The sequence below is a fragment of the Pseudoalteromonas sp. APC 3250 genome (assembly GCF_030407915.1).
In the GTDB taxonomy this organism is placed as follows: Bacteria; Pseudomonadota; Gammaproteobacteria; order Enterobacterales; family Alteromonadaceae; genus Pseudoalteromonas; species Pseudoalteromonas tetraodonis.
The window spans coordinates 57,672-115,342 of record NZ_JASDCM010000009.1; the positions used below are offsets into that span (position 1 = coordinate 57,672).

The window sequence follows — 57,671 nt, forward strand, 5'->3', positions numbered from 1 at the left end:
TGGGCTAAGTAAAAACCGAGCAACAAAGAGTAAATCGCCCCTAGGCAGAACCCTTCGGGCAGCGCCTGTTTGGTATTGATGCTGCGTTATCGCCTATTTATGGGGAACAACCACACCACATAGGCGCTGCCTTGCCTAAATGCCAAACAGACTGCTGCAAATTTAACCTTGAAAGGTCAACAGACCCTAGCTAATGCGTTATTATTTTTATTCTATTACTCATTGTTAAGCATAACAAAAACAAGGTTACATAATGATAAAAGCGTCAACACCTGAGGATGAACTATCACGGCTAAAAGACTTATATGAGTATGACGTTTTAGACACTGAAGCTGAAAAATCCTTTGACGATTTAACCCAGCTTGCATCTGATATTTGCGAAACGCCAATCTCACTAATAAGTCTTGTTGATCCTGACAGGCAATGGTTTAAGTCAAAGCATGGTATTGATGTAGCCGAAACCGCACGAGATATTTCGTTTTGTTCTCACGCAATTCTAGAAAACCAAGTATTCGAAGTTCAAAATGCACTTACTGACACCCGCTTTCACGATAATCCCTTAGTTACAAACGACCCAAATATTCGCTTTTATGCAGGTGCACCTCTGATCACACCAAGAGGAAACGCTATAGGTACGTTATGTGTTATTAGCGATAAACCAAAAAAGCTTTCAAGCAAACAAATAAATGCACTCACGGTTTTGAGCAAAGAGGTCATTGCGCAATTAGAGCTTCGGCTTAATAATAAAAAGCTGTTTATGGCGTTAGAAAAACAAAAAGAACACAATAAAGAGCTAGAAAAGTTAAAAGAAGCCGCGGATATCGCCAATAACACAAAGAGTAAATTTTTGGCAAATATGACTCATGAGCTGAGAACCCCATTACATGGAATTTTAAATTTAGCTGAGTTTGCTATCTCAGAGACCACAACAGAGGAAAAAAACAGCACCTTAAAAAGCATATTAAAGTCAGCACATTACTTATCAAATATTGTTAACGATATTTTAGACTTTTCTAAAATTGAGGCTGGCAAATTAGAAATTGAACATATCAACTTCAGTCTTAATGAGGTTATTAGCGATGTAATAAAACCCCTGTTACAGCAGGCATCTGCTAAAGGCATAAAGCTGATTACATCGATAGACCCAAAAATAGCAGACAATTTAAAAGGCGATCCTCTTCGGATTTCGCAAATTTTAAATAACCTGTGCTCAAATGCGATTAAATTTACCAACTTTGGCCAAGTAGAACTGAAGATAAGTGTTAAAAATAGTACATTGCAAACACAAGTACTCACCTTTGAAGTTATTGATACAGGCCTTGGTGTTAATGAGACTGTTCAAGAGCATTTATTTAAAGAATTTCATCAGGCCGACTCATCAACCTCAAGGAAATATGGAGGCACAGGTTTAGGCTTATCAATTTGCGCTCGTTTAAGTGAGTTAATGCAGGGGCACCTTAGCTTTACCAGCAAAATAGATAAGGGCTCCACGTTTACCTATGAGCAAAGCTTTGAGATTGCTTTATTGCCACCAACCTCGAAGCAGTGCACTGATATAACAAACCTTCAAGGTAGTACTGTTTTAATTGCCGAAGATAATAAAATAAATCAGCTTATTATTGTTAAAATGCTCAAAGCACATAATGCTAATTTAATTATCGCAGAGGACGGTAAAGAATGCGTTAAGTACTTCAAGGAGCACTCGGTAGACTTAATTTTCATGGATATACAAATGCCTGAAATGGATGGCATAAAAGCTACGCAAGCTATTAGAGCGCTTCCTACAGGTAAAACCGTTCCGATTATAGCTATGACAGCAAATACCCTAAAACAAGACATTGAGCATTATTTAGATATTGGTATGGATGGCTACTTAACTAAACCGTTTGATAAAGTTAAGATCAATAGCTTACTCAATGTTTATAATCCTAAAAACCTCAACCTAAAAAACTTAGCAGTAAAAATTAGCGATCCTAATGTTTCTAGCGACCGGAAGCTAAAGCAAATATGCAAAGAGTTAAAAGCGCTTATTCCCAATGCTAATCGAGTGAGCCTTTGGTTATTTAATAAGGAATACAGTACATTAAATTGCTTAATTTGCCTTGATGAAAATAATGACGTGTCAAGTGGAACTGTTCTATACACAGAAAACTCCCCTGCTTATTTCAACTATATTTTAGCTAACCAAGTACTCGACGCTTCTGATGCCAGAAATAACGAAGTAACCAAGCCGTTCTCCCACTCTTACTTTGAGCCACTCGATATTTATTCTTTACTTGATTACATTTATACACTTAATAGCAAACCGTTAGGTGTCATTTGTTGTGAAAGTGTGGGCTCAAAGGTAACTTGGAGTCAAGCTGATAAAAAGTCGTTAATCAAAGTCGCAGACGTTACTAACTTGTTTTTATCTAAACAAATAAAGCATGAATAAAACAGGCCTATTTAGTGGCTAAAATTACCACTAAATAGGGATAAAACTATTATCAGCCCTTCGTATTAAGCCTGCTCTAACTCACGCTGGGTTTGTTGTTTATCTGCTTTAACCGGCTTTATTTTAAAGAAAAAAGTATACACAACCGGAACAAACCCTAATGTTAAAATTGTTCCCATTGCAAGACCAAACGCAATAGTGCTTGCTTGGCCATAAAACAAAACATCTTTAGATAAAATGAGCGGCATTAAGCCTATTATTGTTGTACAAGTAGACATTAATATAGGTCGTAAACGTCTTAAAGAAGCGCTGATCACCGCCTCATAATTTTGCTGATTATACTGCTCAGCGGTTTGTTGTTCACTGTGCTCAATTTGTTTACGTTCAATATTAATACGGTCAATTAATATAACCGCATTATTAATGATAATTCCGGCAAGCGCATATAGACCTAAAATAACCATAAACCCAAAGTTTGCCTGCATAATTAACAAACCAAAAGCGGCACCAATGATGATCAATGGCACAGTCAAAAACACAATACTAGTTGCACGGTAAGAGCGAAATTGCGCAATAATAATAAACACCATAATGGCAATACACAGCGGTAAGTTAGCTAAAATTGACGCTTGCGATTCCGCAGAGTCTCCAATTACACCGTCATATTCTATTTCATAACCAGGGGGTAATTTTTCTCTTATTTTATCAAGTTTTCCTTCAATTAATGGCACCATACTTTGCGCCGACATAATCTGATTTTTAGCTTGTACTGTTACAGTACGAAATAAATTTTCACGCGCAATACGCGCAAATTGCGTTTCATAGCGAATGTCGGCCACTTGCATTAAAGGAACATTAACGCCTCGAGCCGAAGAATAAACATTTACGCTGTTAATACGGTCTAGATCGTAACGTTCACTGTTTTGTGCCCTTAACACAATGGGGAATATGTCATCACCTTCACGAAACTCAGAGATTGTGCGTCCCGAAAAGTAGGTTTCTAATGCTTGGGCAACATCGTTTGAACTAACCCCAGCACGACGAGCATTTTGCTGGTTAACCTTAACTTTAAGTGTAGTAATGCGGTTTTCCCAATCACTTTTAATATCGAATGCGCCGTCTGTATTACGCAATAAGGTTTTAATTTCCTCGCTAATAGAATAAATATAATTACTGTCTGGGCCTTTAATTTGAATCTCTATCAGTGAAGAATCTGATGGCCCTAAAAACATTTTAGTGGCGCGCCCCATAACTTCAGGAAAGTCTTGAGCAAACATGTCGCGCACGCTATTTATTGTTGGCTCAGCTAGTTTTCGCTCTCCAACATCAATCATAAAGAATGCTTTTGAAGGCTCAGGATCAATCGGTGTGAGTGACAAAACAAACCGTGGCCCGCCAAATCCACCATAAGCAGCATATTTTTTAATATGCGGAAAACGCGCTTTATCATCCAATTTTTTTAAAATGGCTTGTATCGTTGCATCAGTTTTACGCATTGACGTGCCGGCTGGCATATCTAAATATACTAAAATTTGCGCGCGGTCGGAGTCTGGAAAAAACTTAGCAGGCACTAAACTCATAGCCCAACCACCAACAAAAAACAGCCCTAATATAACAACAACAAAAATTATGCGAGCGCGCATAATTCGTCTTAATACTTTTTCATAAAGCGGACTAAGGCTATCGAAAAATCCATTAATTTTACGGCGAATAATATTTTGCTTTTGCCTCGTTTCCTTTTTCACAAAGCGATGACACAAGTAAGTAGTAAAGGTTAGGCTCAACGCCCATGAAATAAGCAATGCAATTAACACCACCAGCGAAATAGAGCGTGTATATTCACCCGCACTACTTTGCGCCAACATCAATGGCAAAAACACAAGAATAGTAGTCAACGATGAGGTTAAAGAGGGTATCGCAAGCGTACCCGAGGTATTACGAATAGCTTCGTCACGCGTTTCGCCCTCTTCTATACGCTTTTTAAAATCTTCAGCCATTATTATGCCATCATCAACCAGTAGCCCAAGCGCTATAATTAACGTGGCAAGCGACATACGCTCCAGCGGAATACCCATGAAGTTCATAATTGAAAGCGTGATTAGAATAGCTGCAGGTACAATCGAACCTACAATCAAGCCAGTGCGTAGACCTAAAAACATAATAACCACAATAGAGACAACAACAATGGTTTGTAACACACTAAAGCTCACACCAAATACAGCATCGGCAACCACATCGGCTTGGCGGGTAATATTTTTTAATTGATAGCCCGCAGGTATAGTTTGATTAATTTGAGCTATCATCGCTTCCATTTTAGGAGTGAACTTCAGCACATCCGCTTGTTCATCCTTAGAGATTGCAAAAATAATGGCTTGACGGCCATTGTAGTAACTTGTTCTTGAAGGGGGGTCGATCACTTCACGGCTTATTTTGGCAATATCACGTAATAAGACGGTTTGTGATTGATTGGGAACAGTGATCAGCGTATTGCGTATATCAGCTAGGCTTTGGTAATTCCCAGAAGGCTGGATAATAAAGTTTTCACCATCGGCATCAATAATGCCACTGGGACGTATAATATTTTGATTTTTTAAAGCCGCAATCAATTGTGTGGGTGCAATCCCTAATTGAGCGAGCTTAGCGTTTTTAGTTTCAATAAAAATACGCTCTTGCTGAATGCCTAAAATATCAATTTTTTTTGTGCCTTCGACTTGATGCATCATATCGGCAATATGTTGCGCCACATCTTGGCGATCCCCCATGCTATAAGCGGGATCTGCAATAAGTGCCACCGTTAACACGGCAACATCACCAAAATCATCATTAATCACATAAGGTAAAGCACCACTGGGTAGCTCGCCTCGAACCGCGTTAATTTGGTCGCGCAGGATATCCCACTGCTGATCAAACTCACTTTGCTCAACACTTTGCTTGAGCTCTGCGTGAATAATAGAGCGGCCTGGAATAGATACTGAGCGAATTTCGGCAATACTGGGCATTTCACGTATCGCTTCTTCGAGTGTTTTAGTGATCAACAGCTCTACTTTTTTTGCGCTCATGCCAGGGTAAGCGGTTGTTACAACCGCCTCACGAATTTTTATTTTAGGATCTTCTTGTTTGGGTAGTTGATAATAACTAAATGCGCCAAATAGCATAAGGCCAAAGACGATGGCCAGCATCAAGCGATTATGATCAAGAGCAAGCTCTGAAATAGTAGGGATTTTCATCGTTTAAATCTCCGTCACGGGTTATGGATTAAGGCGCTTGATTTCACCCTCGATAAGCGTCACTTTTTGCCCATCGTGTAAAAAAGCCATTCCCGCATTAACAATTTGCTCCCCTTCTTTTAAATCGCCTTTAATTTGCGCTTTCTGCGCAAAAAACGTTACTACGTCCACGGTTATTTTTTGTAAAACATAACCTGCTTGTTGTGATTCAGCTTGCGCTGTAGGTACCAGCTTAAAAACAAAATGCTGATTATTTTCTTGCGCCATAATGGCACTTACAGGTACTACAAAAGCATCTGTGGCTTCCTGCTGTTGTTTAAATTGTACTTCAGCACTCATACCCGTTCTAATGTCTGCAACATCATTTTCAGATATTTTTAAAATAACAGGAAACGCATTCGCGCCTTGAGCAGCTGTGCCAATTTCTTTAATTTTGGCATTCAACGTTTTATCTAATGCTGAAATAGTTACCTTAGCAGGCTTATCAATAGCTAATGAGGAGAGAATCGCTTCAGGGGCAAGGATAGAGACTTCAAAATTTTCTTTACCTTGAATTATAAATGCAGATGTATTTGGGCTTACCTGTTGTGAAGGTTCAATATTACGTTTTGAAATAGTCCCTGCATAGGGCGCAATTAGCGTGGTATCTTGTAACTCTTCTTTTGCCATCGCTAGTCGAACTTTAGCAATCTCGACTTTATCTTTGGCACTCTCATATTGCGACTTTGCTACATCGTATTGCGCGCGTGACACAGCGCCATCATCAACCAGTGATGCTTTGCGCTCAAAGTCCTGCTTAACATTTAGCAGCATAGCCTTCGCATTAGAGACCTGCCCTTCGCCCTCTTGCACTGCCAATAAATATTTTGTTTGTTCCAGCCTAGCTAACGGCTCACCTTCTTTAAAAGCCTCACCAATTTCAAAAAAAACGTCTTCGACCTTTCCGCTAACCTCAAACATTAAAGTGGCTGTGTTAGCAGGTTGGATAACACCTGATAAAATACGACTATCAAACGATTTAGTTTTATTTAACTCTATGACAGAAACAGGTTTTAATTTTTGCTCAGAAACAGGCTCTTCAGAGCACCCTGACAACATAAAAATAATAACTAAACAAACAACTATATGGTTCATAATTTCCCTTGATAAATAGTGTATTCGAACTGATTGTACCACCAAACTAAACCACAATCAGTCTTCACTATGAGCCATCTGATTTAAAGTATGGCTAACATTGTTATCACCCTGAAAGCTTGGGTATAATGCAATATTCCGGCTGTATTTTTAGCCTCTAAATTGGATCTCCACATGAAAAAACTATCTGCTGTGCAAGTAAAACAACAAGCTCTCGTTCTCAATGTTGCTGACAAAATAGAAGAGCAAGGCCGTGCTGAAATCCCAGGTATGCTGCAATGCTGGTTTGATGTGGAATATCATTTATTTCCAGGTTCTTTACTAATGTGTTTTCAATTTGAAAACCAACAAGCATTAACAGCCGCAGAGCCAGAGCTATTAAAATGGCAAAAGCGCTTAAGCGGTGCCATGCTCAAAAAAGGCGTAATTTTAAAAGATATGCGCAAACATTTAGTATTTACCCTAAAAGGACCAGACGACTAAACCACTTATTTTGTAAGCGCACTCTACTTTGGTGCGCTCTCCAAATTAAACTCATTAACGTGTTCAATTAGCTCAGGAAAAAACGCTAAAAAGAGCTCATCTAGCTCACTATAATGGCGGATTATATCTTCAGCGGTGCCTGCAAAATTGTTAGTAAAGCGAATTCGTTTAGCAATATTATCAAGCGCCCGCCCAACCCCATCAATGCTTTCGTACTCCTTAAACCAATCGTTTTTCGTCATACTGGTTACTACACGCTGCATTTTCTGTGGCATTACAGGTATACGCCTGTCCAAAAGGTCATAACTGGTGTGCTTAAAATCAATTAGTGATTGGTTATTAAACTGCTGCCAATGCGCAATAAGAAAATGATCAAACACCACATCAACTGCCACACCTGCAAAGCGCCTGCGCTTGGCTGAAAAAAGCTGCTTAGCTTCTTTTACTAGAGGATGTGTGTCAGTAAATTTATCCACTAAATAATGGTTATCTAGCGCACTTTTTACAGTTGTAGGTAGATGCGTTACCTGTCGTTGGCCACCAAAATCTCCCAGCAAATTGCCAAAATGAGAATCAGCCGTAGGCTGTGCTAAATAAAGGTGGGCTAAGTAATTCATTGGTTGCCAATATAGATTAATATACCAAACTCAGATAGTTTTAAATTCAAACACGTAAAAAGATGGAACGCAGTTCCACCTTTATACATTTTAGATACTGATAGCGCATTCTAAAATATTACGCTTTTGAAACCTTGCTTGCACCAGCATTATCAAGAATTTCTTCAACACTATTTTTGTTATCGCTGTTATATTTAACACCGACGAGTATTGAACCTTTCTCAATTGCGTCTTCATAATACTTAATTTCATGTTCTGGAATAAATGCGCCGATTGCTGCGCCTAAAGTCCCACCAACGGCAGCACCTGCGCCACCAGCTGCAAGTGCTGAAACCAAAGGACCTGCAACTAATAAGCCGGCACCACCAGAAGCGACTGCTCCAACAGCGGTAAAACCACCAATAATTGCCGCTAACACGCCACCAGATGCAGCGCCCAACAAACCGCCCTCTGCAGCTTTGGTCCCTTCATCTACAGCAAAGTCTTCCTTTGTATACGAGTCGTTAGCGACAATGCTTATATCCGCCTCACTTACACCTAAAGCTTCTAATCTATAAATTGCTAATGTTGCTTGTGATGCATTATCGAATAACCCAGTAATAACAGTACTCATAATAACTCCTTTATTTGTTTAAGAAAGTACGCTTAGTAATTAGCAACATTTAAACCAAAGTTTTAATCCTTTAAAATCAAATAGATAAATAAAAAAGCAGAGTGAAGCTCTACGTTTTAAAGTAAAAGTTGCTAGAAGTTGTAAAAAGTTCACACACATAGGTATCACTCAAGCGATTGAAATATGAGTAGAATTACAAAGAGACTAACGTTATTAGCATTGTTCTTCTAAAAATATCAACAACCCACGTTCATAGCGACTCAGGTACTTAGTCTTACGGGGTAGTTTGTCTAAGTTATTAAAGTCCTTTAGAGCTTCCTTGCCTCCTTTACACAGCTCAATCAACTTTGGATGAATATATGAATTACGAGCTATTGCTGGGGTATTCCCTAAATTACTTGAAACGCTATCTAACATATCTTTAAGCGAAAGCTGGCCGTTTGATTTATGTAAGACTTCAAATGCCAAAACACTGGCCCGCCATGTTCTAAAATGTTTTGCACTAAACTGCTCGCCCATAACACTTTGAATAAACTCATTCACCTCTTTGGAGGTAACATCACAATACTCGCCTTCATCGATATATTGGAATAAGCTCTGCCCAGGCAAATCTTGCAACTGCTGTATGATAGAGCTAAGCACTTTATCTGTTATGTTCACTTCTCTTTGCTTACCGGATTTTGCTTTATACTTTAAGCGAATATTTTTACCCGTTAGTTTTGCATGCCGGCTACGCAATGTTGTAGCACCAAAACTATTATTATGTTTGGCATTTTTTTTAGAGCCAACGCGCAGGGCTCCAAGATCCATTAAACGTACAACGGCTGCAATTGTGCGCTGGTAATCAAGCTCATTACCTCGCAAATATTCCGATAGTTTTGCTCTTAACAAAGGCAGTTTATTTCCAAATAAAGCACATGCTTCAAACTTTTTAAGCTCTTGCTGCTCCCTAAACTCGGGATGATAAAAGTATTGCTTGCGGCCTTTGCTGTCGTAGCCAGTAGCTAAAATATGCCCATTTTCCTCTGGACATAACCATACATCTTTGTATGCGGGGGGAAAAGCGAGATTGTCTAACCGCTTTATTTCATCGTTATCATGTATTTTCTTTCCTGCAGGATCATAATAAACCCATTGGTTTTCATGCCTCTTTCGAGTAATGCCCGGCAAGTTATCATCGACATAAATTAGTTTCATTTTATTCCTTTAAATTTTTGTAATCCTCAAATAAAACGGTGCCATCAATAACAAGGGCTAGTTCTCACTAGCCCTTGTTATACGATTTATCGACTCCAATACCTAAGGTTACGAATTTTTGAGACAAACTCACTTGCGGAAATTTTATTTAAATCCAACCAGCCATCATCAAGTTGTCCATTTAAACCAGTAGCCTCGATTAAAGGAGCTGCTTTATCACTAAAGCCGATATACTTCATATGTGCATAAGCATCACTGACAAAATCTTTCGCCTCCGGTATTTCAGCAAGCTTTTTGGCGCCTTCATTAGTGGTAAGCAGAACTATTGCGTCGTAAAGCACCGAAGGTCCGCCATTAATAACTTGATCGGCCTCAACAATCTCGCCCTTACTATTTTTAGCACCACCAACTTGAGCCGCAATAACTTCATGGCTTGCACCTTCCTCTTTAAGGCTTTGTATTAATAAATTAAAGGTTTCAGCATCAAAACCATCACTTACTAATATACCAAGCTTCCTGCCTTTAAATGTATTTGGCGCATTTTTTAAAATGCTTAGCGCATCAGACACTGGTAAATCTTGACGGGTATCAAGCGCCGCTTCTGCCGCATCTGGCATAGTTTGTAAACCTAAACCCAATGCAACTTGCTCAGCAAGCTTGTTATCAATGTTTAACAGATGAGAAACCACGCGCTCTCTAATACGTAAATGCTCTACTTTAGATAACTCAAAAATTAAAGCGTCTTGAATATGCGTTTGCTCAACGTCGGTTTGACTTAAATAAAATTGTCGTGCTTGGCTATAGTGATCACTAAATGTTTCTGAGCGATAGCGTAATTTACCACCGTCAGTTTCAGATTCTGAGCTTTTGAATCCGTGTACAGGGCACTCTCGCGGGTTGTTTTCACCCCCGCTGAATGAATTAGGTTCGTAGTTAACCCGGCCTTTAGGGTTCTGCATTGCCATGTGGCCATCTTGAAGAAAATGTCTCATCGGGCATTTTGCTGCATTAATAGGAATTTGTGTGAAATTAGGCCCACCTAGGCGTTTGGTTTGTGTATCTAGGTAAGAAAAATTACGGCCTTGCAATAAAGGATCAGGAGTAAAATCAAGTCCTGGTACTATATTCTGTGTGCAAAATGCAACCTGTTCGGTTTCTGCGAAGAAGTTGTCTACGACTCGATTGAGCACCATTTTACCAATAATTTTAACTGGTACTTGCTCTTCGGGTATCAGTTTAGTGGCATCAAAAACATCGAACTCGAACTCTTCAGCAAATTTTTGATCAAATACTTGAATGCCCAACTCCCATTCTGGATAGTCTCCACTATTAATTGATTCCCACATATCACGACGATGAAAATCAGGATCAGCGCCATTTAATTTCAATGCCTCATTCCAAACCACTGACTGCATACCGCCTTTAGGTTTCCAGTGGAACTTAACAAATTTTTCTTCACCTTGTGCATTAATAAACTTAAAAGTATGAACGCCAAATCCTTCCATAAACCTTAATGAGCGCGGGATAGCTCTATCTGACATTGCCCACATAACCATGTGCATGGATTCTGGCGACAAACTTACAAAATCCCAAAAATTATCGTGGGCTGTTTGCGCTTGTGGAAAACCACGATCTGGTTCTGCTTTTGCGCTATGTATAAGGTCGGGAAACTTCATCGCGTCTTGAATGAAAAAAACTGGGATATTATTGCCTACCAGATCCCAATTACCTTCCTGCGTATAAAACTTAACGGCAAAACCTCGCACATCACGTGCTAAATCAGGCGATCCCTGATTACCCGCCACTGTTGAAAAGCGTGCAAAAACAGGTGTTTTTTCACCTTTACGTTGAAAAATATCAGCAGAAGTCAAATCATCTAAAGCATCATACGTTTCAAAGTAACCATGTGCTCCATACCCTCTTGCGTGAACAACTCGCTCAGGAATTCGCTCGTGATCAAAGTGAAACAACTTTTCTCGTAACACATGATCTTCCAATAGTCCTGGTCCGCGTTGACCAGCTTTTAATGAATTTTGATTATCACTGATAGGGCAACCTTGTGCGGTTGTCATTACGGGATGGTCTTTATTAGCTTTTTGATGAAGCTCTCCTGCATGTCCTTTATTATTTGCGTACTTAAATGACTCTGCCATAACTTTTCTTCCTTATATGATTTTTTGATTGCTATATTTTTAAAGGGTTAAAAAACAACAACCAAGCAAAAAAAAGACCATATCTAAATAGCTTTAAAATCAATAGCTAAGAAAGGAATGAAAATATTTTACCAATACAAACTATAAAAATTACACAACTAATGTAAGCTTTCCCCAGAGCATCATTTTATTCTGATTTTCATTATTACTGTATTTTTACAATGATAGATTTAGTGAGGACTTTGTCTTTATTGAGGGCTCAGAAAGGTTTGAACGTAAATGTTACTCGGCTTTATTCTTATTTAAAATAGCGTTCTGCTTTTGTACATGTCAGTTTAGGTAATAAAAATTTACTCGCTTTATCTGGGCATAGTTTCTTTAAACGGCTTACTGCATAACGCCCACACCTTGATAAAGTATATAACTCTTATTTTTCAGTAACACCTAGCGCAGATTGATAACTCAACTGATAAAGCACCTTAAGCAATAACATCTGTCTCTGCGGATGAGTGATAGATTTAACCGAGTAAATTACTATATAAACAATATAAAAGATTTTTAAAAAATGATAAAAACATCTTTATTCCTTTAAAAACGCATCTAATAGTGATTATTTAGTCAATTACCTAACTCAGTTATGCGCTGCATTGATATTAAAATATTGATGCTAATATACTTCAAAACTATCCAATCAATTACAATTGTATTTTAATAATTCAGTAAAGAGTCAGGCCAATTTTGTTATCACTGTTGTTGCATTTTTTCGGTGCTGCATGAGTCATAAAACGCCTTGCTTAGCCTTTAATACAAAATGCTATTTTCTATTGTAACCAGGGCTACTCACGCATTATGACAACAAGCTTTTTAAGTCAATCACAACAGGTCGCACTGCAACAAGCACTTATCAACAGTAAACTGTTAAACAGCGACGTAGTAACGAGTGATAACCCACCATCACAAGAACAACAAGCCTATGGCTGTATCGCTGTAATGCTCTATCGCTTTAATTTACAAAAAATCAAATGGCCCTCTTTTTTAAAAGCAGCTATAAACACTACAAGTAATGAGTGCTCGTGGTTAACCCGCGAACTTGCCAGGTGCCAGCAAAGCTACAAAGCCCAGCCTAATGACGCTGCAATAATTGAACAAAGCGCATTTTTTTGTGGCATTTTTAGCGAAGAACTCGCTTATATTGACACTTTACTTGGAACAGATGCACAGCCTGAATAGAGTGATGGGGCAAGCATCGTTAAGCCTGCCCCAAGGATAAATTAAAAGCTATATTTTAAGCTCAGCTTATAATTAACTGGCTCACCGGGTTGAGTCCAAATTGCAGAGTAAGAATTTGAGTAATATTCTTTATCAAGCACGTTATTAATGTTCAGTTTTACCATCACATCTTCATTAACGTTGTAAGTTGCGAACAAATTCACCAACGTATACGAAGGTAAGTAATACGAAGGGTCTATGGTTTCGCCTAAGCGCTCCCCCTCATACTGAACAGCTATACCAACGCTTGCATTTAAATCGATTAAATCATTTAATTCTCTTTTAATACGCGCATTTGCACTGTGTTTAGGAATATTAAGTAAAGGGCTACCTTTTGGTAATTTTACCCACCAATCTGTATTAACCGTGTCGTTTGCTGTTTTTGCATCGGTGTAGGTATAGGCAAAATCAAATGACGTGCGCTCTGTAATATAACCGTGTAAATCAAACTCAACGCCTTCGCTAGTTACCTCGCCTAACGCCGTCGACACGCCTGCTTGCAAATCTGTGGTCAACATATTGCTTTTTTCGGCGCTAAATACTGTAAAGCTACCATTTAGGGTATCGGTGCTAAATTTAACACCCGCCTCAATAGAGGTTGTTGATTCTGGCTCAAATGCATCACCATTTATATCGTAACCACTGTTTGGCCTAAAACCTTCCGAGTAACTGCTGTAATACTGTATGTCGTCTGAGTAAGCATACACTAAGCCTACTCGTGGGCTAAATGTACTCTGATTGCTTTTAGACTGACTTTGATTAATGTGATTATCTATTTGCTGATCAAACCAATCATAACGACCGCCTACTTGTACTTTCCACTGCTCAGTGAGGTCGATTTGATCTTGAATATAAACCCCGTAACTGTGCTGTACTTCAGTGCTGTTAAATAAAAGTGAGCCTTCGGGTGCTGTTTGCCCATACTCGGGGTTATACATATTGATTGCATAGCGCGTATCTTCAAGCGTAGGGCGGTATCTGTACCAGAGTTTGTCAAAATCAAACTTGCTGGCATCTGCGCCAATTAATAAGTGATGGGTAAACCCAGCAGCAGTAACGCTACCACTTAGCTCAGTGCGCGCTGAGATGTTTTTAGTTTGAAAATCACGCTCGTTATGTTGCCGACTTAAGGTTTCGCCATCAGTAAAATAAAGCTGCCTGCTAGGGGCGAGTTCAGCATCACTCGATTCGCTTATAAATTTAGAATCGCTATAGCTAAGCCCATTTAAAAGTGACCATTGCCCTATTTGATGCTCAAAGGTCAGTTGATGAGAAATCGCATCAACCTCTGTTGGTTCATCGCTTGGCTCACCTAAAAACGTTTCAATAGGTAATGCGTCTATCTTCCCATCTAGAGCAACTATACCACGGTCAAACGTCACACTCTGATCAACATATTCTAGTTCATAATTTAATTTTGTTGTGTCGGATATTAACCAAAGAACTGAAGGTGTGATCACTGTTTTTTTATTTTCGTGGTAGTCTCTAAAACCCTCACCATCTTCAATTGCACCGTTTATTCTAAAAGCAACTTGATCATTAATTGCATTAGTGTAGTCGCCTTCAGCGCGATAACTTTGCCAGCTCCCTGCAGATACTTTCAAAGAGCCTTGTTCTTCAAACTGTGGCTTTTTAGTGATGATATTAATAGTACCGCCAGGCTCAGAACGGCCATAAAGAGCTGAGCCAGGCCCTTTCATCACTTCTACATAATCAATATTGCTAGTATCGCGGGTACCACTAAAACTTCGACCCGATGAAAAACCATTAATTAAAAAGCCTGAAGGAATATTCTCATCGCCTACTAACCCACGTATTGCAAAGCTTTCCCACAATCCACCAAAATCATTTTGTTCAGAAATACTCGGCGTTAAATCAAATATATCGGTGAGTGTAGTCACTCCTGCGTCATCGAGGTTTTCTGCTGATATAAACTCAATACTTTGTGGTTGCTCGCTTAAAGGCACATCGCCACGAAAAGCTTGTCTAACCCCCGAAACCGCTATTTTCTCAATGTTATCTGATGCTGAAGCTGCGTATACAGAAGGCGCTAAAATGGTACTTATAGCAATTGTTAGGGCTGATATTTGGTATCGATTTATTAAGTTCATTCTATCTCTTAGATATCATACAAGCTTAATCGGTTAAGTTTTCACTAAAAAATTTTTTAACTAGAGCCGATTAAACAAGCACGAAATGCAAATGGTAATAATTGTTATTTGCAATAATATACAAGCAGAATAAAAAGAGCTACCCTACAGCAACAAATTTTACAAAGTTATTAGGGGTTGTTTTTATTTTTGAGTTAAACGTATTCAACATCGAAAAATAAATACCTCCTTAAATTTAGAGAAAAAATGAAAATATTACCTTTCGCCTGCATGGCATTAGTCACTTCAATATCAAGCGCATACAGCGAACAAGCACAGGCTCATGCAATATGGTTTGCAGAGCGCTCATCACAGGTAGCCTTTATATATGGCGAAGGCGCACAAGATTTAGATACCGTAAAACGACAAAATAAAATTAAAAGCATTACTGGCTATAATAAAAACTGGCAACTAAAAAACGTAAAACTTATTGAATCAGGGCCTATGATGCTGCTAAGTGATAAAAGCGTTTATGCGGTTACTGGTATGCTCGATAATGGGTTATGGAGTAAAACAAAAGAAGGTGAATGGTTTGCTAAAGGTCGAGATGAAATCCCCAATGCACTATTAAGCGAACATACTAAAAAGTACTCAGTACATTTGCGTGGCCCGCTTGCCCAAGTACCTGCACTTAAAAATCAGCAATTACAAATCCTACCTGTAGGTAACGAATTTTCAGATCAAAAAGGCGCAATAGTCAGCTACAGCATAACTTTCAATAGCAAAGCGGTTCAAGGCGCTAAAGTAATCAATGATTTAGTAAACGACCCAGATCAAGAGCCAATAGTTAGTAATGATGACGGCTTGGTCACATTGCCATTGCGTAACCAAGGCTTAAACGTAGTAGCCGCAATCTATGACGAAAAAAGCACAAATTTAAATGTATTTGATAAAACAGAGCATTTAGCCACACTCTCATTTGTTTTACCCCATGCTGCAGAGTAAAAGCAAACCTCGCCGCTCAACATTAAACAGCCATCTAACCAATATGTTTTATGTTGGCTAAAGAGTAACTTGTTAATTAATAGGCATAAAAAGTGGCAAATTATATTTATATAACTTGCCACTTTCTTTAACGTATCACTGCCCTAATGGTTGGATTTTCTCTTTTAAAACATCCCGTATATAGAGCATCTGCACTGTGACAATAATTGATACTGACAACGGCGTTGAAAGCGCCAAGCCATGAATTCCAAACATAGCGCCCATCAATAATTGCCCACCAAGCATAACTGCTGGCGGCAATGAAACAGCTGTTCTTTGTACAAACGGTGTTATTACATTACTCTCGAGCACTTGTACAACACCGTACACGACTAGTACATACGCAGCTTGGGTTGGGCTATTGAGTAACGCGACTAATACCGCAGGTATCAAAGCGGCAATAGGCCCTATAAATGGCACAAATGATAACAAACCCGCAAGCAATGCCAACGCCATTATCAATTTCATATCAATAAGCCACAAACCTAACGCGGTTAAAAGCCCGACCACAATCATTGATGTTGCACGGCCCATTAACCATAACTTCAATGCATAATATACACTGTGCATTACTTCATTTATGCGGCTGCGTTTATCACTTGGAAATAAAAATAGCACCCCTTTTTTATAAGGTTCAGGGTGCAGTGCGAGGTAAAAACCAATAAATAAAATAACAAATATATCAGCAAGTGAACCAAATAAAGTAGAAAAGACCCCGGAAACTTCCCCCATCAGCTTTCTTGGTGAAAGTGGTGCTTGTTCCCATTGCCCTTGCGCCCACTGAAGCAGAGCCTCGCCCCACTCTTTACCCTTCAAGTAACCTTCTAACTGTTTTACCCCACCAGTTATTTGCTCTCTAAGCTGTAACAACTGATCCATAATAGCGGGACCAACCAAGTAGCCAGCAAGTATTAATAACCCCAATACGGTAGCAGTAACAAGCAGTACCAGTCCCCATCTGGGTAAAGGTAGCCAACGCTGTAACAGGCTCGCAAGCCCTATTAAAAAAACACCAAATAAAATCCCGCCAAATATAAGCAATAACACATACGATAATTGCCACAGCAGCATAAATAAGCCTATTGCTAAAGCTGTAATGCCAATGGTTGCTAATAGTCTGCGAATATAGTTGCTATCAGAGCTCATTGCTTCTCCCTTTGCTTGGTATGGCATGCACTTAATAAAGTTAATGCCTATACATTCAATGCAATTAAAATTTTGCAAAGTACAGTTTTATCAGTTTTAGTGCTTTTTTAACAGTCTCCTATATAAAACGGCTCGTTTTGTTATGAAAGAAAGACACCGTTTACAGGCTCAATTGATATGGCTGAATGCGTGAGTGAGGCTGAAAATCATACTGACACTAAACGATGACAGAGGCGATAACCAAAGGCTCAAATTTATAGGGCGTTCTCTACCCAAGCCATAGCGCGTATTCTCACCAATCGAGGCCATTACTAGGTCCATAGCCATATTTAAATTGGTTTAAAAAGTAACAACACTTGGTTTTTTGAATAAAAACATCAAGAAAACACAGCAGCCTGCTTGAATGGAAGTTTCTAATGGGTGACCCCTTTGATTCTCAAGGTAGCAAGTAAAACCATTACCTCGATTATAGCTATTTAGGTAGCTAACCACTTTCTAAAGTCACTTGTACGTGTTTTGCTGGTGATTAGTGGCTCACTCATATGTTGCAAGTTAACTGCTAATGTCTCTTTAGCATAGCTTTCAAATGAAAGTACATAATTAATATTCACTATTTCACTGCGGTTAACTCTAAAAAAGCGACTTGGGTCGAGCTGAGCTTCTAGCTCGGTCATTGAGTTGCCCGTAAGCAAATGGTGCTTGCCATGATTATCATAGGCTGACAATACGCCCGAAGTGGCGCGAATGCAGACCACATCTTCTGTTTTGAGAATATCGACCACCTGACCTTTTTTTAAAAAGAAGCGACTTTTATAGCGTTTAGTTGCTACTGCATTAGGCTTGATAGTATTGACGAGATTGCGTCTCAGCTGCTCATAATTACTCATAGCACTAACAAAACGCTTGTAGGTAAATGGTTTAAGTAAATATGCTACGCCCTGATTATCAAATGCTTGCGTCCAAAACTCATTGTAAGAGGTGGTAAAAATAATAGGGCATGGTAAGTCAACTTCGTCAAAGGCACTAAATACTTCCCCATCCAACAGTTCTATATCTGAAAAGATTAAATCTACCTCAGGATCGTTCTGTAAATAGTCAATTACCTCTGCCACCTGAGTGAGTACTTTAATCACCTCACATTCTGCTGAATACCGTGTAATATAACCACTTAATTTTTGTGCCGCTAATGGCTCATCCTCAATTATAACAACTTTCATAACGCCACTTCTGATGTCATTGGTACAGTGAGTACAAACGCTGATTCGTTCTTCTCTATGTGAGACTGCCTATTAAAAACCGCCTGACACTGAGCTTGCAAATGCGTTAATCCAAGCCCTGTTGACGTGGGTTTATATTCTTTTTCGTTTAAATTATTGGTTACCACAATGTCATCTACTTCTACGTTTATGTGAATATCGAGGGGGTTATCAACCGTGGCACCATTATGCTTAACCGCGTTTTCAATTGCCAATTGTAGCGAACATGGGATCACATAACGGTTTGCTAAAAGCGCGTTATCCACATTTATACGCAACCTATAAAGGCCATTAAATCGCGTTTCAATCAAAGCCATGTAATCTTTAATAAACACCAGCTCTTTAGCCAGAGGTACTAAGTTTTTTGACTTGTTTTCTAATATATAGCGGTAGATGTTGCTAAAAGTCTCTAAGTACTCTTCGGCTTCTTCAGGGCTCTTTAATATCAACGCCGATAACACATTCAAATTATTAAATAAAAAGTGTGGATCAATATGTTGCTGTAAGGTTTTTACTTGGCTATCTAACAAAGCCTTTTCTTTATTTGCCAAAGCTGCTTGTTGCGCCTGCAAACGGGTAACCAATTCGAATGCGATACTGTACGCAGCGACTAACATGTGTAACAACGAACTCATGCCAAAAGTAGCAATAACATGCATAGAGTCAACTTTTTGAATACCGATCAGACTCTCTAAATACGTAATAAATACCGAAATGCATAAGGTAAATACCACATTACTCACGATGAACACCTTAGAGATGTAACTCACCAGTGACTGCTGTTTCTGCTTTAGTGTTCGGTATACCTTGAGTGTTAACCACTGCGCTATCACACACTGTAAAAACATCCAAACCGGCGCGTCAAAGTGAATAGTTAACGACTCACCTACAGGGGTGCTCAATAGCGCTGCGTACAATACGATTAAAAATGAAAATATAAATAAAACTAGGTAGTTAACACTCTTAGGCATAATATATTTCCTTTTTTTATTCTGCTATTGAATCAGGTAGGCTCATAATAACCTTTCCACTCTTATCTAGAAACTCTAGCTTGGCTTCACCCGCTTTGGTCACCACCATTTGAATACGCTTCTGACCGTTAGCATCATTCAGTTGCAAGCGTGAATCACCATTTAGTGTGCCATAAAAGGCTCTTCGTGCGCCAAGTAGTTTATTATCTGTTAGATATTTTTCAATCTCTTGCATCGTTTCAATGTCTTCTCTCTTTTGGGCTTCGAGGTAGCGATTGGTCATTTCAAAATCTAAGTCTGTGTTTGGTCTGTCCATGACTGTCAAACCACTGATCATGTAATTTTCCATCTCGATGTGTTGCATCATCAAGGTTTGGTCTTGGTTATAACGGTCGAACGACATATGTAAGCCATGATTCACTTTATCGTTTACCTTTTGCCCTCTAAAAATAAGCCCGCCGTTTTCAGTGCCTTCGTCGTTATAAAAGATCATCCCTGGTCGAGGGCTATCAGACTTGAACACTTCTTTGCCATTTTTAACACCTCCGGGTGACTTATCAGAATTAGCCAATACCATACGGTTTAAACCGTTCTTCTCTACAATATTGATGCGCTCAACACTGATCTCTTCAAACTCAGTGGCTTTAGGTTGAAAAAAGCCAACATAACTGGCAAGCGCTACCATTGTTACTGTTAAACCAAGGTTGATACGTTTTTGTGTTTTAAGCTGGTTATCTAGCTGTGTATTATTCATTGTTTTACCTATCTTGTGTTGTTTTTTTATTAGAATAGCCAGATAGGTTTATCGGTAATACGCAAAAACTATAAGCAGCGGAAGCTTTCAAATAAGAGGGGGATAAATAGCAACAAAGTAAAACAATGGCGATAAATACACATAGTTACTCATCAGTTCAACTGGACTGACATTGGTACTAAACGATGACTGAGGCAAAAGCCAAGGGCCTTAATTAAAGTGATCTAATTCTCATAGCCCTCTTTATCCAAGCAATTGTGCATATTCACGACAATCGATGTCATTGCTGGATGCGTAGTCATATTAAAATAGAGTTAAACAGAAAGAACACTTGGTTTTTGAATAAAAAGATCAAGAAAACACAGCTGCCTGCTTGACCGGAACTTTCTAATGGGTGAGCCCTTTGGTCTTTCTATGGACTATATACAATTAAAAAATGCTATTAGCCGTTACGGATATAACTGTATTAATAACAATACTGACTATATAAGCCCCTATAAAAAATATAGCGAATGCTGAAACGGCCCCACCTCCTGTATATCCGGCCTTAGCTTTTTCTACCATTAAAACATAGATGCTCAGCCCTATACTCACCTTAAACCATAGCCAGTAGTCATTACTAAATAACGGTATTGCTGCAAAAGCAAAGATCGGTACTAGTATTTTACCTTCTTCGTTTTTGTGTAAAAAATAAAAAGCTAAAATAGCAATATATAAAAATGGCGTTACATCATTCATATAAACAACTTCCTTGTAAATATAAAATTAAAATAAATAAATTTTAACTATTGTACTTATTCATCAGTACTAAGCACTTAATAAATAGAGTTTAAAATAAGAACACTTGGTTTTTGAATAAAAAGATCAAGGAAACACAGCTGTCTGCTTGACCGGAACTTTCTAATGGGTGCCCCCTATTCGATTGGAAAATATAATTTTGTAATAATTCGAAGGATCAAGTTTTACTTCTTACCTAGACCAATTATTAATCATTAATCTCACGTTTAACCCCCTCCCCCGTCATCACGCCCTGAAAATAAGCAATTGATGAGTAATATCGCGCATGGATGCGCGGTAAGGCGAAACTAGGCCATGGATGGCCTATCTTCGCCGTTTACGTTCACATCAATTGTGTTTTGAAGGAAATAGCGTGATACTCGGGTGCGCTGAGAGTGTCCAGAGAGGGACCAGCGGCAGCCCCTCTTTGGCTGCCGTCGCCAGCGCGACAAAACCTTGAATAAGGTTTCTATTTCTAGAAGTGCTAAACATATTCGCGTTATCTGTAATAGTAATTCCAAGCACCTATTCAAATACTTATTCGGGCTATCGCCCGCACGTCAGCAAGCTAAACGCCTACAAGAAATAACACATACTCTTGGCTTTAGAGCGAGTAAGTATATTTGGGATTTGTTGGGTTTCGTTTCACTCTTCCCAACCTAGAGGAAATACAGAGGGTCAGGTCTTGTTTCTTGCCAAGACCAAACACCAATCTCACGTTTAACCCCCTCCCCCGTCATCACGCCCTGAAAATAAGCAATTGATGAGTAATGTCGCGCATGGATGCGCGATAAGGCGAAACTAGGCCATGGATGGCCTATCTTCGCCGTTTACGTTCACATCAATTAATTATTTGAAGGAAACAGCGTGATGTTCGGGGCGCCGTGGGGTTCCAAGGGGAGGTCGGCGGTAGCCGCCCCTTGGTTGCCGCCAGCAATCTGGCAAGAAACCTTGAATAAGGTTTCTAATTTAGGTCACGGATTTATCCAAGCAAAAGTTAGCAACTTGCAAAAAAAACAATCAGCCAAGTTGATACAACTTTTTGGGCTAAAGCCCAACCTACAAACCACGCACGCCAGCAAGCTCAGCGCCTACGGTGATACCTATTATTCCTGTGTTAAATCACACATGCCTAAAGAGCGACCTACATACAATGCATATTTACGTGCTTGGGAGATGGTAATGATATTGGAGAATCGTTGGGTTTCGTTTCACTCAACCCAACCTACATAAGTATTTGAAATGGTTTTTCACCACATACAAAAAAGCCGTTGCATTGCTGCAACGGCTTTTTAACTTTGATAAATCCCACTCTACAGTGGAACTTACTACCCATTAAAGGTCAAAAATTAGTCCCTGCTCTTAGTCGCGATAAGTCTCAACCGCTGGGCATGAACAAACTAAATTACGGTCGCCGTATACATCATCGATACGTGTAACCGTTGGCCAGAACTTGTCTTTAGCTACTGCTGGTACTGGGAAGGCAGCGTAAAAACGGTCATACGCGCGGTCCCATTCATTACCTAACACATCAGCTTGTGTGTGTGGTGCAAATACCAGTGGGTTGTTTTCGATAGACCATTCACCTGAAATGATTTTATCAATTTCACCTTTAATCGATACCATCGCTTCGATAAAGCGATCAATCTCGCCCTTAGACTCAGATTCAGTTGGCTCAATCATTAATGTGCCCGCTACTGGGAACGACATTGTTGGTGAGTGAAAACCGTAATCTTGTAAGCGCTTAGCAACGTCCATTTCAGTAATGCCTGAGGCTTCTTTTAATGGGCGTAGGTCAATAATACATTCGTGGGCAACGCGATTGTTACGGCCACGGTATAAAATTGGGAAGTGCTTGCTAAGCTCATTGCTTAGGTAGTTAGCATTTACAATCGCCATTTCTGTCGCTTGTTTTAAGCCCTCAGAGCCCATCATGGCAATGTAAGCCCATGAAATAGGTAAAATAGCGGCAGAGCCGTAAGGCGCTGCCGATACTGCGCCGTTACCAGCATTAGTACCTGGTACGTTAATTACGCTGTGGTTTGGCATAAATGGCGCAAGGTGCGATTTAACACCAATTGGGCCAACACCCGGGCCACCGCCACCGTGTGGAATACAGAAGGTTTTATGTAAGTTTAAGTGCGATACATCTGAGCCAATAAAGCCTGGGCTAGTAACACCCACTTGCGCGTTCATGTTTGCGCCATCCATGTAAACTTGGCCACCATGCTGGTGAACAATTTCACATAACTCACGAATTGTTTCCTCGTATACACCGTGTGTAGATGGGTACGTTACCATGGCACATGATAGATTTTCAGACACCTCAGCAGCTTTGGTTTTTAAGTCTTCCATGTCGATGTTGCCGTGTTTATCACAGTTAACAACCACAATTTTCATGCTCGCCATTTGTGCCGACGCTGGATTAGTACCGTGCGCAGAGCTTGGAATTAAACATACATTACGGTGCGCATCCCCTCGTGACTCGTGGTATTTACGAATGGCGATTAAGCCTGCGTATTCACCTTGTGCACCTGAATTTGGTTGCAATGAAACTGCGTCGTAACCGGTAATGTTAACTAGCCAATCGTGTAGCTCGTTAATCATTATTTGGTAACCTTCTGCTTGGTCTAGCGGGCAGAATGGATGAAGGTTAGCAAATTCAGGCCAGGTAATTGGGATCATTTCAGCGGTCGCGTTGAGTTTCATGGTACATGAACCTAACGAGATCATAGAGTGATTAAGCGCTAAATCTTTGTTTTCAAGACGCTTAATATAACGAAGCATGTCTGTTTCGCTGTGGTAACTGTTAAAGTTTGGATGCGTTAGAATTTCATCATCACGCACTAGGCTTGCAGGAATAGAGTCACTGCCATTTGCTTCAACATCCGCGGCAATTGCATCTACGCTTAGGCCGTGGCCTTCGCCTAAAATAATATCAAATAACTCGGCAATGTCTGCACGTGTTGTGGTTTCTGATACTGAAATTGAGTACTCGCCCGCATGGTTAGCAGCAAAGTTAACACCTTTAGCCACAGCACGGGCAATCACGTCGGCTTTGTTTTCATCAACAACAGTTAATGTATCAAACCAAGTAGTGTGCTTAAGTGCCACGCCTTTTGCTATTAAGCCAGTTGCTAAAATATCAGCAAAACGGTGTATACGCTGCGCGATGGTTTTTAAGCCTTGCGGGCCATGGTATACCGCGTAAAACGCCGCCATGTTCGCTAGTAATACTTGCGCAGTACAAATGTTTGAGTTGGCTTTGTCGCGACGAATGTGTTGCTCACGGGTTTGCATTGCCATACGCAGTGCATCGTTACCTAAACGGTCTTTTGATACACCAATAATACGCCCTGGTAATGAACGTTTGTAAGCATCACGTGTTGCAAAAAATGCAGCATGTGGACCACCGTAACCCATAGGCACACCAAAACGCTGAGCAGAGCCAAGTACTACGTCGGCGCCCAATTTACCTGGTGCTTTTAATAGTAATAAGCTCATGATATCGGCTGCCACACAGGCAATCGCTTTTTTGCTTTGTACGCCAGCAATTAGGTCAGTTATATCAACAATTTCGCCTGATGTTGACGGGTATTGAAATAACGCACCAAAAATGTCGTGGTTCACGGCATCAGCGGCTTTACCTACAATAATTTCAAAACCAAATTGCTCTGCTCGGGTGCTCACTACGTCAATGGTTTGCGTGTGTACGTCGTCGGCAATAAAGAATGCATTGGCTTTTTTAGCTTTAGATACACGTTTTGCAAGGCCCATTGCCTCGGCTGCAGCAGTTGATTCGTCAAGCAGTGAAGCACTTGCTAAATCTAGGCCGGTAATGTCTAAGGTCATAGTCTGGAAATTTAATAGTGACTCTAAACGCCCTTGTGCAATCTCTGGCTGATACGGTGTGTACGCTGTGTACCAACCCGGGTTTTCAAGTACGTTACGTAAAATTACGTGCGGTACGTGAGTTGGGTGGTAGCCTTGGCCAATATACGATTTGAAAACTTTATTTTTGCTTGCTACTGATTTTAAGTAGCTTAATGTTTCAACTTCGGTGCGGCTTTCGCCGATATTAAGACCTTGCTCAAGACGAATACCAGCAGGTACAGTTTGACCGATCAGCTCTTCAACGCTCGATACTTCAAGAGCGCTAAGCATGTCGTTTACTTGCGCTGGGCTTGGCCCAATATGGCGGCGAATAAAATCTTGCTTTTGCTCTAATTGTTCAAGAGATTTGGCGTTTGACATGTGTCCAGATTCCTATGATCCTAAATACTAATGGGTAACTAGTATTGATTAAAATATGTGATGATTTGGCAACTTACTGAGTATGGTAATAAGCTGTAAAATCATAAAAGCCCCAATGTTTTAAATAGAGGGGCTTTTAACTAACTAACGATTACTCTTCGTCAATAGTGTGTGCGTAGCCTTCTGCGTCGAGCAAGTTATCAACTTCAGATTCGTCAGATGCTTTAATGCGGAATAACCAACCGTCGCCGTAAGCGTCGTTGTTTACTGTTTCTGGAGAATCTTCTAGCTCTTCGTTAATAGCAACAACTTCACCGCTAATTGGTGCGTAAATGTCTGACGCCGCTTTTACTGACTCTGCTACTGCACAGTCTTCGCCTGCATCGACTACGTCGCCTACTTCTGGTAATTCAACAAATACCATGTCGCCAAGCAGCTCTTGGGCGTGCTCAGAAATACCAACAGTGTAAGTGCCGTCGCCTTCATTACGAACCCACTCGTGTGAAGGTGCGTATTTTAACTCGCTAGGGATATTGCTCATTTTGTTTCATCCTTTGGTTTAGATTGGGAGAATACCAATAAATGAGGGTGACCTATTTACTGGTATAACCAAATTATTTAGATTATTGATTTACCGTTACGTACAAAGCCCGATTTAACTACTTTTACGTTAACTAATTTTTTACGCATTTCTACTTGAGCTGTGTCGCCGGTTGAACGTGGCACACGTGCTAATGCAACACTATAGCCCAATGTTGGTGAGAATGTGCCAGATGTAATAACACCTTCGCCACCATCAACAATTACTTTAGAACCACTGCGTAGTACGCCTTTTTCTTCAAGAATAAGACCTACTTGCTTGTGAGTACTTTTTTCTGCACGTTGTTTTACCAAAACATCACGACCAATAAAGTCACGATCTTCTGGTTCCCATGCAATAGTCCATGCCATGTTAGCTGCCAGTGGTGATACGCTTTCGTCCATATCTAGGCCGTAAAGGTTCATACCTGCTTCTAAACGTAGTGTGTCGCGCGCGCCTAAGCCCGCAGGCGCTACACCGGCATCAAGCAATTGCTGCCATAAATCGGCTGCTTGCTCGTTTGGTACTACAATTTCGTAACCGTCTTCGCCAGTATAACCTGTTGTAGCAATAAATAAATCACCGGCTTGAACACCAAAAAATGGCTTCATGCCTTCAACTGCAGCTTGCTGGTCTGCGTTTAAAACCTGGGCAGTTTTAGCGCGTGCATTAGGGCCTTGAACCGCAATCATGGCGAATTCTGGGCGCTCAGTAACCGTTACTGCAAAGTCACTCGATACCTTAGCTAAATGTGCTAGATCTTTTTCACGGGTCGCTGAGTTAACCACTAAGCGATAAAATGTTTCGCTAAAGTAGTAAATAATTAAGTCGTCAATTACACCACCTTGCTCGTTAAGCATGCCAGTGTAAAGCGCTTTACCTGGTACGGTTAACTTAGCAACATCGTTAGCTACTAGCTTGCGTAAAAACGCTTGTGCTTGCTCACCTTGTATATCAACAATGGTCATGTGTGATACGTCGAACATACCCGCATCGTTACGTACGGCGTTGTGTTCTTCTATTTGTGAGCCGTAGTTAATTGGCATTTCCCAGCCATGAAAATCAACCATTTTTGCGCCGGCTTCAATGTGCTTTGCATGTAATACTGTTTTAGAAGTCATAATATTCCTTCACTTTTAAATTAACCCATGTGTGTGGGCGTGGCCTCAATTAAATGAGGGGAATAACATGGTAGCCATTAATACGCCTACCAAATTGTAATCTTTAACAAAAATATGTTTAACGAATTAAATGGCTTAGGCGTTAGTAACACTAAAGCCTTGTTGCTGCATATACTGTTGCCACTTATCAAGCGTAGGCGTTTTAGCAATCACTATAAACTGCTGCTCGTTGTTTTTATCTACCGCGGTAACAAACACTTCGCCACTTTGCGCGCCATAACAAAGCTGCGCATCAGCAAGGCGTAAGCCAGGGGTTAATTTAAACGCATCAACTAAGGTATCAAAGGCGTTGCTACCGGTTAAGGTAAAGGTTGCTAAATCGGTGCGTACCACAAAGTCGATATCGTATCTAAGCTGTTGCTCGTTAATGAGTGCTTGTAATTGCAGGCTGGCATTTACTGGGAGTACAAATCGAAAGGCGGTTTCGCTAAAGTAGAAAACGGCGTAGCTAAAATCAGAATTTAAATCGCCATCCAATGTGCCCTTAAAGCCAAAGCCACTGGCGGTTAGTTTGGTGAGGTCATGACCTAAAATAGCACTTAAAAATACCGATGCTTCACTGCCGCTAAAATCAATAACAACGTGGCTGTTATTAGCTTGTAAGGCATTAATAACCGCGCTGTTAGCGTTGCTATGGCGGGCAAACATTATCGGGTTAAAAGTCATAACAAATACCTATCTATCTTTAATAGCAAAAGTATATTGCGCAAGGCTTACAACAACAAATTGTAATTACTTATCAATTGATAAATAATACTTATATATATAGCCATATAAATAGTAATTTTAAATATGAAAAACATTTCAACCGACAGTTTACGCACATTTGTTATGGTGGTTGAGGTAGGTGGATTTGCCAAAGCAGGCGATTTACTTGGCCTTTCGCAACCGGCGGTAAGCTTACAAGTAAAACGTTTAGAAGACTTATTAGGCTATAAATTATTTAAAAAGCAGGGGCAACGCCAAGTACTTAATCAATATGGTGAACTGTTACTGCCTATGGCAAAACAAATGGTGCAACATAACGATGCCATTTTACAGTTATTCACCTCAGAAAGTGTCACTGGTAAAGTGCGCTTAGGGATCCCTAGCGAATTTGCAGCACGTATTTTACCCTCTATTATTGGCGACTTTGTGGCGCTCTACCCTGATGTATCGTTAGAAGTGAAGTCACGTTTGAGTAAACACTTACTTTCGGATGAGCGCCAAGATCAATTTGATTTAGTACTGGCGCTAAATGAGCAGCTTGACTCAGAAAAGTTCCCTATTTTTATTCAAGACCAATTAGTGTGGGTTGGCGATCTTTCAATGGCGCAAAATGAAACCGTTACCTTAGTAACAGCGCCTGAGGGCTGTATTTATCGCCGCAGAGCAACCCAAGCGCTTGAAAAAGCAGGTATTAAATACCGTATTGTTTACAGCAACGCCGATTTAACCGGTTTAATTGCGGCATTAAAAGAAGGTTTAGGTATTACTGTATTGGCAAGAAGTACGGTGCCGAACGATTTAACCTATCAATTACACACTAAACATTTACCTGCGCTTGGTAGCATTGGCATTAGTTTAGTTAAAACTGCCCGCGAACCTGAAAACGCCGTGTTTAAACTCGCTGAGTTTATTAAACTACGCTTAGGCTACCCCACTGCTTAAATAACCTGAACTCTGGATAATAAATCTATCTCAAGCAGCGTTCAGGTTAAATTAACCGCCACCAGCCAATACATTATCCCTGTTTTTATAAAACAAAAATAAACACCTAGTTAAAAATGTTATAAAAACAGCCTGTTTTTACGACAAATGCAAACAACAGTAAAACTTAATAATATTGATTCTCATTCGTTAACATGTTTAAATTACGCCAATTTCAGTAGTTGAACTATTTTTAGGGTAATCAATGTCACATAAATTTTTAGTTTCTTCGTTAACTGCAGCTGTTGCGCTGTCTTTGAGCACAACAGCAATGGCAAAAGATACTGACAAAGTTGAGCGTAACTTTGAACAAATTACCGTTATTGGCTCACAAGCCGCTATTAACGATATTCCAGGATCTGCTACGTTTATTTCAGATGCAGAATTGCAAAAATTCGAATTTACCGATATTTCTCGCGTGTTAGCATCTGTACCAGGTGTGTACGTGCAAGAAGAAGATGGCTACGGCCTGCGCCCTAATATTGGTATGCGCGGTACAGGTACTGGCCGTAACGACAAAATTTCTGTGATGGAAGACGGCGTACTTGTTGCTCCGGCTCCTTACTCTGCGCCATCGGCTTACTACTTCCCTACTATGGGTCGTATGGAGTCAATTGAAGTGCTAAAAGGCGCTGCCTCTGTTAAATACGGCCCGCGTACAACCGGTGGTGTATTAAACTTACTTTCTCGCAGCCTGCCAACTGAGCCAAATAGCTCAACAGGCATGCTAGATGCAGCCCTTGGTAGCGATGGTTACTACAAAGGTCACGCTTACTTCGCAAAAGAAAAAAATAACACTGCAGGCTTAATTGAAGTGTTTTCTTACGGCGCTGATGGCTTTAAAGAATTGCCAGTAGGTGATGACAACACTGGTTTTGAAAAAAACGACGTACTGGTAAAGTTTGGCCATACCTTTGGTGAAAACGATGCGCATAACATTGAGTTCAAAGTAAAGTACTCTGAAGAAACATCAGACGAAACCTACATGGGTTTAACCGATGCCGATTACCAACAAAACCCGTACCGTCGTTATGCGGCATCGCAAAATGATGAAATGAACACTCGCCACAATGCATACCAAGTAAACTATGCATACCGTTTTGGTGAAGGTTATGAAGTTTTAGCAACCGCTTATCTAAACGACTTCCACCGTAACTGGTATAAAGCAAGCAGTGTTGGTTCAAGCACACTTGAGCAATACAGCGAGTTTGAAGCAAACCCAACAGCTGCCGGTATTGAAAACATCGGTGTTAAAGCCAATAACCGTGACTACCAAGCCAAAGGTGTGCAGTCTGAATTACACATCCCAGCGGGCGCTCACTACATTACGGTTGGCGTACGTTACCACGAAGACGAAATGGATCGTTTCCAGTGGGAAGACAAATACACGCTTAATCAAGATTTAAGCATGACTCTTACCTCACAAGGCGCTCCAGGCTCTAACAGCAACCGTTTAGACAGTGCAAAAGCAAGCACGCTATTTATTCAAGACGAATGGACAATGGATGCATTAGTAGTGAGTGCTGGTCTTCGTTATGAAGACATAACTATTACCCGTGAAGAGTGGGCTAAGTCAGATCCAACCCGTAGCCTAGGCTTAACAAAAGATATCTCTAACGATACTGAAATTTTAGTACCGTCTTTAGGTGCTACTTACACACTTAACGACAATGTTACGTTACTTGCTGGTATTCAAAAAGGTTACGCCCCTGCAGCACCGGGTAATGCCGACCAAGACGAAGAAGAAAGCGTCAACATCGAGTTTGGCTCTCGTTTTAATGCGGGCGGTTTTAATGGTGAAGTAATTGCGTTTTACTCTGATTACGACAATATGCATGGTAACTGTACTGCATCAGTAGGTTGTAATGACGATAACATTGGTGACCAATACAACTACGGTGAAGTAGAAGTATCGGGCTTTGAATTTAGCGCAGGTCGTACGTTTAATACTGCATCGGTTGCGTTCCCAGTAAAATTAACTTACACCTACACAGATTCAGAATTTAAAAACACGTTTGATTCAGAAATTTGGGGCTCAGTAGAAAAAGGCGATGCAATGCCTTACGTACCTGAGAACCAGGTTGCTTTATCGTTTGGCGCAGAAGTGAATAACTTTGTGGTAAATAGCCAAATACGTTACGTGTCTGATGCACATGCTGATTTAACTAACTCAGGCTTAAATGCGATTGATAGCCGTGTTGTATGGGATTTAGCTGCTAAGTACTTAATCGACGAAAACCAAAAAGTATACCTAAGCGTAGATAACTTATTTGATAAAACCTACATTGCTAACCGTGCAAATGGCGGTATTCAACCTGGTAAGCCACGTTCAGTACAAATGGGCTACTCTTACAGTTTTTAATAAAGTGCTAACTTAAAAGTACAAAAAAGCCGAGGTTGATTAAATCAATCTCGGCTTTTTAATGCCTATAATGCCTATGTAATTAATAGGCTTAATTTGTTTCTGCGCGCTGGCGTAATACTTCAAATAAACAAATACCGGTTGCAACCGATACATTTAAACTTGAAACCGTGCCCGCCATTGGAATTTTAACGAGTACATCACAGTGCTCACGCGTTAAACGGCGCATACCCTCGCCTTCAGCTCCCATCACAATCGCCATTGGGCCTGTTAAGCTGGCATCAAATACGTGTGTGTCGGTTTCACCGGCTGTGCCTACAACCCATACACCTGCGTCTTTTATTTCACGTAATGTACGTGCAAGGTTAGTAACCTGAATAAGCGGTACCGTTTCTGCTGCGCCACAGGCCACTTTACGTGCCGTGCCATTAAGCTTTGCTGACTTGTCTTTAGGAACTATCACGGCATGAACACCGGCAGCATCGGCGCTACGTAAGCAGGCACCTAAATTATGCGGATCGGTAATGCCATCAAGTACCAGTAAAAACGGGGTGTCTTCGCGTTCAATGATCTCATCAAGATCTTTCTCGTTAAACACACGTGCCGCTTTCACGTTGGCGATAATGCCTTGATGTTGTTCATCTTTCGCTTTGTTATCAAGCGCTTTTCGTTGCATAAACTGTACTGAAATACCAAACTGACGCGCTTGCTCAATCACCGGCGATAAACGCTTATCATCACGTCCTTTAAGGGCGTATATTTCTATAAAACGCTCTGGCTCTTTTGCCAAAATTGCTTCAACAGAGTGAAAGCCAAAAATTAATTCATTACTCACGAATTGTTTGCTCCTGGGCTACTACGTTTACGGGCATTTTTACCTGGTCTTTTAGGCTTTTTGACCGCTTTCTTTTTGGTTTTTTTCTTAGCGGTGGTGTCATCCGCTTTTACTTTTGATTTGCTCGCTGATTTGCCTTTTGCGGCAGGCTTTTTACCCGCCTTTGGCTTTTTGTCATCACTTGCTGACTTTTTACCCGGGATTTTACCGGCTTTAAGTTGCGAGCGAACGCTCGCTGGAGCATTTTTTTTAGGTGCACGACGACGCGCATAACGATCTTGAGCAACATCGCCTTTAAGCGTTAAGTTTATACGACGATCATCTAAGCTTACCGAGGCAACCTGCACAGTGACTTTGTCGCCTAAACGATAAACCGTATGTGTGTGCTCACCCACCAAACAATGTTTAGCTGCATCATGCTGGAAATATTCATCACCTAAATTAGTAACATGAATTAATCCATCAATTTGTAAGTCGTCTAAACGAATAAATAAACCAAAATTAGTAACCGATGAAATAACCCCGTTAAACTCCATGCCTACATGATCTTGCATGTATTCACATTTTAACCAATCGGCTACTTCACGGGTGGCATCATCTGCGCGGCGCTCAGTGGTAGAACACTGCTCACCAAGTTGATCGACTTCATCATCGCTATAAGCGTATTCACCAGAGGTTTGCTGCCCTTGTGCTTTTAATACTGCTTTAATTGCACGATGCACCACTAAATCTGGGTAACGGCGAATTGGCGAGGTAAAGTGCGCGTAAGCCGATAATGCTAAACCAAAGTGACCTATGTTATCTGGCTGATAAACCGCTTGTTTCATTGAGCGCAGCAGCATAGTTTGAATAAGTTCAGCCTCTGGACGGTCACCTAAACGAGCCAATACATGAGTAATTTCTTTCGGGGTTGGTTCATCACTTAGCGTGCTTTCAATCCCCAGCTCAGTTAAAAACTGAGTAAAGTTACCCAGCTTTTCGCTATCGGGCTCATCATGTACTCGATACAGTGCGCTGGCTTCGTGTTTTTCAAGTAACTTAGCCGCCGAAACATTGGCTAAAATCATACATTCTTCAATGAGCTTGTGCGCATCGTTACGAATAACCGGCACAATTGATTCTATTTTACGCTGTGCGTTAAATACAAAGCGAGTTTCGAGTGTTTCAAACTCAATGGCACCACGCTCTTGGCGCGCTGCTTTTAATGCCATGTACATTTGCTGCAAATCAGTTAAATGCGGCACTACAGCTGCGTATTCTTTACGTAACTTTTCATCGTTTTGTAAAATGGCATTTACTTTGGTGTAAGTTAAACGTGCATGTGAGTTCATCACCGCTTCGTAAAACTTATAACCTGAGAGCTTACCCTCTTGCGATACGGTCATTTCTGCAACCATACACAAGCGATCAACCTCAGGGTTAAGCGAGCACAAACCGTTAGATAATACTTTTGGTAGCATTGGAATAACTTGCTCAGGGAAATACACTGAGTTACCGCGCTCTATCGCTTCTTTGTTAAGCGGCGTGTTCATACCTACATAATGTGATACATCGGCAATGGCTACCCATAAGCGCCAGCCACCCGACTTTTTAGGCTCACAGTATACGGCATCATCAAAATCACGAGCGTCTTCGCCATCTATGGTCACAAGCGGTAAGCCGCGTAAATCAACTCGACCTTGTTTATCGGCTTCTTCAACAAATTCACCTAAGTGGGCAACTTGTTGTTCAACCTCTTCAGGCCATACGTGTGGAATATCGTGATTACGCAGCGCAACTTCAATTTCCATACCCGGCGCTAAATGCTCGCCCAGTACGTCGATAACTTTACCTACCGCATTCATATTACGGCTTGGATTTTGGGTTATTTGCACTTGCACCATTTGGTTATGACGCGCGCCTTTTTCGTTACCCGGTAGAATAATAATGTCTTGGGTAATGCGCGGATCTTCAGCCACAACAACGGCAATACCATGCTCAACAAAATAACGCCCTACAATGGGTGCGCGCTCGTTAGTGAGTACTTTGATGATGCGTGCGTCGCATTTTGAGCCTGAGCCGCGTTTAGTGCCTTTGGCAAGAACGATGTCACCGTGTAGCACCATATTCATTTGATGCTTGGCAATAAACCAATCTTTGCTCTCGCCTTCAACTTCTAAAAAGCCAAAACCGTCTCTGTGACCGACTACTTTGCCTTTGGTTAAACCGGCTTCGTCAATCAGGGCATAACATTTAAATTTATTAAAATACAGCTGCCCATCACGCTCCATGGCGCGAAGTCGGCGCTTAAATGCTATTTGTCGTTCTTCATCGTTGACTGCGAGTTCTTCACATAGTTGTGCGTAATTAGCAGGTTTGGAACGCTCTTGCAGGTGAGTAAGTATAAACTCACGACTAGGGACTGGGTTTTCGTACTTTTCTTGTTCTCGACTGAGATTTGGATCTTGGTTTGACATTCACTATCTTGTTAGTTGGTTATGTAAGTATTTTAACTCATATACTCGCAATGAGACAGGTAAAAGCCATTAAACTTTTAATAAAGCGTTATTACCTTTTGCATTTTGTGAAAATATAACTAAATAACGCTTAACATGTACTTAATTTAAGAGCTTAAAAGTGAGTAAAATAGCAGTGCTGATGTTTACTCACTTTTATATAAACAGCTTACTTTTGCTGTAGTTTCTTCCACAATAGCGTGCTGATGTGTTCAATAAAAGCCGCATCTTGTGCAGCCATAACATCGAGTATTGGTTTGTTCATTTGGCTTTTATTTTGAGAGTATATCCAGCGATTTTTATTAAAGCTTTGCGCAAACTCTAACACACCCGTTTGCAAGGCTTGCTCATCAGCAAAGGTGGCCTCTACTACGTTATGTTGTAATAATTTTTGCGCATCAACGCGCTCACCGGTCATGGCTAAACGATTAAAAAATTGTGGATTAATCGCTTTATTAATAATAGGAAACATAGACGGTACAAACGGCACTAATACATCGACTTCGGGGAAACAAAAGAAGCCTTTGTCTGATTTCATAAATCTAAAATCACAGGCACATGCCAACACCGAACCATTACCATAAGTGTGGCCGTTTAGCGCGGCAATAATAGGCATAGGAAAAGTTACAATACGTTTAAACAAGGCACCTATCGAGTTCATAAAATCGGCAATTATTTGTGGTGTGTTGTCAGGGTTTGCCATCCACTGTAGATCAATGCCTAACGACCAACTTTTATCGCTACTTGAGGTTAGCACCACCGCTTTAATATGCTCGTTAGCCTCAATCGTATCTAGGTGTTGATTAAACTCGTTTATAAAGGTTGGATTGTGGCGGTTTTCTGCTGTATTCATAGTAAGGATAGCCGTGCTTCCTTGCGTGGTAATTTCTATTAATGCTGTCATTAGACCCTCATTTAGTGCTTTTAGCTGCGCTTTTAGCACTTTTCATTACTTTTATAATTATAAATAGAATAGTAATACGTTGTATAAAATTTATAAAGCGTCTATTTTTGTAACCATTAAAGGAGCGAGAGCTTAAGCCATAGCGTTTAAGTATTCGCGCAATTACAACCACCCTTTTTGTCGGGCTATACGTGCTGCATCAATTCGGTTTGTGGCATTGAGTTTAGCAATTGCATCGGATAAATAATTACGCGTTGTACCTTCACTTATATAAAGTTGTTTTGCTATTTCGCTGGTTTTTAAGCCATCACTTGCAAGTTTTAACGCTTTGCGTTCTTTATCTGTGAGTGGATCGGTATCGTCTAATGCGTTAATTGCCAGCTCTGGGGCAATAACCTTTTGCCCTTGCATTACTTTTTTAAGCGCATTGATTAGCTCTTCGCTTGGCGCTTCTTTTAAAATAAAACCTTTAACACCCGCACTTAAAGAACGCCTAATATAACCGGCTCGCGAAAAGGTGGTCATAATTACCATGTTAATTGCAGGGTGCTTAGCGGCTATTTGTTCACTAAGCTCAATACCATTCATGCTTGGCATCTCTATGTCTGTTAAAACAATATCTGGGTGTAAGTCTTCACTAAGCGCGTTGATTTCATTTAACGCATCTTGGCCATTACTTGCTTGACCAATCACCTCAATATTGAAATCAAGGCTTAATAAGGCTGCAACTGCGTCGCGAACCAGCGCTTGGTCTTCAACTAAATATACTCTGATCATTTTAAATCCTCAGCACTCAGTGGCAGCACAACAGTTAAAGTAAATGTGTCGCCACAGGTAAATGTTGCATTGCCATTTAATTGCTCAGCCCGCTCTTTAATGCCATTTAAACCATTACCTGCTTTTAATGTAGTGCATGGCGCATTATCAATAACGTTGATAACTAATTGCTGCTTTGTTTGCTCTATATTGATAGAACCGTTTTTTGTACTGCTATGGCGTAATAAATTAGTAACCGACTCTTTAATAATAAGGCTCGCAATGCCCTCTACTTTAACGGGTAAGATCGCTAAATTAACGTTAAACTTTATTTTAAAACCTTGCTCTTTGAGTGTTTGTTTTAGCTGTGTTATTTGGCTATTTAAGTTGAGTTGCTTTAAATCGCTTACCGCGCTTCTTACATCACTAAGCAATTGCCTTGCAAGGTCTGCTACTTGTGCAATTTCGTTATTGGCCTGATCGTATCGCTCGCCTTGATTTAGTTTATTCGCAAGCTCAGCTTTTAAAGCTATTGATGACAATGAATGACCTAAAATATCGTGTAAATCTCGGGCTATGCGCTCACGCTCAGCAATGGCTGCTAGTTGCTCTAATTGCTTTGCGCTTTCTTGCTCACGAATTTTATGTAAATGCTCTCTTTTTGCCGCTATACCATAGCTAAATAGGGCCGCACATAAAATTAAAGCCACCGCTAAAAAGTACTCAAGCTTAGCTATGTCACCCACATAGGAGCTTAGCAAAACAGTTAAAATTATCGCTAATGCGGCATAAACTCTTTGATAATTGCTATATGTATAGCCCGCTACATAAGCTATAAAGCCAAATAAGGTTGGTGTACCAGCGCTATAAAAAGTGGCACTAAAACACACCAGTAACATAGCGATAACTAACTTAGTTACTCCCCCATTTTTGCAATTTATTGCTTTTACATATAACAATATAAACGCAATATAAAAGGCTAAAGACAAGGTGATTTGATGAGCCGTAAAGTTAGCAAAATCAATGATCATCGGGAGTAAATAAAAACCGGTAAAAACTAAATGACCATATTTCCAAAAATCTTTATCGCTTTGCTGAGAAAACCTGTTAACCGAGCTCATACCAATACCTCTGGCCTATTATTTTTATTTATAGCACTCTTTTTATTAATAAATACAAATAACATAAAAATGCATACGAACATAAAACAATCGACATAAGTGATAGTAAAACTTAGTGTTTCTAAAAAATCGCTAATGCTTAAGCTTGTTAAAATTAAAGAATTCATAACACCCTCCAATATAAGTAAGGTAACTATGCCAGTGGGTAAAATAGATAAGAGTGTGAAGTGTCATTAACTTGGCTGACATTTGTCATGAAATAGAAAAATTCATCTTCTGAGTGTAAAAGCAATGCTAATATAGCCAAAAAAAGTGACCAGGAAATTTAATGCAGTCCCAACAACAAAGCTTAATTTACTTACACATTGCCGTACTTTTATTTGGCGGTACCGCCTTATTCGCAAAGCTAATTGGTTTAAATGCATTAGATATTACCGCTTATCGCGCGGCTATCGCTGGGCTGGCAATTTGTGTGCTACTAACTTTGCAAAAAAAACCAATTAAGCTGCATCGCGCTAAAGATTATGTGATTGCCATTTTATTAGGCGTTGCCGTAGGTATTCACTGGGTAACCTATTTTGCAGGCATGCAATTGGCGGGAATTACCGTGGGCATGTTAGCCTTTTTTACCTATCCCGTGATCACGGTATTTTTAGAACCACTATTTAATAAAGGTAAGCCCAAAACAAAAGATATAATAAGTGCTGTGGTGGTGATTTTTGGCATTTATTTATTGATCCCTAACGTTAATTTAGGCGATGACATCACTTTAGGTGTTGTGACGGGCGTGGTATCAGCATTATTTTTTGCTCTTCGTAATATTACTCATAAACGCTACTTTAGCGAGTATGGTGGACCGCAAACCATGTTTTATCAAACCTTAGTGGCAAGCCTGATGCTGTGTGCTTTTATTGAAGTGCCCATAACAGAAATTAATGATACTGATTTAATATTGCTGCTTATTGCCGGTGTCGTGTTTACTGCGATGCCGCATTCGTTATTTGCAGCGAGTTTAAAACATTTATCAGCAGCGACCGCTGGATTGATTTCTTGCTTACAGCCCCTTTATGGCACAATACTGGCTATAATTATTCTGCACGAACGCCCCTCAGTGATGACCCTGATTGGTGGCGCACTGATTGTTAGTGCTGCGTGCTTTGAAACTTGGTCAATTTCACGGAAAAAGCAGCCATGAAAATATTTGCACATAGAGGCGCAAGCACACACTTTCCTGAAAATACGCAAAGCGCCATTATAGCGGCGTTAAAAGCGAATGTAGATGGCATTGAGGTTGATGTACAAAGCGCGCTTGATGATTACGTTATTATTCATGATACCTACCTCGATAGAACCACTAATGGCAAAGGCAAAGTGTGCGACTTTAGTGCCCAGCAAATTAAACAGTTTGATGCAGGAAATGGCGAACAAGTCCCTACTTTGCAGCAATTAATAGACTGGAATAATAACCAAACCTTACTCAATTTAGAGCTAAAGCATACCTTTGAACTTGAAAAGTTTGCAACCGTGCTTGAAAGCAACATTGCGAACAAAAAAATAACCGCAGACAATATTTTAGTTTCATCATTTAATCATCATCAACTACACTGGCTAAAGAGCCGTTTACCGTGGCTTAAAATTGGCGCACTTACTGCATCAATTCCATTGCAGTATGCAAAGTTTGCACAAGACTTACAGGCCTACAGCATTCATATTGACAAAAACTTTATGAACAAACCGTTTGTAGACGATGCCAAAATGCGCGGTTTACAAGTATTTGCTTACACCGTAGATGAAGTCGAAGATATTAAACTGATGCTTGCCTGTGGTGTTGATGGTATTTTTACTAACGACCCTGAACGAACTAAGCATTATTTAGCGCAATTAAATGAACTATAACTAATTATTTAATTGCCATTTATGCTATAAAAACAATAATTTAGTAGGTCACTATTTAATGAGTAGCTACATGCGTATTTATAATTTTTTAGAACAAACACTGTTTTATACTTTAACCCGAAAAATAGTTGGGAATTTAAGTTTTGTTTTTTTATTTCAAGCCATTACTTTGTTTTGGTTGCACAGTAGCTTAACCGAAAACCAGCAAAGCACTGGCTTATTTTGGGCACTTGCGCTACTTATTATTGCAGGCTTTATTTTTACTATTTTTTATATGCGCTTTTTAATTGTGCGCCCGGTAAAAGCAATGCGCGATACGCTCATTAATATTAATCAACAAGATGCGAATTTAGCAGCCAAATTACCCCATTTCACGTTTGATGAATTTAGAGACTTAAGTGAGCAATACAATCAATTTACTACCCATTTAAATAGTTTATTAAGCACTACCTATACCAGCGCCCAAGAGAGTGTGCTGAGTAACAGCCAAGTAACGCAATCAATGCAGCACACAGAGCAGCTAAGCGAACAGCAAATTAATTTAAGCCACACCATTATTAATGCCAGTAACCAAATTACCCAAAGCCTGCAGGCTATAGTAAGCAACACTGATAGCGTACATCAGGTCAATAATGAACACCTTAATTTTGTAAAGCTCTCTGCTGGTGAGCTATCAAAACTAGTTGAGCAGGTAAGACTTATTAATGAAATGCTGGGTAGTTTTTCTAAAACGATTGCGGGCTTGAAAGAGAACAGCGAAAACATTCGCAGTATTTTAAAAATGGTTGAAGAGTTTTCGGATCAAACTAACTTATTAGCACTAAATGCAGCCATAGAAGCGGCACGCGCTGGTGAAGCGGGGCGAGGTTTTGCCGTGGTTGCCGATGAAGTTCGTACCCTATCGGTTAAAGTAAGTGATGCAACCCGCCAAATTAGTGATTTTATTACCCAAATGAATGAGCTCGTTAATGAAACGAATAAAGAGTCAGAGCAATTAATAAACCACTCAAATAATGCGCAAACATCAATTAACACCACCTCTGATGGGTTTGGTAAAATGCTCAATGAGTTTGAACTTAATCAACAACAATTGCAGCAAATAGCCAATGCCGTACACTTGCTCGAAGATACCCAAAACCAAACGCATGAATCGGTTGAGCAAATTGTGGCGCTAGGCGAACAAGCCAAGCAACAAATAGATACAGCACTGCATGATTCTGAACAATCACAAAAGCTAAGCCAACAAACCCAACAACAGTTAAAACGCTTTGTAGATTAGGCAATAACAATTTCACCCAAGCCGCGATTATGCTAAATTAAGCGGCTTGTCATTTAACTGTGTGAAGTATGTGAGCGACGTAAAACCAAACTATGAACAGCTAGCCCAGCAAATAAAATTATGGGGCCAACAACTTGGCTTTAGTGAAGTGGGCATTACTGACATTGATTTAACTAAGCATGAAGCACAGCTTCAGCGTTGGCTTGATGCAGGGTATCATGGTTCAATGGATTACATGGCTGCACATGGAATGAAACGCGCCCGCCCTAGCGAGCTAGTCCCTGGCACGCAACGAGTTATTTCAGTAAAAATGAATTACCTGCCGCCAGATTCAGGCTTTGCCAAAAACCTTAAAAATAACGAGAAAGCCTATATCAGCCGCTATGCGCTTGGCCGTGACTATCACAAATTAATGCGTAATCGGCTCAAGCAATTAGGTAAAAAAATTGAACAGCAGGTAGGTGACTATGGCTTTAGGCCTTTTGTTGATTCAGCGCCAGTGCTTGAGCGTCAATTAGCTGAAAAAGCAGGGCTTGGCTGGCGAGGTAAACATTCTTTATTAATCAATAAAGAGGCTGGTTCTTGGTTTTTTTTAGGCGAGTTATTTGTAGATTTACCACTGCCTATTGATGATGAAAACACGTTTGAAGGTTGTGGTAAATGTGTTGCCTGTATAACCCTTTGCCCTACCGGCGCTATTGTAGAACCTTATGTGGTAGATGCACGTAAATGCATATCGTATTTAACCATAGAGCATCAAGGGGCTATTCCAGAGCAATACCGAACCTTAATGGGTAACCGCATTTATGGTTGCGATGATTGCCAGTTAGTGTGCCCATGGAATCGCTATGGACAAATTACCGACGAGCAAGACTTCCACCCCCGTACACAATTAAAAAATAAAGACTTACTCGCGTTATTTGCCTGGGATGAAACTACCTTTTTAACAAATACCGAGGGCAGCCCTATTCGGCGCATTGGCCATGAGCGTTGGTTACGAAATATAGCGGTTGGCTTAGGCAACGCAGATTTTAGCCCAGCGATTATTCATGCACTTGAAGATAAACGCAAAACGGTCAGTGACATGGTGAATGAGCACATAGAATGGGCACTTACCCAGCAACATGATAAACAAAGACAAAAGCTGCGCAAAACAGCACGGCTAATACGGATTGTTGAAAAAGGCCTACCCAGAGACGCATAAGCCTATTGCCTAAAAAACGCGACATAATGTCGCTGATACAAGCTATCTGCCTAATCGTAGCGACGAGTTTAGCCCGCGCCTCGCAGCCCGTAACCCGCATCTTTAACCTTTAACCTTTAACCTTTAACCTTTAACCTTTAACCTTTAACCTTTAACCTTTAACCTTTCAACAATAAAGCAAGATCTTGCTCTATTTCTGCAAAGGCTTTTTTAACTTGATCTACTGACTCCTGACGTGCAACCGAGTTTTGTATGGTTTCGTCTACTTTTTTATAAATAAAAATTTCTTGGTCTTCATCCAATCCCATAGTTGGGATCCGCTCTTCGAGTTCTTCTTGTAAATGCTTAAATACTTTTTCATTATTAATACGACTGTCGTTCAACATCCCAATTAAACGATGAAACTTACTATGCACAGTACCGGCAACTTTATTTAACCGCTCCTGCTGCGATACCAGCATCTGCTTAGTGGTAATGGCTCGTAATTGTTGCTCGGTTACACTTACAATAAAGCAAATATGATCACGTATGCGTCCGTGCTTTTGCTCGTCATGCTCTGGCATATTTAAAATCAGTAAACTCACAAGCTCGTAGTTCACCAAAATGCGATGAGAAAACTCATGCAGTCGTCCTTTGCTTTTAAGCATTTCAAATAACTCAATTACAATTGGAGAACACACCCCATTGAGCGCAAAGTGCGACTTAGTATCGTTACATCTAAATTCAATATTACTTTGTAGGCCAAATGCCTGTAAGCATTCTACTAATGCTTTTCCTAGCTCTTGTACATCGTTAATAAAACCAATATTTTCAATGTAATTTACTATCTGACCCATTTCGCTGCTATTTGCCATAGCATTAAAGGCGGTAGAGGTCGCTTCTTTTACTTGCTTTTCAAGCTGTTGTTTTTCTATTAAGACTTGATTTAGTTTATTCAGTTTTTGCTTTAATTCGTCGTGCCCAAACGGTTTTACAATATAGTCTTCCGCGCCTACTGAATAACCTTCCATGCGCTCCTCAACCGTACCTCTTGCAGATACAAACATCACGATGATGTCATGGGTATTGGGGTTAGCTTTAAGCTCTTTACATACTTCATAACCATTCATTTTTGGCATACTTACATCAAGTAATATAACTTGAGGCATATACTCTTCAACCATACTTAAGCATTCAGGGCCGCTTGAAGCTAGCTTAAGTTCAAAATCAAGATCCTCTAATATTTCTTCAATTATTTCGAGGTTAAATGGTTCATCGTCGACTGCAAGAATTTTAGTTAAAGCCATAATTTTTCATCCATATAAATTAAAACAATTCGATTGTTAGCCGCTATTTTTCACTAATTGCTCATCAGCTAGGTATTCATCTAAGTTTATTTCTAAAGGAACTTGTATCGAAATTGTTGTTCCACCAAGGCTGTTATTGCATGCTTTAATACTGCCTTGATGCAATGAAACAAACTCACGACACAAGGTAAGACCCAACCCGGTTCCACCTGCACCACTATTCGTTTTACTGCTTTGCTCAAATTTATTAAAAACCGTTTCAAGTTCCTCTTCAGGTATTCCTATACCGCTATCTATCACTGCAATGTTTGCATTGTCATCGTCTCTTTGCATTACAACTTCAACAGTACTGTGCTCTTCACTAAATTTGAGTGCATTACTCAATACATTTCTCAAAACCTGATTTATTTGCTCTTCATCGCACTGTGCAACAATCGGCGCGTTATCAGAGCTAAAAACAATATTTATATCTTTTTCAATAGCAATACCGGCAACATCATCAATACTGGTTTTAACAATAGTCGCTAAATCATAAGCCCGTGGGTTGAATGGAAATTTACCAACATCTAATTTAGAAAGGTCGAGTAAATTATTAAGTAACGATAGTAGTCTTTGCCCACTTGATTCAATACGAGTTAAATACTTCAAAAGTTTATCTTTGCTAAAATCACCCTCTTGTAACTTGCTAATACCAAAACGTGAAAAGCTCAATATAGAGTGCATAGGGGTTCTTAGCTCATGCGACATATTTGCCAAAAACTCTGATTTACTTAGATTAGCCGCTTCGGCAATATTTTTCGCATGCTCAAGCTGTGAAGTACGTGCCCTTACTTGCTCTTCTAAAAGATCTTTGGCTTCCAACAGTAGATCTTCTTTTTGTTTTAAATGGCTAACATTTTTAAAAATAACCGCTAACGCTATTTCGCCATGATGGTCTATTTCATTAAATGATCCAACTAGCGGAATTTTACTTCCGTCTTTATTTACAATGTGTAAGTCACAACTAAACTGACGATTACTGTTTAATGTAGAGATTTTATCTTTTATTGCCTGCACCGAGTCATCATCTAAAAAATGAAATAACGAGTGAGCAATGAGCTTTTTAAACTTTAAATTAAATAATTTTAAGCAGGCATCATTGGCCTCGACTATCTTGCCTTTGCGTTCAAATAATAAAATAGGATCGGGGGTATTTTTAAAAATGACCTGCAGTAGGCTGTCTTTTTCAATCAGCACATCAACTGTTTCTTGTAATCTTTCTACTAGCTCAGCATTGTGACGTTTTAGCAGCTCGGTTTGCCATAATTTATGTACAGCCTGTAGTAACACATTGTCATTTAAAGGCTTGATTAAAACATCTTCAACACCTTGGCGAATGGCTTCTAACATAGATTGTTCAGGGCGTGAGGTTACTAACAAGCAACGACTATGCGGTTGTATTTTTTTTAAACTCGAAAATATCTCTAAACCAGAACCCGGTTGTAAGCTAAAGTCACTGATTAAAATATCAATACTCCTGAGCTTGGCAATATTAATTGCTTCATCATGGTTTGTTGCGGTGTATACCTCAATATGAGCGCCATAAAGGCTACTTTTGAGTGACTCTAATCGCTCATTAACATGGTCAACGAGTAAAATTGTCGGTAGTTTAAAAATGTGATCTGGACCTATCTCTAATAAGGCCTCAATTAAAGACGTTATTTCTTTATTGGAAAAGAAGGGGTAGATAATGGTGGCATTGGGTATCAAGTCATTTAATTTGGAAAATGCGCTAAGCAACTCCCCTGATTCTGCTTTTGGCGCTAATAACAAAAATGATTGATAAGTCGCTTTTTCAACAACTATCGATACAACATCGGTTGGCACGCCTTGAGAAAATACCAACAAGTCATAAATGTCTATGTCTGTATTTTCATCAAACATAGCAAAGTGGACTAATTCAACTTGGCAGCCAATTAGTTCTAATAACACTTTTAAGCGCATAGCAATCATGCTACTGCTATCAATAATAAGTATTTTTCTCGCCATTTAGACACACTTTAAAGAGTTAATTAAACACCTTTTCAGCATAGTCTAGAATTTTTGGTTTAGCATAATCACCTACGTAAAAGTGAATTTTGCTGCCTTTTGTTATGGTACTAGGTTAAATGCTTACCAAAAATAGTCAGGCTGTACAGCTGATTGTCCATTCTTGCTACGTTAGGCAGCTCTCCCCATACTGCAAAATCAAAATGCTTAAATAATTTAATGCTCGGTTCGTTGTGACTAAAAATAAACCCAAGTAATACTTCTATATTAAGCTGCTTGGCTTGTTGTTGTGCAAATTGCATCAGCTTTTTACCCAACCCTTTTCCTTGGGCTGCTGCCGTAATGTAAATGCTTAACTCAACGGTGCCATCGTAAGCTGGGCGACCATAAAACGATTTATAACTAAGCCACGCTAATACTTGGTTGTTCTCACAGAAAACAAAAATAGGGCGTTGAGCAGTATGGCTATCAAACCAAGGTTGTTTATCAGCGACGGTCACCTCTTCGGTATCGGCGGTGACCATTCGACTAGGGATAGTTTCATTGTAAATAGCAACAATGGCAGTTAAATCATCAGGTTTTGCTAAACGTATAGTCATAGAAAATAAAGTAAAATTGATCAGTTTAGCCTATAGTAGCGTATGATAAGTTACATAAATACTCTAAAAACGCACTTAAGGTAATAGCATGATAAAAAAAATAATACTTGGTTTAACCCTCGCGTTAAGTTGTGTTTCGCTAAATACATATGCCGCAGACTCGCCCCCCCCTTCATTAGATGCAAACACCTGCAATGACTTCACGAATGTTTCACTTAGAAAGTTGCGCTCAACTGAAACCATTAACTTATGCGATTTTAAAAACCAGCCTCTTTTAATTGTTAACACTGCGAGTAACTGCGGTTTTACGCCGCAATTTGAAGGTTTAGAAGCGCTTTATAATAAATACAAAGACGAAGGCTTGGTGGTATTAGGCTTTCCATCAGATGATTTTTTTCAAGAAGAGAATGATGAAAAAGATACCGCAAAAGTGTGTTATGTAAATTATGGTGTTACCTTCCCTATGCTGGCCACCAGCGCAGTACGTGGTAGTGACGCAAACCCTATTTTTAAGCATTTAAACGCTCAAACCAGTTCACCAAACTGGAACTTTTATAAATACGTGGTATCGGCCGATCGCAAAACTATTACGCGCTTTAACAGCCGCGTAGCACCGGATTCAGCAAAACTAGAAAGCGCAATCAAAAGTGCATTTTAACTTTGTGTTTTCAGTTTAACCTTACTAAGATGTTGCTATCAAATTTAAAAAACTAAACTTACAGGTAGGAGAACTTATGGCAGTTGCAAGTGCAAGGCACATACTCGTAGACAGTGAAGCACAATGTTTAGACCTTAAAGATAAAATTGAGCAAGGTGAAGACTTTGCAGAACTCGCTAAACTGCACTCTAATTGTCCATCAGGTCAAGATGGTGGTGCATTAGGTGAGTTTGGCCCAGGTATGATGGTGCCTGAATTTGACAAGGTGGTATTTTCAGCGCCGCTAAATCAAGTACAAGGCCCTGTACAAACACAGTTTGGTTACCATTTATTAGAAGTAACCAGCCGCTCAGAGTAAGTAAATCGATTTATTAATAAAGCCGCATCAGCGGCTTTTTATTTATGTGGAGTTGGCAAAAGCCCCATTATGCAACTATTTGGCTCTATTCCTTTCCCTTATGTTCGCCGTATTAGAATCTGGGCACAACAAAACAATTGTGCGCTTGAATTTATTAATCTCGATATTTTTTCTAAAGACGATCAGCCGTTGGTGGTCACAAAAAATCCAGCAGCCAAAATCCCTATATTGGTCGATGACACGCTTACCCTAAGTGATTCAAATACCATACTGCGTTATTTACTTGAAAAAACTAAGCAACCCCCACTTACATGGCCTCAAGAGCATTTTTTAATTAGGGCCTGTTGATCTTTCAAGGTTAAATTTACAGCAGTCTGTTTGGTATTTAGGCAAGGCAGAGCCTATGTGGTGTGGTTATTCCCCATAAATAGGCGATAACGTAGCATTAATGCCAAACAGGCGCTGCCCGAAGGGTTCTGCCTAGGGGCGATTAACTCTTTGTTGCCTACATGGATGTAGGTAAGGGGCGTGAGCAGGACGCGGAAGCTTTGCTCGGTTTTGACTTAGCCCACTAGGTTACAAACCTCGCGCCGCGATTAAATCGCCCCTAGTTTGAACAAATTTTAATCCGTAAAGGTCAACAGGCCCTAGCATCAATGCCTGCAATGATTCATTCGTTGAATTACTGTTATGCCAACGTTCTGGATTTGACACGCAAGCTGATAAACTATTTTTAATCTGCAAAATGAGCGAGTTGCGCAAACATTACACTATTTAAATGATCATTTATGCGATGATGAATTTAAAAGCTGTGAATGCCTCAACATCAGTTTATACTGCTTACTTGATTGGATATGCTTTCGTGAACTCACTGATTTTAGCGCGCAGCCGCAATTAGTTAAGTTTCATGAGGCGTTTAGTCAGCGTCAAGCGGCTAAAAATACCAACCCTCGACTTAAATTTTAAAAGGTGGATACATGAGCGATATCGAAATTGAATCACAACTAGTTAGCTTTGTAGAAAAAGTACGTGTTAGTGAGCAGATCTGGGCACTGGGTGCCGATGATGGTGGCTTTGTTGTATGTGAGTCAAATCAGTTTGACGACACCGATGTACTTTTACTGTGGGAATCACAAGACGCAGCACAAGCACAATGTAAAGAAGAGTGGCAAGACTACAGTCCAGTAGAAATCAACCTAGATGAATTCTTAGATGATTGGGTTGAAGACCTAAAATCTGATGATGCATTAGTGGGTTTAAATTGGAATGACGATCAGGTGTGTGTAGAAATTGAACCGGTTGGTTTAGCTCGCGCGCTAAGCGAATAAGTTTTAGGCGTTAGTTCGCTGACATTATCCCAACTAACAGCAACGGTTAGTTGGGGTATAAAAATAATAAAAACTGTCAAGGTAATACGTTGAAAACCCATCTTGGTCGTCGTCCATTTTCAGCTATGGAGCTGCATACGCTCTATAACGGATATATTTATAGTGATACACGGCTTGCCCGCGAACAAGCTAAACACTGGCATTTCTGGCTGCCCTTAATTGCTTATTACAGTGGCGCTTACAGTGATGAAATTGGCTGCTTAACCCTTGATGACCTAATACTTAAAAATAATATTCTCTGTTTTAGTTTTCATACCCACGGTAAAATTAAGCCACGTTTAGTGCCTGTTCATCACGCCCTTATTAGCGCTGGGTTTAATGACTATTTAGCTTATGTAAAAGCACAAAATCACTCCCGTTTAATGTTCGATCTTCCTGCTAAAACAGGGCGCTATAGCGAAAAAGTGCGCATATGGTTTTCGGGAGAAGGTGAACGCGCGGGGTATTTGCAAAAATGTGCAATTCCTTCGGTGGATCAACTCGGTATGAAAACCGCCATTAGTAGCTTACGGCTTAACTTTGAACAACAGATTCGTATTTATGCCCTGCAAGCAGGCAACAAAGACTGCTTTAATTATTTAATGGGCTTTAATGATTACCCTCATGATAACTTTAACGATATAGCCTTGTTAAATAAGGTGCTACAACAGATCCGGGTTATCAATTCCCACATTCATTGGCAGCGGTTTTTAGCCCGAGATAGCCACTGACAAACTTTGTTACTCTTTTCCTTAGCGATCTGCGCTTACTCTAGTAAAAAAAGCTGTTAGGATGAAGTGCCGTCTATATGACTGTTTCTAACAACAAAAAATCTAGGGATAACTATGTTTTTAAAAAGCCTCTTAACCGTGAGCGTTGCGCTTGCGATGAATGCTGCTCACGCTAACGAATTCGTCATTGAAAAACTCGCAAAGCCAAGTTCACAAAAAGTCGCTTTAACGCTCGACCCAAGTCAGGATACCTTTACAGGAATGACCGAGATCAGCTTAGAAGTGCTCAAACCAACACACTACATTGAGCTCAATGGTGTTGATTATGCAACTAAAATGGTGCAACTACTAGGTGAGCAAAACTGTAATTTAAACAGCGAAATGCTTAAAACAGGTAAAGTTAAATTTAGCTGTGAAGAGCAAATTCAGCCAGGTAAATACACCTTAAAAATAGATTTTTCAGCGCCTTATAACCGCCAGAGTGTGGGGTTATATAAAACCCTAGATCAAGGCGTTCCGTACTTGTTCACGCAATTTGAAATGAGTGATGCGCGCCGTGCATTTCCGGTGTTTGACGAACCAAGCTATAAAATTCCGTTTCAGTTAACCATTACCGCCCCCACCTCACAAAAAGTGTATTCAAATACACCTGAGCTAAAAACGACGGTGAATGGCGATATGACCACCCATTACTTTGATAAAACGCCACCAATTCCATCTTACTTAGTGGCTATGGCTGTAGGTCCATTTGAAGAGCTAGAAATTAAAGGCATGCCTATTCCTGGGCGTGTGATCACCCCACAAGGTAAAATTCATTTAGCGCAATATGCAAAAGAGAACATGCCTAAAGTACTGGGCGCACTTGAAGACTACTTTGGTATTCCTTATGTATATAAAAAGCTAGATTCAGTGGCTGTTCCTGAATTTCCGTTTGGCGCTATGGAAAACTCAGGCTTAGTGACTTACCGCGAAGATATTCTTCTGGTTGATTTAGAAGCTGCAACGCGTAGTAAAAAACAACGTAATGTCTCTATTATTGCCCATGAATTAGCTCACCAATGGTACGGTAACTTAGTGACTATGAAGTGGTGGAACGACTTATGGTTAAACGAGGCGTTTGCAAGCTGGATGGCGGCAAAAATTACTAAGCAGCTTAATCCTGAGTTTGAATCACACCTAGATTTACCACAAAACAACGTAATGGCGTTAGATGCACGTTTAAGCACTAAGCCAATTCGTAAACCAATTAAAACCGAAGCCGATATTATGGATGGTTTAGGCCTTGCCTACAGCAAAGGCAGCTCAGTACTGGCGATGGTTGAAAACTGGATTGGCGAAGAGGCATTTCAAGCTGGTATTCAGAACTACTTAAAAGAATTCTCCTATAAAAATGCAGAAGCTGCCGATTTATGGGAAGCACTTGGTAAGGCTTCAAATAAAGATGTAGCGAGCGTTTTAAAATCGTTTATTGAACAGTCGTCATTCCCGCTAATTAACGTTAAGCAGCAAGGTAAGAGCATTACGATTTCGCAAAGTCGTTTTGCCAATGCCGGTGTTGAAGCCCCTGCTCAACTGTGGAATGTACCGGTTGCGATTAAATATGGTGCTGGCGATAAAGTACAAACAGCCAATGTATTATTAAATAAACAAAGCCAAACGCTAGCATTAGACTTTGAACCAGAGTGGATTTATCCAGATCAAGGCGCGCTGGGTTATTACCGCTGGGTAATGGATGATACGCAATTTAATGCGCTAATAGATAATGCAGCTACGGTATTAAACGACCGTGAACGCTTAGCCCTATTATCGGCAACAGATGCCCTACTTGATGCCGGTGTCATTTCAGCGGCTAAATTAATGCAAACGCTTGAAGTATTTGCCAGCGATAGTCATCCGCGTGTTGCTAACACTGCTTTAGGTTATTTAGCGTCACAGCAGCGTACTTTTAAAGACGATAGCAATAAAGATTTATGGCCTACGTTTATTCAAAATGCGGTGATGCCTGCCGCTAAAAAATATGGCCTAGAAGCAAAAATGGGCGAAGATGGCGCAGTAGCTCAACTTCGTGCCGCGGTGGTATCACGCTTAGGGTTTGATGGTGAAGATAAAAATGTGATCAATAAAGCCAAACAGCAAACACAAGCTTACTTAAACGATCCACAAAAGGTAGACCCTTATTTAGCAGGTACTTATTTACGTCTTGCGGCTTTTCATGGGGATAAGGCGTTGCTAGATCAGTTTATGACAACCTTTAAAACCACCAAAGATCCACAAGTGCGTACCAATATGCTGGCAGCAATGGGTTACTTTGGTAAACCTGAACTACAAAAAGCGGTACTGGCGTATAGCTTAACAGACGAAGTAACGGCTTCTGATATGCGTACTATTTTATCGGGTCAAAGTTACACCGATGAACGCCAAGCACTGTTTATTGATTGGATTTATAACAACTACGATAAAGTAACAGCAAGCTTGCCACCATTTTTTGTGCCAAACTTACCTTACTTTACTACCGCCAGCTGTGACGCTGACAGTTTAGCTACAACGCAAAGTTTCTTTGACGCTAAACTGGAAGCTGTACCCGGTTATGCGCGTACATTAAGTAAACTTGCAGAGAGCACCAATGACTGTATTGCACTTAAAAACCGTGAACTGAAATCAGTCAATAGCTTTTTAAATAGTAAATAAGTTAAAGTTTAAAGGATGGCGGGCTGCGGGCGACGAGTAACGGGCCGAAAACCTCAAACTCGGGCTAATGGCTGATGTTTTCTCATTTACTTCTCATTGTCTTCTCTTTGTGTAATAAGATCTTAAAAAATTTATTCACAAAGAGGTTAAGAGGCGCTGCGCTTTTAGAGGTAGTAATTAAAGACAAAGGTTAAAGGTTAAAGATTTTATCTTGCACCTTTTGCCTTTAGCCCTGCACCACTCTATTAACCGCCAATAATCATCGTTAGCTTTGCTATAAACTCTTTTGCCGCTTGTTCAGAGTTAATTTTAAAAGCGACACCATAATGAATAGGCTGCGTACTTTTATAAATACGGGTAGGAAAACGGGTCATTTCACTGCTATGAAAATAGCCTTGAGTACGCACAACCCCATCAATATCAGTAAAGTCATCGCTAAACACTTCAAATGCAGGTCGGATCACAATTTTACCTTTACCTGCTTCCGTATGGGTATAAAACGCCTCTTTAGAGTTTACTAGCATATACTCAGCTATGTTTTTTATTTTAAAGTTACTTCTACACTCTAGTTTGATCAGCTGCTCGGTTAACTCGTCTGCACTAAATGCCACGTGACTTTCCTTTTTATTTAATAGGGGGTTAGGGTCTGTTGACCTTTCAGAGTTAAATTTGCAGCAGTCTGTTTGGTATTTAGCCAAGGTAAAGCATATGTAATGTGGTTATTCCCCATAAATAGACGATAACGCAGCATCAATGCCAAACAGGCACTGCCCTTCGGGTTCTGCCTAGGGGCGATTTACTCTTTGTTACTCAGTTTTGACTTAGCCCACTAGGTTACAAACCTCGCGCCGCGATTAAACCGCCCCTAGTTTGAACAAATTGTAATCCGCAAAGGTCAACAGACCCTAGACTAACTCATGCATGAGTGAAAGTCCGAAATTTATTTATTCACTACACACAAAAGCTAATTGCTGATTTTTATAACTCAACCGGCTTATTTCAGTATCGCAATATTGGCTTAAATCAAGCCACTGCGATATAGCAGAGCCGCGTGTTAATTTACGCTGGTAAACACGGTTTTTAATTGCGTAAGCAATGGTATTTTCATCTTTTAAGATGAAGTCTTGTACTTGGTTTGGCAGTCTAAGTATATCGGTAACTTGCTTAGTTTGTGGATCAAAACGCGCTAAGTGATGCTGCCCGTGTTTACTATGGCTAAATAAAAACTCAGCCTGCGCTTTATTATAAATAAGCGTGCGACCAATATCGCTTGCTACCACCTCACCTTTTGCCGCAGCAACCGAGGTATATTGCAAAGTGTGTGGTTCGCCTAAAATAAACATCACTAAATCGTTGTTACTTCCCCAAGCGTGATAGCCTACAGGTTCAATCCAATCAAAAATACGACTTGCAGCCAACTCGGGTGCCAACGGATATTGCCATAGCTTTTGTTTACCATCGTCTTCAACGACAATCGCCGATAAGTGCTGCCCATCCGGTGTTAAAGTGGGCGAGTATTCACTTTGTGGCGTATTAGTGACCATAGACGTTTGTTTTGATGATAAGCTGTAAAGCGCAATATCTGTTTGACTCTGGTCATTACTGATTATTTCTCGAGTATAGTATAGGCCGGTGTCGGTTAAATAGGGTTGATTGTTATAGCTCGTTTTATCACTAACAATGCTTACACGTATACCATGTGGAGTATTTAAATCGGCGAGCAAAATTTGGCTTTTAGGCATACTTGCCTGAGCAATATCTAGCGTTAAAGCATTTATAGCTATAAGCCCTAACAACGGTTTAATCAGTTTCATGCTTTCTCTCGTTTTAATTTTAAGCACCTCATGATAACGTTATTTACTGATGACGTCACTTGACCTAAGTCAGTCAACTCTTTATAACTAACGGGTCATAAAAAAGAGAACAAACATGTCAGCTAAACACCCTATTATTGCAATCACCGGTTCATCTGGAGCGGGCACAACAACCACCACTAACGCCGTGAAGCATATTTTCCGTAGCCTTGATATCAATGCGGCATTTATCGAAGGTGATAGCTTTCATCGTTATACACGTCCTGAAATGGACAAAAAAATTCGTGAAGCACAGCAAGAAAGTAAACACATTAGCTATTTTGGCCGAGAAGCTAACGACTTTGGCGCCTTAGAAGACTTATTTACTAAATACGGTGAAACCGGCGAAGGAAAACTTCGTCGTTATTTACACACCTTTGATGAAGCCGTGCCTTATAACCAGTTACCTGGGACATTTACCCCATGGCAAGAGCTTGAGCAAAATACAGATCTGATGTTTTACGAGGGTCTACATGGCGGTGTAGTTGATGAAGATCATGATGTTGCTAAACATGTTGATTTACTCATAGGCATGGTGCCTATTATTAACCTTGAATGGATCCAAAAGCTCATTCGCGACACCTCAGAACGCGGCCATTCTCGTGAAAAAGTCATGGATTCTATTGTGCGCAGTATGGATGACTACATTAATCATATAACGCCGCAATTTTCTCGTACCCATATTAACTTTCAGCGAGTCCCCACCGTTGATACTTCCAACCCATTTAGCGCGAAAGATATCCCCTCCCTTGATGAAAGCTTTGTTGTAATTCGCTTTAGAGGGATTGATGATGTTGATTTTCCGTATTATTTGCGGATGATTGAAGGCAGTTTTATGTCGCGTATAAACACCTTAGTGGTGCCTGGTGGTAAAATGGGTCTCGCGATGGAACTGGTGCTCACGCCTCTGATAAAAGATATTATTTTGAAAAAACGCGCCTTAGCAAAGTTAGCCCCGCCTGAAATTCCTATTTAGACTCTTTTTTGTGAACTCTAACTCACGTACACTGCTGATTTTAAGTATGACGAGTTTAATATGTCGCAATCAATTAAAATTATTGTTGGGTCTAAAAACCCAGTAAAAATCAAGGCCGCTAAACATATTTTTGCGATGTATTTTCCTGAGCGTTTAATCGAATGTCGTGGTGTTCACGCGCCCTCAGCAGTACCCGATCAACCCTTAGGTGAAGAGCAAACCTGCTTAGGAGCACAAAATCGCGTTAATTACTGTAAAAACCACTATCAGGCAGACTACTATGTGGCGATGGAAGGTGGTGCAGCGCAATTTAGCTATGGTACGGCAACCTTTGCCTATGTAGTTATTGATGATGGCGCACAGCAAGTTACAGGCCGAAGTAGTAACTTACCCCTGCCCGCTGTGTTTTATAAAGCATTGCTTCAAGGTGAAGAGCTTGGTGACGTGATGGATAAAGCTTTTAATACCACTAATATTAAACAGCAAGGGGGTGCTATTGGCTTATTAACTGCTCATCATGCAACACGAGAAAGTACCTATACTCAAGCGCTGACACTCGCCATGGCGCCTTTTCTTAATCCCACTCTATATAATCAATAACGGATGTTTTAATGAAGTATAACTACGTATTATTTGATGCCGACGAAACCTTATTTAGCTTTAATGCCTTTGCTGGCCTTAAAAACATGCTAGTAACCTATGACATGGATTTTACCGAGGCAGATTATGCCCATTATCAAAACACCAATAAGTCATTATGGATTGCTTATCAAAACAACGAGATCACCTCAAGTCACTTACAAGTAACTCGTTTTAGCGAACTGGCAAATAAACTAGATGTGCCAGCTCAACAGCTCAATGATGATTTTTTATCAGCAATGGCCGAAATTTGTATGCCTTTACCCGGCGCCGTTGAATTATTAAATGCCCTTAAACCCCATGCCAAGCTGGGCATTATTACCAATGGTTTTTCTCAGTTACAAGCACGTCGCCTAGCGCATACAGGGCTGCAAGATATGTTTGACTGGTTAGTTATTTCTGAGCAAGTCGGCATTGCTAAACCTGCAAAAGAGATATTTGAGCACACCTTTAACTTAATGGGTAATCCACCGAAAGAGCAAATTTTAATGGTCGGTGATACCGCTAGCAGTGATATTCTTGGCGGTCAAAATGTGGGAATTGACACTTGTTGGCTGCAACATCCTGGCGTGAACTTGCCTGAGGGAATTAAACCAACATATCAGGTAACCCAGCTTAAACAGTTGCAAACTATATTAGGACTTTGATAATAAAAGCCTGAGTGTAATTTAGCTGTTTAGCTAATTAACAAACAAAAAAATGACGCTAATAAGCGTCATTTTTTATAACTGTATATAAGTGATTAACTAATTAGGCGTTAGCTAGCTCAAGGCCGGGTGCAGGCATCGTCACAGGCGTTTCAAAGGTTGCCCACTCCCATGCTGACTCAGTTGCCATAATTTTGCGTAGTAACTTATTATTTAAATCATGACCTGATTTAAATGCGGTTACTTTGCCTAAAAGGTTGTGACCTGTCATAAACATGTCACCTACACAGTCTAGTATCTTATGCTTGACGAACTCGTCTGCGTAACGCAAACCGTTCGGATTTAAAACTTTAAATTCATCAAGTACAACTGCGCTATCCATGCTGCCACCTAGTGCTAGGTTGTTCGCATGCATGTATTCAATGTCTTTCATAAAGCCAAAAGTACGCGCACGGCTTATCTCTTCAGTAAAGCTTTGTGCCGTAATATCTAAACCAACACGTTGGCGGCTTTCATTGATTGCAGGGTGATCGAAGGCAATTTCGAAATCGATGTGGAATCCGTCGTAAGGTTCTACTTCGGCCCATTTATCACCTTCTTCAATACGTACTTTTTCTTTAATACGAATAAAGCGTTTTGCAACATTTTGCTCTTCAATGCCGCCTTTTTGTAATAAATAAATGAATGGCAATGCACTACCATCCATTATTGGTACTTCTGAGCTATCAAGTTCAACAATTAAATTGTCGATTCCCATTGCCGCAACCGCCGCAATTAAGTGCTCAGTAGTCGATAAGCGAACGCCATCTTTGTTAATTAAACAGGTACACAATTGCGTATCACCAACGGCTTCAGGTGTTGTTTCAAAATCAACAACCGGATCAAGGTCGACACGACGAAATACAATCCCAGTATTTGCGCTCGCAGGTCGGAGAGTTATTGTGACCTTCTCACCTTTATGAAGTCCAATTCCTATGGCTTTGACTACTTGTGCAATCGTACGCTGTTTAATCATAGGTTCGCTCACTTTAGTATATATTACAGTTAGACGGCGGAGTGTAGCATAAATACGGTATAACTACAATATTCGTTCACATTTCGCACAAAAGTACTGTTTTTTATTAATCTGCTTGTTTACGTAAAAAAGCAGGGATGTCGAAATAATCGCCACCTTCAGACTTATCTGTTTTCTTAGCACTACTTGACGACGTATTCGCTGAAGAACTTGAAGAGCTCGTCGATGTGCTTTGCTCTTTTGATTCTGTTTGCGTAGTCGTTGCAGGCTCTTCTGTACTTGCGCCTTGGCTTGCAAAGCTAGGAACATACATGCTGCTGCTTGTTTGCGTGCTTGAACTCGCTACATCAGAACCTGATGCTTTTTTAAAGCCATTATCTACAATACCAAACTGTGGACGACGATCGCCGCCTAAGCCAGTTGCAACAACCGTTACACGTAGCTCGTCTGTCATTTCAGGGTCGATTACTGCACCCACAACCACCGTTGCGTTTTCAGACGCTAGCGCCTTAACGTGATTACCTACGATTTCAAATTCTTCAATCGCGATATCCATGCCGGCAGTAATATTAACCAAGATACCTTTAGCACCGGTTAAATCAACGTCTTCTAGTAATGGGCTTGAAATAGCCGCTTCTGCTGCTTCTTGTGCACGATCAGGACCCGAGGCAGATGCAGTCCCCATCATGGCTGTACCCATTGCAGACATAACAGTACGTACGTCGGCGAAATCCACGTTAATTAGACCCGAGCGTGTGATTAGCTCAGCAATACCCTGTACCGCACCAAATAATACGTCATTTGCTTTAGCAAACGCATCCAGTAAAGTTGTCCCTTTACCTAATACTTTTAGTAATTTGTTATTTGGAATAGTAATTAACGAGTCCACGATTTCAGACAATTCGCTAATCCCCTGCTCTGCAGCAGCAGCACGTTTTTTACCTTCAAAATCAAATGGACGCGTTACAACTGCCACGGTTAGAATGCCCAGCTCTTTAGCAATTTTAGCCACGACTGGCGCTGCTCCGGTCCCTGTACCGCCGCCCATACCTGCCGCTATAAATACCATATCGGCGCCTTCAAGGCTGGCACGAATCGTTTCTGC

46 protein-coding genes and 2 pseudogenes (1 of these 48 only partly in view) are annotated in these 57,671 nt (G+C 40.3%); 20 read left to right on the forward strand and 28 right to left on the reverse strand.

The window, feature by feature from the left end; translation table 11 throughout:
* The first annotated feature begins 253 nt into the window (after nucleotides 1-253).
* Nucleotides 254-2,434, forward strand: a complete 2,181-nt coding sequence (locus QL986_RS11150; protein ID WP_024601243.1) for a response regulator — start codon at nucleotides 254-256, stop codon at nucleotides 2,432-2,434.
* Nucleotides 2,435-2,499: 65 nt separating this feature from the next.
* On the opposite strand, the gene QL986_RS11155 is transcribed toward QL986_RS11150, so the two are convergent.
* The gene (locus tag QL986_RS11155) at nucleotides 2,500-5,661 is read right to left on the reverse strand and encodes an efflux RND transporter permease subunit (protein WP_138687068.1); all 3,162 of its coding nucleotides are present in this window, start codon (nucleotides 5,659-5,661) and stop codon (nucleotides 2,500-2,502) included.
* Between the two features lie 21 nt (nucleotides 5,662-5,682).
* Nucleotides 5,683-6,795: an efflux RND transporter periplasmic adaptor subunit gene (locus QL986_RS11160; protein WP_138687067.1), complete on the reverse strand. Its 1,113-nt coding sequence runs from the start codon at nucleotides 6,793-6,795 to the stop codon at nucleotides 5,683-5,685.
* Nucleotides 6,796-6,969: 174 nt separating this feature from the next.
* On the opposite strand from QL986_RS11160, the gene QL986_RS11165 reads away from it, so the two are divergent.
* Nucleotides 6,970-7,278 carry a hypothetical protein gene (locus tag QL986_RS11165; RefSeq protein WP_010390782.1) on the forward strand — a complete coding sequence of 103 codons (309 nt, stop codon included), beginning with the start codon at nucleotides 6,970-6,972 and terminating at the stop codon, nucleotides 7,276-7,278.
* Between the two features lie 23 nt (nucleotides 7,279-7,301).
* Here the strand turns inward: QL986_RS11165 and QL986_RS11170 are convergent, their stop codons facing one another.
* The 4 genes from QL986_RS11170 to QL986_RS11185 all read right to left on the reverse strand — a co-directional run bounded on the left by QL986_RS11170 (nucleotide 7,302) and on the right by QL986_RS11185 (nucleotide 11,858).
* Nucleotides 7,302-7,895 carry an ACP phosphodiesterase gene (locus tag QL986_RS11170; RefSeq protein ID WP_138687066.1) on the reverse strand — a complete coding sequence of 198 codons (594 nt, stop codon included), beginning with the start codon at nucleotides 7,893-7,895 and terminating at the stop codon, nucleotides 7,302-7,304.
* A gap of 118 nt (nucleotides 7,896-8,013) precedes the next feature.
* Nucleotides 8,014-8,508, reverse strand: a complete 495-nt coding sequence (locus QL986_RS11175) for a general stress protein (RefSeq protein WP_013464109.1) — start codon at nucleotides 8,506-8,508, stop codon at nucleotides 8,014-8,016.
* Nucleotides 8,509-8,721: 213 nt separating this feature from the next.
* A complete protein-coding gene (locus QL986_RS11180; RefSeq protein WP_096038167.1) occupies nucleotides 8,722-9,705 on the reverse strand; it encodes a DNA topoisomerase IB in 984 nt (327 codons plus the stop codon).
* 86 nt (nucleotides 9,706-9,791) lie between these two features.
* Nucleotides 9,792-11,858, reverse strand: a complete 2,067-nt coding sequence (locus QL986_RS11185) for a catalase (protein ID WP_290191536.1) — start codon at nucleotides 11,856-11,858, stop codon at nucleotides 9,792-9,794.
* Nucleotides 11,859-12,707: 849 nt separating this feature from the next.
* On the opposite strand from QL986_RS11185, the gene QL986_RS11190 reads away from it, so the two are divergent.
* On the forward strand, nucleotides 12,708-13,088 hold the full coding sequence (locus QL986_RS11190; protein WP_290191537.1) for a hypothetical protein: 381 nt from the start codon (nucleotides 12,708-12,710) through the stop codon (nucleotides 13,086-13,088).
* A gap of 41 nt (nucleotides 13,089-13,129) precedes the next feature.
* Here the strand turns inward: QL986_RS11190 and QL986_RS11195 are convergent, their stop codons facing one another.
* Nucleotides 13,130-15,238: a TonB-dependent siderophore receptor gene (locus tag QL986_RS11195; RefSeq protein ID WP_024601236.1), complete on the reverse strand. Its 2,109-nt coding sequence runs from the start codon at nucleotides 15,236-15,238 to the stop codon at nucleotides 13,130-13,132.
* Between the two features lie 246 nt (nucleotides 15,239-15,484).
* Here QL986_RS11195 and QL986_RS11200 point away from each other — a divergent pair, with 246 nt between their 5' ends.
* A complete protein-coding gene (locus tag QL986_RS11200; protein WP_024601235.1) occupies nucleotides 15,485-16,222 on the forward strand; it encodes a DUF4198 domain-containing protein in 738 nt (245 codons plus the stop codon).
* Between the two features lie 135 nt (nucleotides 16,223-16,357).
* Here QL986_RS11200 and QL986_RS11205 read toward each other — a convergent pair whose 3' ends face one another.
* The 9 genes from QL986_RS11205 to QL986_RS11245 all read right to left on the reverse strand — a co-directional run bounded on the left by QL986_RS11205 (nucleotide 16,358) and on the right by QL986_RS11245 (nucleotide 27,846).
* Nucleotides 16,358-17,407: an AI-2E family transporter gene (locus tag QL986_RS11205; RefSeq protein ID WP_024601234.1), complete on the reverse strand. Its 1,050-nt coding sequence runs from the start codon at nucleotides 17,405-17,407 to the stop codon at nucleotides 16,358-16,360.
* Between the two features lie 476 nt (nucleotides 17,408-17,883).
* The gene (locus QL986_RS11210; protein ID WP_024601233.1) at nucleotides 17,884-18,624 is read right to left on the reverse strand and encodes a LytTR family DNA-binding domain-containing protein; all 741 of its coding nucleotides are present in this window, start codon (nucleotides 18,622-18,624) and stop codon (nucleotides 17,884-17,886) included.
* Nucleotides 18,621-19,634 carry a histidine kinase gene (locus QL986_RS11215; protein WP_024601232.1) on the reverse strand — a complete coding sequence of 338 codons (1,014 nt, stop codon included), beginning with the start codon at nucleotides 19,632-19,634 and terminating at the stop codon, nucleotides 18,621-18,623. The genes QL986_RS11210 and QL986_RS11215 overlap by 4 nt, the downstream gene beginning before the upstream one ends.
* A 16-nt stretch (nucleotides 19,635-19,650) precedes the next feature.
* A complete protein-coding gene (locus tag QL986_RS11220) occupies nucleotides 19,651-20,388 on the reverse strand; it encodes a hypothetical protein (protein WP_024601231.1) in 738 nt (245 codons plus the stop codon).
* Between the two features lie 429 nt (nucleotides 20,389-20,817).
* Nucleotides 20,818-21,126 (reverse strand): hypothetical protein, encoded by a 309-nt coding sequence (locus QL986_RS11225; protein WP_024601230.1) that lies wholly within the window; start codon nucleotides 21,124-21,126, stop codon nucleotides 20,818-20,820.
* A 1,401-nt stretch (nucleotides 21,127-22,527) separates the two neighbouring features.
* Nucleotides 22,528-25,419: an aminomethyl-transferring glycine dehydrogenase gene (gene gcvP, locus QL986_RS11230; RefSeq protein ID WP_290191538.1), complete on the reverse strand. Its 2,892-nt coding sequence runs from the start codon at nucleotides 25,417-25,419 to the stop codon at nucleotides 22,528-22,530.
* A gap of 151 nt (nucleotides 25,420-25,570) precedes the next feature.
* Complete coding sequence (gcvH, locus tag QL986_RS11235; protein WP_013464091.1) at nucleotides 25,571-25,960, reverse strand: glycine cleavage system protein GcvH; 390 nt, start codon at nucleotides 25,958-25,960, stop codon at nucleotides 25,571-25,573.
* A gap of 77 nt (nucleotides 25,961-26,037) precedes the next feature.
* A complete protein-coding gene (gene gcvT, locus QL986_RS11240; protein WP_024601227.1) occupies nucleotides 26,038-27,120 on the reverse strand; it encodes a glycine cleavage system aminomethyltransferase GcvT in 1,083 nt (360 codons plus the stop codon).
* A 135-nt stretch (nucleotides 27,121-27,255) separates the two neighbouring features.
* Nucleotides 27,256-27,846: a hypothetical protein gene (locus tag QL986_RS11245; RefSeq protein ID WP_138687063.1), complete on the reverse strand. Its 591-nt coding sequence runs from the start codon at nucleotides 27,844-27,846 to the stop codon at nucleotides 27,256-27,258.
* Between the two features lie 126 nt (nucleotides 27,847-27,972).
* Between QL986_RS11245 and QL986_RS11250 the strand changes: the two genes are divergently transcribed.
* Both QL986_RS11250 and QL986_RS11255 read left to right on the forward strand, forming a co-directional pair.
* A complete protein-coding gene (locus QL986_RS11250) occupies nucleotides 27,973-28,830 on the forward strand; it encodes a LysR family transcriptional regulator (protein ID WP_290191539.1) in 858 nt (285 codons plus the stop codon).
* Between the two features lie 244 nt (nucleotides 28,831-29,074).
* Nucleotides 29,075-31,231: a TonB-dependent receptor gene (locus QL986_RS11255; protein ID WP_076922429.1), complete on the forward strand. Its 2,157-nt coding sequence runs from the start codon at nucleotides 29,075-29,077 to the stop codon at nucleotides 31,229-31,231.
* A 91-nt stretch (nucleotides 31,232-31,322) separates the two neighbouring features.
* Here QL986_RS11255 and rlmB read toward each other — a convergent pair whose 3' ends face one another.
* From rlmB to QL986_RS11280, 5 genes are all read right to left on the reverse strand, one after another.
* Nucleotides 31,323-32,066, reverse strand: coding sequence for a 23S rRNA (guanosine(2251)-2'-O)-methyltransferase RlmB (rlmB, locus tag QL986_RS11260; protein ID WP_008112440.1), 744 nt, complete (start codon nucleotides 32,064-32,066; stop codon nucleotides 31,323-31,325).
* Nucleotides 32,063-34,522, reverse strand: a complete 2,460-nt coding sequence (rnr, locus tag QL986_RS11265; RefSeq protein ID WP_028834423.1) for a ribonuclease R — start codon at nucleotides 34,520-34,522, stop codon at nucleotides 32,063-32,065. The genes rlmB and rnr overlap by 4 nt, the downstream gene beginning before the upstream one ends.
* A gap of 208 nt (nucleotides 34,523-34,730) precedes the next feature.
* Nucleotides 34,731-35,465 (reverse strand): enoyl-CoA hydratase/isomerase family protein, encoded by a 735-nt coding sequence (locus QL986_RS11270; RefSeq protein WP_290191540.1) that lies wholly within the window; start codon nucleotides 35,463-35,465, stop codon nucleotides 34,731-34,733.
* Between the two features lie 162 nt (nucleotides 35,466-35,627).
* The gene (locus QL986_RS11275) at nucleotides 35,628-36,242 is read right to left on the reverse strand and encodes a response regulator transcription factor (protein WP_290191541.1); all 615 of its coding nucleotides are present in this window, start codon (nucleotides 36,240-36,242) and stop codon (nucleotides 35,628-35,630) included.
* Complete coding sequence (locus QL986_RS11280) at nucleotides 36,239-37,342, reverse strand: sensor histidine kinase (RefSeq protein WP_290191542.1); 1,104 nt, start codon at nucleotides 37,340-37,342, stop codon at nucleotides 36,239-36,241. Before QL986_RS11280 ends, QL986_RS11275 begins: the two co-directional genes overlap by 4 nt.
* A gap of 328 nt (nucleotides 37,343-37,670) precedes the next feature.
* On the opposite strand from QL986_RS11280, the gene QL986_RS11285 reads away from it, so the two are divergent.
* The 4 genes from QL986_RS11285 (at nucleotide 37,671) to queG (ending at nucleotide 41,721) form a co-directional block, all read left to right on the forward strand.
* On the forward strand, nucleotides 37,671-38,537 hold the full coding sequence (locus tag QL986_RS11285) for a DMT family transporter (RefSeq protein WP_290191543.1): 867 nt from the start codon (nucleotides 37,671-37,673) through the stop codon (nucleotides 38,535-38,537).
* Entirely contained in the window at nucleotides 38,534-39,238 is a 705-nt protein-coding gene (locus tag QL986_RS11290) for a glycerophosphodiester phosphodiesterase family protein (protein WP_024601219.1), read from the forward strand. Before QL986_RS11285 ends, QL986_RS11290 begins: the two co-directional genes overlap by 4 nt.
* Before the next feature lie 58 nt (nucleotides 39,239-39,296).
* Nucleotides 39,297-40,517: a methyl-accepting chemotaxis protein gene (locus tag QL986_RS11295; protein ID WP_290191544.1), complete on the forward strand. Its 1,221-nt coding sequence runs from the start codon at nucleotides 39,297-39,299 to the stop codon at nucleotides 40,515-40,517.
* A gap of 70 nt (nucleotides 40,518-40,587) precedes the next feature.
* Nucleotides 40,588-41,721: a tRNA epoxyqueuosine(34) reductase QueG gene (gene queG / locus QL986_RS11300; RefSeq protein WP_033104344.1), complete on the forward strand. Its 1,134-nt coding sequence runs from the start codon at nucleotides 40,588-40,590 to the stop codon at nucleotides 41,719-41,721.
* Between the two features lie 158 nt (nucleotides 41,722-41,879).
* Here the strand turns inward: queG and QL986_RS11305 are convergent, their stop codons facing one another.
* From QL986_RS11305 to QL986_RS11315, 3 genes are all read right to left on the reverse strand, one after another.
* Nucleotides 41,880-43,007, reverse strand: a complete 1,128-nt coding sequence (locus tag QL986_RS11305; protein WP_090494711.1) for a response regulator — start codon at nucleotides 43,005-43,007, stop codon at nucleotides 41,880-41,882.
* A gap of 36 nt (nucleotides 43,008-43,043) precedes the next feature.
* The gene (locus QL986_RS11310) at nucleotides 43,044-45,035 is read right to left on the reverse strand and encodes an ATP-binding protein (protein ID WP_013464076.1); all 1,992 of its coding nucleotides are present in this window, start codon (nucleotides 45,033-45,035) and stop codon (nucleotides 43,044-43,046) included.
* 110 nt (nucleotides 45,036-45,145) lie between these two features.
* Nucleotides 45,146-45,634, reverse strand: a complete 489-nt coding sequence (locus tag QL986_RS11315) for a GNAT family N-acetyltransferase (RefSeq protein ID WP_290191545.1) — start codon at nucleotides 45,632-45,634, stop codon at nucleotides 45,146-45,148.
* Nucleotides 45,635-45,722: 88 nt separating this feature from the next.
* Here QL986_RS11315 and QL986_RS11320 point away from each other — a divergent pair, with 88 nt between their 5' ends.
* The 7 genes and pseudogenes from QL986_RS11320 to QL986_RS11350 all read left to right on the forward strand — a co-directional run bounded on the left by QL986_RS11320 (nucleotide 45,723) and on the right by QL986_RS11350 (nucleotide 51,436).
* Nucleotides 45,723-46,292: a glutathione peroxidase gene (locus QL986_RS11320; RefSeq protein ID WP_013464074.1), complete on the forward strand. Its 570-nt coding sequence runs from the start codon at nucleotides 45,723-45,725 to the stop codon at nucleotides 46,290-46,292.
* Between the two features lie 76 nt (nucleotides 46,293-46,368).
* Entirely contained in the window at nucleotides 46,369-46,650 is a 282-nt protein-coding gene (locus tag QL986_RS11325; protein WP_008114778.1) for a peptidylprolyl isomerase, read from the forward strand.
* Between the two features lie 69 nt (nucleotides 46,651-46,719).
* Nucleotides 46,720-46,995 (forward strand): annotated as a pseudogene (locus tag QL986_RS11330) (glutathione S-transferase family protein); the annotation flags it as partial.
* Between the two features lie 304 nt (nucleotides 46,996-47,299).
* Nucleotides 47,300-47,616 (forward strand): annotated as a pseudogene (locus tag QL986_RS11335) (glutathione S-transferase family protein); the annotation flags it as partial.
* A gap of 11 nt (nucleotides 47,617-47,627) precedes the next feature.
* Nucleotides 47,628-47,978, forward strand: a complete 351-nt coding sequence (locus QL986_RS11340; RefSeq protein ID WP_013464070.1) for a DUF2750 domain-containing protein — start codon at nucleotides 47,628-47,630, stop codon at nucleotides 47,976-47,978.
* 89 nt (nucleotides 47,979-48,067) lie between these two features.
* The gene (locus QL986_RS11345; RefSeq protein ID WP_013464069.1) at nucleotides 48,068-48,748 is read left to right on the forward strand and encodes a hypothetical protein; all 681 of its coding nucleotides are present in this window, start codon (nucleotides 48,068-48,070) and stop codon (nucleotides 48,746-48,748) included.
* Nucleotides 48,749-48,862: 114 nt separating this feature from the next.
* On the forward strand, nucleotides 48,863-51,436 hold the full coding sequence (locus tag QL986_RS11350) for a M1 family metallopeptidase (protein WP_290191547.1): 2,574 nt from the start codon (nucleotides 48,863-48,865) through the stop codon (nucleotides 51,434-51,436).
* A 245-nt stretch (nucleotides 51,437-51,681) separates the two neighbouring features.
* Here QL986_RS11350 and QL986_RS11355 read toward each other — a convergent pair whose 3' ends face one another.
* Together QL986_RS11355 and QL986_RS11360 are read right to left on the reverse strand one after the other, a co-directional pair.
* Nucleotides 51,682-52,047 carry a hypothetical protein gene (locus QL986_RS11355; protein ID WP_290191548.1) on the reverse strand — a complete coding sequence of 122 codons (366 nt, stop codon included), beginning with the start codon at nucleotides 52,045-52,047 and terminating at the stop codon, nucleotides 51,682-51,684.
* A 333-nt stretch (nucleotides 52,048-52,380) separates the two neighbouring features.
* On the reverse strand, nucleotides 52,381-53,250 hold the full coding sequence (locus tag QL986_RS11360) for a hypothetical protein (RefSeq protein ID WP_290191549.1): 870 nt from the start codon (nucleotides 53,248-53,250) through the stop codon (nucleotides 52,381-52,383).
* A 115-nt stretch (nucleotides 53,251-53,365) separates the two neighbouring features.
* Here QL986_RS11360 and QL986_RS11365 point away from each other — a divergent pair, with 115 nt between their 5' ends.
* Genes QL986_RS11365 through yjjG form a run of 3 tightly spaced genes read left to right on the forward strand, consistent with a single transcriptional unit; the run spans nucleotide 53,366 to nucleotide 55,551 of the window.
* Nucleotides 53,366-54,265 (forward strand): phosphoribulokinase, encoded by a 900-nt coding sequence (locus tag QL986_RS11365; RefSeq protein WP_008114793.1) that lies wholly within the window; start codon nucleotides 53,366-53,368, stop codon nucleotides 54,263-54,265.
* A 60-nt stretch (nucleotides 54,266-54,325) separates the two neighbouring features.
* On the forward strand, nucleotides 54,326-54,865 hold the full coding sequence (gene yjjX / locus QL986_RS11370) for an inosine/xanthosine triphosphatase (protein WP_290191550.1): 540 nt from the start codon (nucleotides 54,326-54,328) through the stop codon (nucleotides 54,863-54,865).
* Between the two features lie 11 nt (nucleotides 54,866-54,876).
* A complete protein-coding gene (gene yjjG / locus QL986_RS11375) occupies nucleotides 54,877-55,551 on the forward strand; it encodes a pyrimidine 5'-nucleotidase (RefSeq protein ID WP_290191551.1) in 675 nt (224 codons plus the stop codon).
* 103 nt (nucleotides 55,552-55,654) lie between these two features.
* Here yjjG and lpxC read toward each other — a convergent pair whose 3' ends face one another.
* Both lpxC and ftsZ read right to left on the reverse strand, forming a co-directional pair.
* Nucleotides 55,655-56,566 carry a UDP-3-O-acyl-N-acetylglucosamine deacetylase gene (gene lpxC / locus QL986_RS11380; protein WP_013464062.1) on the reverse strand — a complete coding sequence of 304 codons (912 nt, stop codon included), beginning with the start codon at nucleotides 56,564-56,566 and terminating at the stop codon, nucleotides 55,655-55,657.
* A 106-nt stretch (nucleotides 56,567-56,672) separates the two neighbouring features.
* Nucleotides 56,673-57,671 carry the 3' portion of a cell division protein FtsZ gene (gene ftsZ / locus QL986_RS11385; protein ID WP_024601202.1) on the reverse strand. 255 nt of this gene lie beyond the right edge of the window, so only the last 999 of its 1,254 coding nucleotides appear in the window; the start codon falls outside the window, past its right edge; its stop codon occupies nucleotides 56,673-56,675.

What these genes read in the sequence shown, in the direction of transcription:
- QL986_RS11350 (WP_290191547.1), top strand. Translation starts at nt 48,863, where the DNA reads ATGTTTTTAAAAAGCCTCTTAACCGTGAGCGTTGCGCTTGCGATGAAT.
- QL986_RS11155 (WP_138687068.1), bottom strand. Translation starts at nt 5,661, where the DNA reads ATGAAAATCCCTACTATTTCAGAGCTTGCTCTTGATCATAATCGCTTG.
- rnr (WP_028834423.1), bottom strand. Translation starts at nt 34,522, where the DNA reads ATGTCAAACCAAGATCCAAATCTCAGTCGAGAACAAGAAAAGTACGAA.
- QL986_RS11200 (WP_024601235.1), top strand. Translation starts at nt 15,485, where the DNA reads ATGAAAATATTACCTTTCGCCTGCATGGCATTAGTCACTTCAATATCA.
- QL986_RS11225 (WP_024601230.1), bottom strand. Translation starts at nt 21,126, where the DNA reads ATGAATGATGTAACGCCATTTTTATATATTGCTATTTTAGCTTTTTAT.
- QL986_RS11340 (WP_013464070.1), top strand. Translation starts at nt 47,628, where the DNA reads ATGAGCGATATCGAAATTGAATCACAACTAGTTAGCTTTGTAGAAAAA.
- QL986_RS11170 (WP_138687066.1), bottom strand. Translation starts at nt 7,895, where the DNA reads ATGAATTACTTAGCCCACCTTTATTTAGCACAGCCTACGGCTGATTCT.
- QL986_RS11365 (WP_008114793.1), top strand. Translation starts at nt 53,366, where the DNA reads ATGTCAGCTAAACACCCTATTATTGCAATCACCGGTTCATCTGGAGCG.
- QL986_RS11280 (WP_290191542.1), bottom strand. Translation starts at nt 37,342, where the DNA reads ATGAGCTCGGTTAACAGGTTTTCTCAGCAAAGCGATAAAGATTTTTGG.
- QL986_RS11320 (WP_013464074.1), top strand. Translation starts at nt 45,723, where the DNA reads ATGATAAAAAAAATAATACTTGGTTTAACCCTCGCGTTAAGTTGTGTT.
- QL986_RS11290 (WP_024601219.1), top strand. Translation starts at nt 38,534, where the DNA reads ATGAAAATATTTGCACATAGAGGCGCAAGCACACACTTTCCTGAAAAT.
- QL986_RS11175 (WP_013464109.1), bottom strand. Translation starts at nt 8,508, where the DNA reads ATGAGTACTGTTATTACTGGGTTATTCGATAATGCATCACAAGCAACA.
- QL986_RS11210 (WP_024601233.1), bottom strand. Translation starts at nt 18,624, where the DNA reads ATGAAAGTTGTTATAATTGAGGATGAGCCATTAGCGGCACAAAAATTA.
- QL986_RS11220 (WP_024601231.1), bottom strand. Translation starts at nt 20,388, where the DNA reads ATGAATAATACACAGCTAGATAACCAGCTTAAAACACAAAAACGTATC.
- QL986_RS11275 (WP_290191541.1), bottom strand. Translation starts at nt 36,242, where the DNA reads ATGATCAGAGTATATTTAGTTGAAGACCAAGCGCTGGTTCGCGACGCA.
- QL986_RS11180 (WP_096038167.1), bottom strand. Translation starts at nt 9,705, where the DNA reads ATGAAACTAATTTATGTCGATGATAACTTGCCGGGCATTACTCGAAAG.
- QL986_RS11190 (WP_290191537.1), top strand. Translation starts at nt 12,708, where the DNA reads ATGACAACAAGCTTTTTAAGTCAATCACAACAGGTCGCACTGCAACAA.
- QL986_RS11245 (WP_138687063.1), bottom strand. Translation starts at nt 27,846, where the DNA reads ATGACTTTTAACCCGATAATGTTTGCCCGCCATAGCAACGCTAACAGC.
- QL986_RS11250 (WP_290191539.1), top strand. Translation starts at nt 27,973, where the DNA reads ATGAAAAACATTTCAACCGACAGTTTACGCACATTTGTTATGGTGGTT.
- QL986_RS11310 (WP_013464076.1), bottom strand. Translation starts at nt 45,035, where the DNA reads ATGGCGAGAAAAATACTTATTATTGATAGCAGTAGCATGATTGCTATG.
- yjjG (WP_290191551.1), top strand. Translation starts at nt 54,877, where the DNA reads ATGAAGTATAACTACGTATTATTTGATGCCGACGAAACCTTATTTAGC.
- gcvP (WP_290191538.1), bottom strand. Translation starts at nt 25,419, where the DNA reads ATGTCAAACGCCAAATCTCTTGAACAATTAGAGCAAAAGCAAGATTTT.
- QL986_RS11160 (WP_138687067.1), bottom strand. Translation starts at nt 6,795, where the DNA reads ATGAACCATATAGTTGTTTGTTTAGTTATTATTTTTATGTTGTCAGGG.
- QL986_RS11195 (WP_024601236.1), bottom strand. Translation starts at nt 15,238, where the DNA reads ATGAACTTAATAAATCGATACCAAATATCAGCCCTAACAATTGCTATA.
- QL986_RS11255 (WP_076922429.1), top strand. Translation starts at nt 29,075, where the DNA reads ATGTCACATAAATTTTTAGTTTCTTCGTTAACTGCAGCTGTTGCGCTG.
- QL986_RS11205 (WP_024601234.1), bottom strand. Translation starts at nt 17,407, where the DNA reads ATGAGCTCTGATAGCAACTATATTCGCAGACTATTAGCAACCATTGGC.
- QL986_RS11270 (WP_290191540.1), bottom strand. Translation starts at nt 35,465, where the DNA reads ATGACAGCATTAATAGAAATTACCACGCAAGGAAGCACGGCTATCCTT.
- QL986_RS11150 (WP_024601243.1), top strand. Translation starts at nt 254, where the DNA reads ATGATAAAAGCGTCAACACCTGAGGATGAACTATCACGGCTAAAAGAC.
- QL986_RS11360 (WP_290191549.1), bottom strand. Translation starts at nt 53,250, where the DNA reads ATGAAACTGATTAAACCGTTGTTAGGGCTTATAGCTATAAATGCTTTA.
- QL986_RS11315 (WP_290191545.1), bottom strand. Translation starts at nt 45,634, where the DNA reads ATGACTATACGTTTAGCAAAACCTGATGATTTAACTGCCATTGTTGCT.
- lpxC (WP_013464062.1), bottom strand. Translation starts at nt 56,566, where the DNA reads ATGATTAAACAGCGTACGATTGCACAAGTAGTCAAAGCCATAGGAATT.
- QL986_RS11295 (WP_290191544.1), top strand. Translation starts at nt 39,297, where the DNA reads ATGAGTAGCTACATGCGTATTTATAATTTTTTAGAACAAACACTGTTT.
- QL986_RS11165 (WP_010390782.1), top strand. Translation starts at nt 6,970, where the DNA reads ATGAAAAAACTATCTGCTGTGCAAGTAAAACAACAAGCTCTCGTTCTC.
- QL986_RS11215 (WP_024601232.1), bottom strand. Translation starts at nt 19,634, where the DNA reads ATGCCTAAGAGTGTTAACTACCTAGTTTTATTTATATTTTCATTTTTA.
- yjjX (WP_290191550.1), top strand. Translation starts at nt 54,326, where the DNA reads ATGTCGCAATCAATTAAAATTATTGTTGGGTCTAAAAACCCAGTAAAA.
- QL986_RS11285 (WP_290191543.1), top strand. Translation starts at nt 37,671, where the DNA reads ATGCAGTCCCAACAACAAAGCTTAATTTACTTACACATTGCCGTACTT.
- gcvT (WP_024601227.1), bottom strand. Translation starts at nt 27,120, where the DNA reads ATGACTTCTAAAACAGTATTACATGCAAAGCACATTGAAGCCGGCGCA.
- QL986_RS11325 (WP_008114778.1), top strand. Translation starts at nt 46,369, where the DNA reads ATGGCAGTTGCAAGTGCAAGGCACATACTCGTAGACAGTGAAGCACAA.
- gcvH (WP_013464091.1), bottom strand. Translation starts at nt 25,960, where the DNA reads ATGAGCAATATCCCTAGCGAGTTAAAATACGCACCTTCACACGAGTGG.
- QL986_RS11305 (WP_090494711.1), bottom strand. Translation starts at nt 43,007, where the DNA reads ATGGCTTTAACTAAAATTCTTGCAGTCGACGATGAACCATTTAACCTC.
- QL986_RS11185 (WP_290191536.1), bottom strand. Translation starts at nt 11,858, where the DNA reads ATGGCAGAGTCATTTAAGTACGCAAATAATAAAGGACATGCAGGAGAG.